The sequence below is a fragment of the Enterobacter cloacae complex sp.6700776 genome, from assembly GCF_048284255.1.
GTDB lineage: Bacteria > Pseudomonadota > Gammaproteobacteria > Enterobacterales > Enterobacteriaceae > Enterobacter > Enterobacter intestinihominis.
In genome coordinates this window covers 230,687-288,357 of sequence record NZ_JBLVYK010000006.1, presented here as the reverse complement: position 1 = coordinate 288,357, position 57,671 = coordinate 230,687, and the positions used below count along the sequence as shown (strand labels likewise).

The 57,671-nt window shown below is 55.3% G+C and carries 51 protein-coding genes (2 of these 51 running past the window's edge); 17 read left to right on the top strand and 34 right to left on the bottom strand.

The genetic code is table 11. The annotated features are described in order from the left end of the window. The 4 genes from metQ to proS form a co-directional block, all read left to right on the top strand. Positions 1-425, top strand: the 3' portion of a protein-coding gene (gene metQ, locus ACNQ0T_RS12495) for a methionine ABC transporter substrate-binding lipoprotein MetQ (protein WP_006810023.1). The gene continues 391 nt to the left of window position 1, outside the view; the window shows 425 of its 816 coding nt (coding positions 392-816); the start codon falls outside the window, past its left edge; its stop codon occupies positions 423-425. A 106-nt stretch (positions 426-531) separates the two neighbouring features. Then, positions 532-936, top strand: coding sequence for an Rcs stress response system protein RcsF (gene rcsF / locus ACNQ0T_RS12490; protein ID WP_003856133.1), 405 nt, complete (start codon positions 532-534; stop codon positions 934-936). After that, entirely contained in the window at positions 933-1,640 is a 708-nt protein-coding gene (tsaA, locus tag ACNQ0T_RS12485; RefSeq protein WP_023299375.1) for a tRNA (N6-threonylcarbamoyladenosine(37)-N6)-methyltransferase TrmO, read from the top strand. The genes rcsF and tsaA overlap by 4 nt, the downstream gene beginning before the upstream one ends. 112 nt (positions 1,641-1,752) lie before the next feature. Continuing rightward, a complete protein-coding gene (proS, locus tag ACNQ0T_RS12480; protein WP_023305473.1) occupies positions 1,753-3,471 on the top strand; it encodes a proline--tRNA ligase in 1,719 nt (572 codons plus the stop codon). Positions 3,472-3,517: 46 nt separating this feature from the next. On the opposite strand, the gene nlpE is transcribed toward proS, so the two are convergent. Genes nlpE through ACNQ0T_RS12465 form a run of 3 tightly spaced genes read right to left on the bottom strand, consistent with a single transcriptional unit; the run spans position 3,518 to position 5,214 of the window. Continuing rightward, on the bottom strand, positions 3,518-4,216 hold the full coding sequence (gene nlpE, locus ACNQ0T_RS12475; protein WP_006810026.1) for an envelope stress response activation lipoprotein NlpE: 699 nt from the start codon (positions 4,214-4,216) through the stop codon (positions 3,518-3,520). Between the two features lie 39 nt (positions 4,217-4,255). Continuing rightward, the gene (arfB, locus tag ACNQ0T_RS12470) at positions 4,256-4,672 is read right to left on the bottom strand and encodes an alternative ribosome rescue aminoacyl-tRNA hydrolase ArfB (RefSeq protein WP_022647119.1); all 417 of its coding nucleotides are present in this window, start codon (positions 4,670-4,672) and stop codon (positions 4,256-4,258) included. Continuing rightward, positions 4,669-5,214, bottom strand: coding sequence for a YaeQ family protein (locus ACNQ0T_RS12465; protein ID WP_048965726.1), 546 nt, complete (start codon positions 5,212-5,214; stop codon positions 4,669-4,671). The genes arfB and ACNQ0T_RS12465 overlap by 4 nt, the downstream gene beginning before the upstream one ends. Before the next feature lie 195 nt (positions 5,215-5,409). On the opposite strand from ACNQ0T_RS12465, the gene ACNQ0T_RS12460 reads away from it, so the two are divergent. Together ACNQ0T_RS12460 and rof are read left to right on the top strand one after the other, a co-directional pair. Continuing rightward, positions 5,410-5,610 carry a YaeP family protein gene (locus tag ACNQ0T_RS12460; protein ID WP_003856146.1) on the top strand — a complete coding sequence of 67 codons (201 nt, stop codon included), beginning with the start codon at positions 5,410-5,412 and terminating at the stop codon, positions 5,608-5,610. Further along, on the top strand, positions 5,597-5,857 hold the full coding sequence (gene rof, locus ACNQ0T_RS12455; protein WP_023305471.1) for a Rho-binding antiterminator: 261 nt from the start codon (positions 5,597-5,599) through the stop codon (positions 5,855-5,857). The genes ACNQ0T_RS12460 and rof overlap by 14 nt, the downstream gene beginning before the upstream one ends. Positions 5,858-5,883: 26 nt before the next feature. Here rof and tilS read toward each other — a convergent pair whose 3' ends face one another. The 20 genes from tilS to rpsB all read right to left on the bottom strand — a co-directional run bounded on the left by tilS (position 5,884) and on the right by rpsB (position 29,364). Further along, a complete protein-coding gene (gene tilS / locus ACNQ0T_RS12450) occupies positions 5,884-7,170 on the bottom strand; it encodes a tRNA lysidine(34) synthetase TilS (protein WP_105323027.1) in 1,287 nt (428 codons plus the stop codon). Positions 7,171-7,228: 58 nt separating this feature from the next. Next, a complete protein-coding gene (locus ACNQ0T_RS12445) occupies positions 7,229-7,618 on the bottom strand; it encodes a VOC family protein (protein WP_022647115.1) in 390 nt (129 codons plus the stop codon). A gap of 66 nt (positions 7,619-7,684) precedes the next feature. Then, complete coding sequence (locus ACNQ0T_RS12440; protein WP_193132240.1) at positions 7,685-9,817, bottom strand: lysine decarboxylase LdcC; 2,133 nt, start codon at positions 9,815-9,817, stop codon at positions 7,685-7,687. 100 nt (positions 9,818-9,917) lie between these two features. After that, the gene (gene accA / locus ACNQ0T_RS12435; RefSeq protein WP_003856154.1) at positions 9,918-10,877 is read right to left on the bottom strand and encodes an acetyl-CoA carboxylase carboxyl transferase subunit alpha; all 960 of its coding nucleotides are present in this window, start codon (positions 10,875-10,877) and stop codon (positions 9,918-9,920) included. A gap of 12 nt (positions 10,878-10,889) precedes the next feature. Next, complete coding sequence (gene dnaE, locus ACNQ0T_RS12430) at positions 10,890-14,372, bottom strand: DNA polymerase III subunit alpha (protein WP_193132241.1); 3,483 nt, start codon at positions 14,370-14,372, stop codon at positions 10,890-10,892. Positions 14,373-14,410: 38 nt separating this feature from the next. After that, on the bottom strand, positions 14,411-15,007 hold the full coding sequence (gene rnhB / locus ACNQ0T_RS12425) for a ribonuclease HII (protein ID WP_193132242.1): 597 nt from the start codon (positions 15,005-15,007) through the stop codon (positions 14,411-14,413). After that, positions 15,007-16,152 carry a lipid-A-disaccharide synthase gene (gene lpxB, locus ACNQ0T_RS12420; RefSeq protein ID WP_193132243.1) on the bottom strand — a complete coding sequence of 382 codons (1,146 nt, stop codon included), beginning with the start codon at positions 16,150-16,152 and terminating at the stop codon, positions 15,007-15,009. The genes rnhB and lpxB overlap by 1 nt, the downstream gene beginning before the upstream one ends. After that, a complete protein-coding gene (lpxA, locus tag ACNQ0T_RS12415) occupies positions 16,152-16,940 on the bottom strand; it encodes an acyl-ACP--UDP-N-acetylglucosamine O-acyltransferase (RefSeq protein ID WP_003856164.1) in 789 nt (262 codons plus the stop codon). Before lpxA ends, lpxB begins: the two co-directional genes overlap by 1 nt. Positions 16,941-16,943: 3 nt before the next feature. Continuing rightward, positions 16,944-17,399 (bottom strand): 3-hydroxyacyl-ACP dehydratase FabZ, encoded by a 456-nt coding sequence (gene fabZ / locus ACNQ0T_RS12410; protein ID WP_003856165.1) that lies wholly within the window; start codon positions 17,397-17,399, stop codon positions 16,944-16,946. Between the two features lie 104 nt (positions 17,400-17,503). Further along, entirely contained in the window at positions 17,504-18,529 is a 1,026-nt protein-coding gene (lpxD, locus tag ACNQ0T_RS12405) for a UDP-3-O-(3-hydroxymyristoyl)glucosamine N-acyltransferase (RefSeq protein WP_022647110.1), read from the bottom strand. A gap of 3 nt (positions 18,530-18,532) precedes the next feature. Continuing rightward, on the bottom strand, positions 18,533-19,027 hold the full coding sequence (gene skp, locus ACNQ0T_RS12400; RefSeq protein ID WP_006810039.1) for a molecular chaperone Skp: 495 nt from the start codon (positions 19,025-19,027) through the stop codon (positions 18,533-18,535). 123 nt (positions 19,028-19,150) lie between these two features. Next, the gene (gene bamA / locus ACNQ0T_RS12395) at positions 19,151-21,568 is read right to left on the bottom strand and encodes an outer membrane protein assembly factor BamA (protein WP_022647109.1); all 2,418 of its coding nucleotides are present in this window, start codon (positions 21,566-21,568) and stop codon (positions 19,151-19,153) included. 31 nt (positions 21,569-21,599) lie between these two features. Further along, positions 21,600-22,952: a sigma E protease regulator RseP gene (gene rseP, locus ACNQ0T_RS12390; protein ID WP_022647108.1), complete on the bottom strand. Its 1,353-nt coding sequence runs from the start codon at positions 22,950-22,952 to the stop codon at positions 21,600-21,602. Positions 22,953-22,963: 11 nt separating this feature from the next. After that, positions 22,964-23,821, bottom strand: a complete 858-nt coding sequence (gene cdsA / locus ACNQ0T_RS12385; protein ID WP_003856175.1) for a phosphatidate cytidylyltransferase — start codon at positions 23,819-23,821, stop codon at positions 22,964-22,966. 12 nt (positions 23,822-23,833) lie between these two features. Continuing rightward, positions 23,834-24,592 (bottom strand): (2E,6E)-farnesyl-diphosphate-specific ditrans,polycis-undecaprenyl-diphosphate synthase, encoded by a 759-nt coding sequence (ispU, locus tag ACNQ0T_RS12380; protein WP_003856176.1) that lies wholly within the window; start codon positions 24,590-24,592, stop codon positions 23,834-23,836. Between the two features lie 185 nt (positions 24,593-24,777). Further along, positions 24,778-25,977: a 1-deoxy-D-xylulose-5-phosphate reductoisomerase gene (gene ispC / locus ACNQ0T_RS12375; RefSeq protein ID WP_023299367.1), complete on the bottom strand. Its 1,200-nt coding sequence runs from the start codon at positions 25,975-25,977 to the stop codon at positions 24,778-24,780. 92 nt (positions 25,978-26,069) lie between these two features. Next, positions 26,070-26,627 carry a ribosome recycling factor gene (gene frr, locus ACNQ0T_RS12370; protein ID WP_003856180.1) on the bottom strand — a complete coding sequence of 186 codons (558 nt, stop codon included), beginning with the start codon at positions 26,625-26,627 and terminating at the stop codon, positions 26,070-26,072. Between the two features lie 167 nt (positions 26,628-26,794). Then, positions 26,795-27,520, bottom strand: coding sequence for a UMP kinase (gene pyrH, locus ACNQ0T_RS12365; protein WP_008501910.1), 726 nt, complete (start codon positions 27,518-27,520; stop codon positions 26,795-26,797). 149 nt (positions 27,521-27,669) lie between these two features. Next, positions 27,670-28,521, bottom strand: a complete 852-nt coding sequence (tsf, locus tag ACNQ0T_RS12360; protein WP_015572722.1) for a translation elongation factor Ts — start codon at positions 28,519-28,521, stop codon at positions 27,670-27,672. 117 nt (positions 28,522-28,638) lie between these two features. Next, the gene (gene rpsB / locus ACNQ0T_RS12355) at positions 28,639-29,364 is read right to left on the bottom strand and encodes a 30S ribosomal protein S2 (RefSeq protein WP_022647105.1); all 726 of its coding nucleotides are present in this window, start codon (positions 29,362-29,364) and stop codon (positions 28,639-28,641) included. A gap of 321 nt (positions 29,365-29,685) precedes the next feature. Between rpsB and map the strand changes: the two genes are divergently transcribed. The 4 genes from map (at position 29,686) to ACNQ0T_RS12335 (ending at position 34,576) form a co-directional block, all read left to right on the top strand. After that, positions 29,686-30,480, top strand: coding sequence for a type I methionyl aminopeptidase (gene map, locus ACNQ0T_RS12350; protein ID WP_022647104.1), 795 nt, complete (start codon positions 29,686-29,688; stop codon positions 30,478-30,480). 62 nt (positions 30,481-30,542) lie between these two features. Continuing rightward, positions 30,543-33,218, top strand: a complete 2,676-nt coding sequence (gene glnD, locus ACNQ0T_RS12345) for a bifunctional uridylyltransferase/uridylyl-removing protein GlnD (protein WP_032676702.1) — start codon at positions 30,543-30,545, stop codon at positions 33,216-33,218. Between the two features lie 32 nt (positions 33,219-33,250). Beyond that, a complete protein-coding gene (gene dapD / locus ACNQ0T_RS12340; RefSeq protein ID WP_023299365.1) occupies positions 33,251-34,075 on the top strand; it encodes a 2,3,4,5-tetrahydropyridine-2,6-dicarboxylate N-succinyltransferase in 825 nt (274 codons plus the stop codon). Between the two features lie 111 nt (positions 34,076-34,186). After that, a complete protein-coding gene (locus ACNQ0T_RS12335; protein WP_022647102.1) occupies positions 34,187-34,576 on the top strand; it encodes a DUF3461 family protein in 390 nt (129 codons plus the stop codon). Between the two features lie 89 nt (positions 34,577-34,665). Here ACNQ0T_RS12335 and ACNQ0T_RS12330 read toward each other — a convergent pair whose 3' ends face one another. From ACNQ0T_RS12330 to dgt, 3 genes are all read right to left on the bottom strand, one after another. After that, the gene (locus ACNQ0T_RS12330) at positions 34,666-35,823 is read right to left on the bottom strand and encodes a CdaR family transcriptional regulator (protein WP_003856217.1); all 1,158 of its coding nucleotides are present in this window, start codon (positions 35,821-35,823) and stop codon (positions 34,666-34,668) included. Positions 35,824-35,969: 146 nt separating this feature from the next. Next, positions 35,970-37,403: a serine endoprotease DegP gene (gene degP / locus ACNQ0T_RS12325; protein ID WP_022647101.1), complete on the bottom strand. Its 1,434-nt coding sequence runs from the start codon at positions 37,401-37,403 to the stop codon at positions 35,970-35,972. 132 nt (positions 37,404-37,535) lie between these two features. Continuing rightward, positions 37,536-39,050: a dGTPase gene (gene dgt / locus ACNQ0T_RS12320; RefSeq protein ID WP_417930097.1), complete on the bottom strand. Its 1,515-nt coding sequence runs from the start codon at positions 39,048-39,050 to the stop codon at positions 37,536-37,538. A gap of 82 nt (positions 39,051-39,132) precedes the next feature. On the opposite strand from dgt, the gene mtnN reads away from it, so the two are divergent. Genes mtnN through ACNQ0T_RS12305 form a run of 3 tightly spaced genes read left to right on the top strand, consistent with a single transcriptional unit; the run spans position 39,133 to position 41,280 of the window. Continuing rightward, complete coding sequence (mtnN, locus tag ACNQ0T_RS12315; RefSeq protein WP_003856223.1) at positions 39,133-39,831, top strand: 5'-methylthioadenosine/S-adenosylhomocysteine nucleosidase; 699 nt, start codon at positions 39,133-39,135, stop codon at positions 39,829-39,831. After that, positions 39,824-40,633, top strand: coding sequence for a vitamin B12 ABC transporter substrate-binding protein BtuF (gene btuF, locus ACNQ0T_RS12310; protein WP_022647099.1), 810 nt, complete (start codon positions 39,824-39,826; stop codon positions 40,631-40,633). The genes mtnN and btuF overlap by 8 nt, the downstream gene beginning before the upstream one ends. Before the next feature lie 23 nt (positions 40,634-40,656). Then, positions 40,657-41,280, top strand: coding sequence for a TRIC cation channel family protein (locus ACNQ0T_RS12305; RefSeq protein ID WP_003856227.1), 624 nt, complete (start codon positions 40,657-40,659; stop codon positions 41,278-41,280). A gap of 57 nt (positions 41,281-41,337) precedes the next feature. Here the strand turns inward: ACNQ0T_RS12305 and erpA are convergent, their stop codons facing one another. After that, positions 41,338-41,682, bottom strand: a complete 345-nt coding sequence (erpA, locus tag ACNQ0T_RS12300) for an iron-sulfur cluster insertion protein ErpA (RefSeq protein WP_003856230.1) — start codon at positions 41,680-41,682, stop codon at positions 41,338-41,340. Positions 41,683-41,767: 85 nt separating this feature from the next. Then, positions 41,768-43,168: a H(+)/Cl(-) exchange transporter ClcA gene (gene clcA, locus ACNQ0T_RS12295; RefSeq protein WP_022647097.1), complete on the bottom strand. Its 1,401-nt coding sequence runs from the start codon at positions 43,166-43,168 to the stop codon at positions 41,768-41,770. 177 nt (positions 43,169-43,345) lie between these two features. Here clcA and hemL point away from each other — a divergent pair, with 177 nt between their 5' ends. After that, the gene (gene hemL, locus ACNQ0T_RS12290) at positions 43,346-44,626 is read left to right on the top strand and encodes a glutamate-1-semialdehyde 2,1-aminomutase (RefSeq protein WP_015572714.1); all 1,281 of its coding nucleotides are present in this window, start codon (positions 43,346-43,348) and stop codon (positions 44,624-44,626) included. A gap of 94 nt (positions 44,627-44,720) precedes the next feature. Here the strand turns inward: hemL and fhuB are convergent, their stop codons facing one another. From fhuB to hrpB, 6 genes are all read right to left on the bottom strand, one after another. Further along, positions 44,721-46,703, bottom strand: coding sequence for a Fe(3+)-hydroxamate ABC transporter permease FhuB (gene fhuB / locus ACNQ0T_RS12285; RefSeq protein WP_032625558.1), 1,983 nt, complete (start codon positions 46,701-46,703; stop codon positions 44,721-44,723). Continuing rightward, on the bottom strand, positions 46,700-47,590 hold the full coding sequence (gene fhuD, locus ACNQ0T_RS12280) for a Fe(3+)-hydroxamate ABC transporter substrate-binding protein FhuD (protein WP_023299359.1): 891 nt from the start codon (positions 47,588-47,590) through the stop codon (positions 46,700-46,702). The genes fhuB and fhuD overlap by 4 nt, the downstream gene beginning before the upstream one ends. Beyond that, positions 47,590-48,387 (bottom strand): Fe3+-hydroxamate ABC transporter ATP-binding protein FhuC, encoded by a 798-nt coding sequence (gene fhuC / locus ACNQ0T_RS12275; protein ID WP_022647093.1) that lies wholly within the window; start codon positions 48,385-48,387, stop codon positions 47,590-47,592. The genes fhuD and fhuC overlap by 1 nt, the downstream gene beginning before the upstream one ends. A 50-nt stretch (positions 48,388-48,437) precedes the next feature. Then, a complete protein-coding gene (gene fhuA, locus ACNQ0T_RS12270; protein WP_023299357.1) occupies positions 48,438-50,648 on the bottom strand; it encodes a ferrichrome porin FhuA in 2,211 nt (736 codons plus the stop codon). 237 nt (positions 50,649-50,885) lie between these two features. Beyond that, entirely contained in the window at positions 50,886-53,411 is a 2,526-nt protein-coding gene (gene mrcB, locus ACNQ0T_RS12265) for a bifunctional glycosyl transferase/transpeptidase (protein ID WP_022647091.1), read from the bottom strand. A gap of 197 nt (positions 53,412-53,608) precedes the next feature. Continuing rightward, positions 53,609-56,038: an ATP-dependent helicase HrpB gene (hrpB, locus tag ACNQ0T_RS12260; protein ID WP_417930096.1), complete on the bottom strand. Its 2,430-nt coding sequence runs from the start codon at positions 56,036-56,038 to the stop codon at positions 53,609-53,611. Between the two features lie 73 nt (positions 56,039-56,111). Between hrpB and thpR the strand changes: the two genes are divergently transcribed. The 3 genes from thpR to dksA form a co-directional block, all read left to right on the top strand. Further along, complete coding sequence (gene thpR, locus ACNQ0T_RS12255) at positions 56,112-56,666, top strand: RNA 2',3'-cyclic phosphodiesterase (protein ID WP_003856249.1); 555 nt, start codon at positions 56,112-56,114, stop codon at positions 56,664-56,666. Further along, the gene (gene sfsA / locus ACNQ0T_RS12250; protein WP_023299353.1) at positions 56,656-57,360 is read left to right on the top strand and encodes a DNA/RNA nuclease SfsA; all 705 of its coding nucleotides are present in this window, start codon (positions 56,656-56,658) and stop codon (positions 57,358-57,360) included. Before thpR ends, sfsA begins: the two co-directional genes overlap by 11 nt. A 176-nt stretch (positions 57,361-57,536) precedes the next feature. Beyond that, positions 57,537-57,671: the 5' end (the start) of an RNA polymerase-binding protein DksA gene (gene dksA / locus ACNQ0T_RS12245; protein ID WP_001155232.1), read on the top strand. The gene runs 321 nt beyond the window's last position; 135 of the gene's 456 nt are visible here — the first part of the coding sequence; the start codon lies at positions 57,537-57,539; the stop codon falls past the right edge of the window.

Sequence of the window (57,671 nt, the reverse complement as noted above, 5' to 3'; positions counted from 1 at the left end):
CACAGGTTGCCGTCCCTAACGACCCAACCAACCTTGGCCGTTCGCTGCTTCTGCTCCAGAAAGTGGGCCTGATTAAACTGAAAGAAGGCGTTGGCCTGTTGCCGACCGTTCTGGACGTGACCGAAAACCCGAAAAATCTGAAAATTGTTGAGCTGGAAGCCCCTCAGCTGCCACGTTCTCTGGACGATGCACAGATCGCGCTGGCCGTTATCAACACCACTTACGCCAGCCAGATCGGTTTGACCCCTGCGAAAGATGGCATCTTTGTTGAAGACAAAGATTCCCCGTACGTCAACCTGATCGTGACTCGCGAAGACAACAAGGACGCGGAAAACGTGAAGAAATTCCTGCAGGCATATCAGTCTGAAGAAGTTTACCAGGAAGCCAATAAGGTGTTTAACGGCGGCGCGGTTAAAGGCTGGTAATCTCACCTCAGTGTAATATCATCAAGACGGGCATTTGCCCGTCTTGTCATTTGTGCGGTCAACTGCTTCAATATCTGACGTTTTGATTATCCACTGAGGAACTATTATGCGTGCTTTACCGATCTGTCTTTTAGCACTGATGCTGAGCGGCTGTTCTATGCTAAGCAGATCTCCTGTTGAACCCGTTCAAAGCACTGCAACCCCGCCAAAAGCGGAGCCAGCAAAACCGAAAGCGCCTCGCGCTGCGCCGGTACGTATTATTACTAAAGCCGACGAGCTGGTCGGTAAGCCATTCCGTGAACTGGGCGAAGTGAGCGGCGAATCCTGCCAGGCAACGAATCAGGACTCCCCTCCAAATATCCCAACAGCCCGCAAGCGTATGCAAATCAACGCGTCGAAAATGAAAGCCAACGCGGTGCTGCTGCACAGTTGCGAGGTCACCAGTGGTACGCCGGGCTGCTACCGTCAGGCGGTATGTATCGGTTCTGCGCTTAACATCACGGCGAAATGAGTTCATTTCAGTTCGAGCCGATAGGCGTTATCCGCTCCCCTTATAAAGAAAAGTTCGCCGTGCCGCGTCAGCCGGGACTGGTCCTTAACGGCGGCGGCGAGCTGCATCTTGTCGCGCCGTATAATCAGGCCGACGCAGTGCGCGGGCTTGAGGCATTCAGCCATTTATGGGTGGTGTTTGTGTTTCACCAGACCATGGAAGGGGGCTGGCGTCCTACCGTGCGTCCTCCTCGTCTGGGCGGAAATGCCAGAATGGGAGTTTTTGCCACCCGCTCAACGTTCCGACCGAATCCAGTCGGGATGTCGCTGGTCGAACTGAAAGGGATACGCTGTCAGAAAGATCGGGTGATCCTGGAGTTAGGTAGCCTTGACCTGGTTGATGGCACGCCGGTCATCGATATTAAACCTTACCTGCCCTTCGCCGAAGCGCTGCCGGATGCCCGTGCAAGCTATGCTCAGGACGCCCCACAGGCAGAGATGCCGGTTTACTTCACATCTGAAATAACGACGCAAATCAGCCAGCTGGAAAAGCGCTATCCTCGTCTGCGTGACTTTATCGTCGAAGTCCTGGCGCAGGACCCTCGTCCCGCCTATCGCAAAGAGGAAGACGCAGGAAAAACGTACGCCGTCTGGCTGCTGGACTTTAACGTGCGCTGGCGCGTAACTGATGCAGGTTTTGAAGTGTTTGCCCTGGAACCCAGGTAATTTTGTTCTCCTCTCTTTTGGCATCTTTGCCACACTGGTAAACTAAACCACTTTTTTTGTGTCAGGCTGGTGTTTCAGCCTGTTCCAATCGTCGAAATGGAACCGTAACAACATGCGTACTAGCCAATATCTGCTCTCCACTCTGAAGGAGACACCTGCCGACGCCGAGGTGATCAGCCACCAGCTGATGCTGCGCGCCGGGATGATCCGCAAGCTGGCCTCCGGGTTATACACCTGGCTGCCGACCGGCGTGCGCGTCCTGAAAAAAGTCGAAAACATCGTGCGTGAAGAGATGAACAACGCCGGTGCTATCGAGGTGTTAATGCCGGTCGTTCAGCCTTCTGAACTGTGGCAGGAGAGCGGTCGCTGGGAGCAGTACGGTCCTGAACTGCTGCGTATTGCCGATCGTGGCGATCGTCCATTCGTTCTCGGCCCAACGCATGAAGAAGTGATCACCGATCTGATCCGTAACGAGCTGAGCTCTTACAAACAGCTGCCGCTGAACTTCTTCCAGATCCAGACCAAGTTCCGTGACGAAGTGCGCCCACGCTTTGGCGTGATGCGCTCTCGCGAATTCCTGATGAAAGATGCCTACTCTTTCCATACTTCTCAGGAATCACTGCAAGAGACCTACGACAAAATGTACGTGGCCTACAGCAAAATCTTCTCCCGCATGGGGCTGGATTTCCGTGCTGTACAGGCTGATACCGGTTCAATCGGCGGTAGCGCCTCTCATGAATTCCAGGTTCTGGCGCAGAGCGGCGAAGACGATGTAATTTTCTCTGACTCCTCTGATTACGCCGCCAACATTGAGTTCGCAGAAGCGCTGGCACCAAAAGAACCACGCGGCGCGGCAACGCAAGAGATGACGCTGGTTGATACGCCAAACGCGAAAACCATCGCCGAGCTGGTTGAACAGTTTAATCTGCCGATCGAAAAAACCGTGAAAACCCTGCTGGTGAAATCGGCTGAAGGCAGCGCTTACCCGCTGGTAGCCCTGCTGGTCCGTGGCGATCACGAGCTGAACGAAGTGAAAGCCGAGAAGCTGCCGCAGGTTGCCAGCCCGCTGACCTTCGCAACGGAAGCCGAAATCCGCGCCGTGGTGAATGCAGGTCCTGGTTCTCTGGGTCCGGTGAACATGCCTGTTCCTGTGGTCATTGACCGCACCGTTGCGGCAATGAGCGACTTCGCTGCGGGCGCAAACATCGACGGTAAACACTACTTCGGCATCAACTGGGATCGTGACGTGGCGACGCCGGAAGTGGCTGACATCCGTAACGTGGTCGCAGGCGATCCAAGCCCGGACGGCAAGGGTACCCTGATGATCAAACGCGGTATCGAAGTAGGCCACATCTTCCAGCTGGGCGATAAGTACTCGCGCGCAATGAACGCTGCCGTTCAGGGCGAAGATGGTCGTAACCAGGTTCTGACCATGGGCTGCTACGGCATTGGGGTAACGCGCGTTGTTGCGGCCGCTATCGAGCAGAACTATGACGAACGCGGAATCGTCTGGCCGGATAACATCGCGCCGTTCCAGGTGGCGATCCTGCCAATGAACATGCACAAGTCTTACCGCGTGCAGGAGCTGGCAGAGAAACTCTACGCTGAGCTGAGCGCGAAAGGTATCGACGTGCTGATGGATGACCGTAAAGAGCGTCCTGGCGTGATGTTTGCTGATATGGAACTGATCGGTATTCCACACACCATCGTCATCGGCGACCGTAACCTCGACAGCGACGAGATTGAATACAAGTACCGTCGCAACGGCGAAAAACAGATGCTCAAGACGGGCGACATTCTTGATTACCTGGTGAAAGCCATCAAAGGCTAAGAAACAAAAAAACCCCGCCAGTGCGGGGTTTTTTAATGGCTATAACTTATTTGCTTTCGCAGTCTTTACCCGCAGCAAACTTCGCGTCTTTATCTGCCACCAGCGTTTTCACCAGCTCACCGCTATCGGGGTTTGGCTCCAGCGTAAAATGCCCTTCAACCGTCAGCAACACTGGTTTGCTGTCGTTACCGCGCGCGACGGCATAGTCACGCTCCAGCTGGGCATTGTTCGCCACGCTGACTTTCTTCCCGGTTGCACAGTCCGTGAAGATCGCCGCATCCGCCATGTAGAAATACATCCCTCGCATCGCCATTGGGGTTGCAGGCAGGGTCGCTTTTACCGGGGCCAGCGTGTAGTTGAACTGGGATTCAATCGGATTGCCTTCGCGATCGAGCATCTCCATCCCCTCGCCTTTGGCGCGGAAATACGTTTTATCGCCCGTGGTATCAGTCAATACCAGCTTTTCAGCCGTACGCGCCCATGTTCCGTATGTTGCAAAAGAAGACGGCTCTTTCGCCCCCTGATAGCGCTGGTTCATCACCCAGGTGCCATCTTTTTGCAGGAACAGAGAGGTTTCGATGCCTTCACAATCTGCACATGGCAATACGCCGCGCCAGCTCTGCTGCATCGGCTTCAATTCTTCGTTTTGCGTTGGCTGTAGTACCTGTGTTTCTGAACGGTTGTTACAGCCAAAAAGCGCGAACAGGCTTGTCACGGCCAGCGCTGATAATAATGCTTTTTTCACAATACATTCCTTATGAAAAAGTGTGTCCCTTTCGTCACATTACGGGTGACGGACTTTGCCACGCAGTGACTTTACGGTGGATTTCTGCGCCTTCGATGACAACCGACGTTCTTTCGATGCCCGCGTTGGACGTGTTGCCCGGCGACTTTTTTGTACAGCCGTCAGCTCTTTTATGACCGCCGCCAGTCTGGAAAGTGCCGCTTCCCGGTTCATTTCCTGGCTGCGATATTCCTGCGCTTTAATCACAATCACACCTTCACTGGTGATCAGATGATGGCTGGCGGCGAGCAGGCTTTCTTTATAATACTCTGGCAGGCTGGATGCCCGGATGTCAAAGCGCAAATGGATAGCCGTTGAGGCCTTGTTAACGTGCTGCCCCCCTGCGCCCTGAGCACGGATGGCGGTGATCTCCAGCTCGTGATCAGGGATGCTGACGTTTCGGGACAACTCAATCATGATACGGGCTGCCAGGCCGTGAGATGAATTTCCAGATTATTCTGAGAATCGGAAAGCCAGATGGCGCCGTCCTGAATCGTTGCCTGAAGCGCCATTGTCCGGCTGGCGAACGCGCTCAGCTGTGCCAGTTGTTCATCATCCAGATACCAGACGGTAAGATTTTTGAACTGCGCACATTTATTTTTGTTTTGCTGCCACCAGATCTCCGCCGCGCGATGGTTATAGGCAAACAACGCCACTTCAGCTGACTGGGTGCACGCCTTTTTGATCCGGCGTTCATCCGGCAGGCCAAGCTCAATCCATAAATCGATACCCAGATGATCGTTGCGCAGCCAGGCTTCCGGTTCATCTTCCGCGCTTAAACCACGGGTAAATTGCAGACGCTCGTCGGCATACTTAATCCACGCCAGCAGGCGCAGCATCATGCGCTCCTGGGTTTCAGAAGGGTGACGCGCCAGCGTCAATGACGCATCCAGAAACTGGTTACGGTCAAGATCCGCCACATTAACCACAGCTTTATAAATTGTCGCTTTCAGCGCCATGAGAGAACTCCTTTCGAATCAGGCGTACATTGTAGCGAAAACCGCAGCAAAAGGCTGTTACGAGGTGGTGGCACCCCGTTATCAAGGCGCTGATATTGCTTAAATGAGTATGGTATAGTCACCTTGCTAAACCGAGTTTAACTTCGTAGGCTTAATGATATCTCACAGTAAGTCAGTACGCTGGCAGGAGGTGATGTGAATAATTATTGTGAGTTGATTCGCAGACGGTATGCGGAAATTGCCAGCGGAGATCTGGGGTACATCCCGGATGCGTTGGGCTGTGTATTGAACGTGCTGAATGAAGTGGCCTCTGATGAGAGCCTTTCTGAATCGGTCAGGGAAAAAGCAGCGTATGCTGCGGCGAATTTACTGGTGAGCGATTATGTCGATGAATGATATCTATCAACCCATCAATTGTGATGACTATGACAACCTCGAACTCGCCTGCCAGCATCATTTAATACTGACGCTGGAGCTAAAAGATGGCGAAGTGCTAAAGGCAAAGGCCAGCGATCTGGTTTCCCGTAAAAATGTGGAATACCTGGTTGTGGAAGATGCAGGTGCAACGCGTGAGCTACGCCTCGACAAAATTGCCAGTTTCAGCCATCCGGAAATCGGCACCGTCGTGGTGAGCGAATCCTGATAACCAACGGGCAGCCAGGCTGCCCGTTACGCTTTCCATTCAAAATTGACACCCGCTTCAGCCCACCCTTCCTGGGTAATAAACACACCTGCCGCCGCGATGAGCGTGTCGCCGTAAAACAGAAGCGGCGTGGTATCACGTCGCCAGGGCGGAACGTTCTGTTCCTGCCAGATTTTCTTCAGTTTACGCCCGCCGTTACGCCCAACGATATGCAGCATGCCGCTGGCCCTGAAGCGTATGGTGACGTTCTCGTCCGGCTCAGGTAGACGCACATTGCCCGAATGGCTTAACGCAACGACACCGGCATTCAACGGTAGCGTTAATGCTTTTTCCGGCGACGGCCAGTCAAGCACAACGTCAGCCAGCGACGGCACAGATTTCACCCACCAGAGTTGCTCTTTATAGCGCCTGACGTCATAACCATTCAGGCGTATACACGGTGCGGCATCTTCCCGCGCCTGTGCAACTTCTTCCCAGATACGGTTGAGCATCGCCCGGGACGGCATAACCGCACGGTGGGAAGCCAGCCAGCGACGAATCAGAGCAGCCCGACGCACGGGGCTCATCACTTTCAACGGCGCAATGTTAAGGGCACCGTCAGCGGTAGTCAGCGTATTCAGCTCCCCGCTCAGCAACTCATCCAGCAAGCTTTCCTGTTCAGCACAAAGCATGGCACTTCTGGCCACCGCTTCGGAAAAATGGGCCCAGCGCTCACTCAGCAGCGGTAAGACGCGCAGGCGCAGGAAGTTACGGTCGTAACTGTCGTCCTGATTGCTTTCGTCTTCAATCCAGCGCAGATGATGTTGCTGCGCCCAGGCTTCCAGTGATGCGCGCGTCTCACCCAGTAGCGGGCGGATGAGCTCTGTTTCAGCAAAACCAGCACGCTCAGGCATGGCGGATAAACCCGCAGGCCCGCTGCCCCGCTTGAGCGCCAGTAAAAACGTCTCGCACTGGTCGTCCAGATGCTGCGCGGTGACCAACGCTTCTCCAGGCTGTAACGCGCCGGAAAACGCGGCGTAGCGGGCTTTGCGCGCCTGCGCCTCAATACCCAGCCCTTCATCCTCAAGCGTGACGCGTTCAACGATTAGCGGGATCGCCCACCCTGAGCACACCGCTTCGCAGTGCGCCACCCAGTCGTCGGCATGGGGGCTTAAGCCGTGATGGATATGCATCGCCCGCAGCTGGACGTCAGGCTCACGGTCGCGCCAGAGCTTAAGACGGTGCAGCAAAACGGTGGAATCCAGGCCACCGCTGAACCCCACCAGCAGCTGGCGGTAGGGTGAAACGGCGTGCGCGATAGCGGGTAAGGTCATAGGAAATTACACATAAAAAATGCCCGAACTGAACGGGCATTATCACACATGACGGCGATTACTGCTGATAAAGCTCCAGCGGCAGACCGTCCGGATCGTTGAAAAAAGTGAAACGTTTATCGGTGAAGGGATCGATGCGAATTGCTTCACAGGCCACGCCGTGGGCTTCCAGATGCTTTACCGCGCTGTCCAGGTTATCGACGCTGAAGGCCAGGTGGCGCAGGCCGCAGGCTTCCGGGCGCGAAGGACGCGCTGGCGGGAAAGGAAAAGAGAACAGTTCAATCACATATTGTCCGTTTAACGCCAGATCGCCTTTCCAGGAATCGCGCTCCTCGCGGTAGGCCTCGCTCAACAGCGTAAAGCCGAGAATGTCGCAGTAAAAGGCCTTACTTTTCGCGTAATCGGTGGCAATGATCGCAATATGATGAACAGCTTTTAAACCCAGCATAGTTTCTCCTTTTTATGGTGCCCTGAACGTTACAACCGACAACCCGCCCCTGGCAAGCGGCCCCTTTTATTTTAGGACTCTCACCCAGTACACGCCGTTATCATCGCGTTTCGCACCGTGAATATCCGTCTCAAAGCCCGGATAGTGGCGCCCTATCGAACAGAGCATCAGCAGGAAATCGAGCACCGCCCGGCTCTCCTCGGTGATCATCTCGCCCGGCATCAGCAGCGGTACGCCCGGCGGATAAGGCAGGATCATGTTGGCTGATACCCGCCCGACCAGGTTCTCCAGCTCAATGGTTTCAACCTCCCCTTTCACCTGGCGCTGCCACGCCCTGTGCGGCGTCAGCTTCATTTCAGGCAGAACATCAAATGCCTGCAGCATCAGGCGCGGCAGATCGTGCTGGCGGATCAGCCTGTGGATCCCCTGGGCCAGATCCTGAATACGCATATTGCGGTAGAAGTCAGGATCTTCCGCGTAGAGATCCGGCAGCATATTCTTCACCCGCAGGTTAAGATCGTATGCGCGCTTAAACTCCATCAGTCCGCGCAGCAGCCCCATCGCGCGGGTTTTATCGATCCCGATACTGAACAGGAACAGCAAATTATAGGGGCCGGTTTTCTCCACCACCACGCCGCGCTCATCAAGGAACTTCGCCACCAGCGCAGCCGGGATCCCTTCCTCACCCATCACACCCTGCTCATCCATACCCGGCGTCAGGATCGTCACCTTAACCGGATCAAGGAACATGTGGTCCGCATCAGCATCCCGAAAACCGTGCCAGCTCTCCCCCGGCGCGACGGGCCAGCATTCTGCCTCATCAATCTCTTCCGGCTGCCAGATATCAAAGAACCAGCCGTCCGCTTCATCTTTAAGTCGCTGAACCTCTTTTCGGAAATGCAGCGCCCGCTCCACCGAACGATTAATAAGGCGTTTCCCGGGATTACCGCGCAGCATCGCCGCCGCCGTTTCGATGGACGCCACAAGCGGGTAGCTGGGCGACGTGGTCGTGTGCATCATGAAGGCTTCGTTGAAGGTGTCCTCGTCGTACTCACCCTTGATGTGAATGAGAGACGCCTGGGAAAACGCGGCCAGCATTTTGTGCGTCGACTGCGTCTCGAAGAACACCTTGCCCGGCACCCGCTCGCCGCTCATCCCACTTTTACCCGAGTAAATCGGGTGGAAATTGGTGTAAGGCACCCACGCGGAGTCAAAGTGAATCGACGGCACGTCCAGCGTCTGCTTGATCCAGTTCGTGTTGTAAAGCAGCCCGTCATAGGTGGAGTTGGTGATCACCGCATGCACAGGCCAGCTTGCCTCGGGGATCGCCGCGATCTTATTTTCAATGGCTTCATGCGCGAACTCACGGCGAGGAATGCCGCCGAGGATCCCCAGCGCATTACGCGTGGGAGACAGCCAGAGCGGCACGACGTCACTCATCATCAGCAAATGCGCCAGTGATTTATGGCAGTTCCGGTCAATCAGCAGGGTGCTACCGGCAGGCGCGGCATACATGCCGACGATCTTGTTCGATGTCGAGGTTCCGTTGGTCACCATGTAGCTCTGCTCGGCACCAAAGGTCCGGGCGATGTACTCTTCGGCTTCCAGATGCGGGCCGGTATGATCCAGCAGCGAGCCCAGCTCGGTCACTGAAATCGACACGTCCGCCTTCAGCGTATTGCCGCCAAAGAAATCGTAGAACAGGCACCCTACCGGGCTTTTTTGATAGGCCGTTCCCGCCATGTGGCCTGGCGTACAGAAGGTGTACTTCCCTTCATTCACATAGGTGAACAGCGCACGCGTTAACGGCGGGGTGATGTTATCAAGGTATTCGCCGGTGTACTGCTGAATGCGGGTCGCAATGTCCTCGGCAACGCCGAGTGAGTATTCGAAGAACCACAGCGCCATACGCATATCGTGGGCGCTGACGTCCATGGTCGAGTGAGTGTTGATAAAGGCGTACAGCGGAAGATATTCGTTGAGCTTATTGATCTCGCTGCACAACTCCATGTCGTATTCGTCCCAGTCGAATATCACGCCACATATACGCGGATTGTGTTCGATGAATTTCAGCAGGTCGGCGCTGTTTTGCGGCCAGATTAGCTGATATCCGCGTGCTTTAAGGGCTTGCTCCAGCTCCTTGATGGGTTCGTCTTTATAAAAGACGCCGTGTGGCCCCATGATGGCAATGATGTTCATGGTTTACCTCCTTGAAAAACATCAGATAAGCATAGTTAAGGTAAACGGCAGGTATAAAAAAAGCCGCAACAATGTGCGGCTTTTAGGATAATTGTGAGGCTTACGCGTAACCGTAGGTCATCAGACGCTGATAACGACGGTTGAGCAGATCTTCTGTGCTCAGCACGTCCAGATCAGCCAGGTCTGCCAGCAGCTGCGCTTTCAGGGAAGCAGCCATCACTTCCGGCTTACGGTGCGCGCCACCCAGCGGTTCAGGGATAACGGTGTCGATCAGCTTCAGCTCTTTCAGACGTGGGGCAATGATGCCCATCGCTTCCGCAGCCAGCGGCGCTTTATCGGCACTTTTCCACAGAATGGAGGCACAGCCTTCCGGAGAGATAACGGAATAGGTGCTGTACTGCAGCATATTCACTTTATCGCCCACGCCAATTGCCAGCGCACCGCCGGAACCACCTTCACCGATAACGGTACAGATGACCGGCACTTTCAGGCGAGACATCTCACGCAGGTTGCGTGCGATGGCTTCAGACTGACCGCGCTCTTCTGCGCCAACACCCGGGTAAGCACCCGGTGTGTCGATGAAGGTGATGATTGGCATATTGAAACGCTCAGCCATCTCCATCAGACGCAGGGCCTTACGGTAGCCTTCTGGTGCTGGCATACCGAAGTTACGACGGATCTTCTCTTTGGTTTCACGGCCTTTCTGGTGACCAATGATCATCACCGGACGTCCATCAAGACGCGCGATACCGCCGACGATAGCTTTATCGTCAGCGTATGCGCGGTCGCCTGCCAGTTCGTCAAATTCGTCAAACGCCAGGCGGACATAATCCAGGGTGTACGGACGCTGTGGATGACGCGCCAGCTGGGCGATCTGCCATGCGCCGAGATCGGCAAAGATTTTGCGCGTCAGTTCTACGCTTTTTTCACGCAGACGATGCACTTCTTCGTCGATGTTAATATCCAGTTTTTCATCCTGACGGCTTACGGCTGTCAGAGAATCGATTTTCGCTTCCAGCTCTGCAATCGGCTGTTCGAAATCAAGGAAATTCAGACTCATAGTATTCCTGTATTAGTCAAACTCCAGTTCCACCTGCTCCGAACCAATGAGGCCACGGAGATCGTTCAGTAAACGATCGCTCGGAGAGACACGCCACGTTGCACCAAAGCGCAACCGCGCACGTGCATCCGCCCTCTGATAGTAGAGATGTACTGGAATGGTCCCCGAGCGGTGGGGTTCCAGAGACTGACGGAGTCGGTTTAAAAGCTGGTCATCAATTTGCCTGTCCGTCAGCGAGATAGCAAGCCCGCGAGCATATTTTTCCCGGGCTTCGTCAATGTCCATCACTTCGCGGGCGGTCATTTTAAGCCCCCCGCTGAAGTCATCAAAGCTGACCTGTCCGCTGACGATAAGTATGCGGTCTTTTTCCAGCAATTGCTGGTATTTATCCAGCGCGTCGGTGAACAACATCACCTCCAGACGCCCGGAACGGTCATCCAGGGTACAGATGCCGATACGATTGCCGCGCTTGGTGACCATTACCCTTGCAGCAATCACGAGCCCCGCAGCCGTGGTGATTTTACCACGTTCTGTCGGATGCATGTCTTTAAGCCTGTGGCCGCCGACATAGCGCTCAATTTCTTTCAGATATTGGTTGATCGGGTGTCCCGTCAGGTACAGGCCTAACGTCTCACGCTCCCCATCCAGCACCACCTGTTCTGGCCACGGCTGGCAGTTGGAATAGGACTGCTCGATCTGCTCTGGCTCTTCCGCCAGCACACCGAACATATCCGCCTGACCAATGGCTTCCGCTTTAGCATGCTGATCGGCCGCTTTCAGCGCATCGCCGAGCGAGTTCATCAGCGCGGCGCGGTGTGGCCCCAGCCGGTCAAACGCACCGGACATGATCAGTTTTTCCAGCACGCGCCGGTTCAGTTTTTTGGTATCGGTGCGGGCGCACAGGTCGAACAGCTCGCGGAAATAGCCGCCGTTGTTACGCGCTTCGATGATCGCCTCGATCGGCCCCTCACCCACGCCCTTGATCGCGCCGATCCCATAGACGATTTCCCCGTCATCGTTGACGTGGAAATGGTACAGGCCCGAGTTAATATCCGGCGGCAGGATCTTCAGCCCCATGCGCCAGCACTCGTCCACCAGGCCAACCACCTTTTCGGTGTTGTCCATATCGGCGGTCATTACCGCCGCCATAAACTCAGCGGGATAGTGAGCCTTCAGCCACAGCGTCTGATACGAAACCAAAGCATAGGCGGCGGAGTGGGATTTGTTAAATCCGTACCCGGCGAATTTTTCCACCAGGTCGAAGATTTTCATCGCCAGTTCGCCATCGACGCCGTTTTTCTTCGCCCCATCTTCAAAGATGGAACGCTGCTTGGCCATCTCTTCCGGCTTTTTCTTACCCATCGCACGACGCAACATATCTGCGCCGCCAAGGGTGTAACCAGAAAGCACCTGGGCGATCTGCATGACCTGTTCCTGATACAGGATGATGCCGTAGGTTGGCTCCAGTACCGGCTTCAGGCTTTCATGCTGCCACTGCACATCCGGATAGGAAATCTCTTCGCGCCCGTGCTTACGGTCGATAAAGTTATCTACCATCCCCGACTGCAACGGGCCCGGACGGAACAGGGCCACCAGCGCGATCATATCTTCGAAGCAGTCTGGTTGCAGACGCTTAATCAAATCTTTCATGCCGCGGGATTCAAGCTGGAAGACGGCTGTCGTCTCGGAGCGTTGCAGCATGTCGAAACTTTTCTTGTCATCAAGCGGGATAGCCGCAATATCCAGCGGCGGCTCGCCGTTCTTCTCACGGCGGGCGTTGATCATCTCCAGCGCCCAGTTGATGATGGTCAGCGTACGCAAACCAAGGAAGTCGAACTTCACAAGCCCGGCGTATTCAACGTCGTTCTTGTCGAACTGGGTGACCGGATGCTGGCCCGCTTCATCGCAGTACAGCGGCGCGAAGTCGGTGATTTTGGTCGGGGCAATAACCACGCCCCCCGCATGCTTACCGGCGTTACGCGTGACGCCCTCCAGCTTGCGCGCCATGTCGATCAGCGCTTTCACCTCTTCGTCGGCTTCGTAGATTTCCGGCAGCTGAGGTTCAGCTTCAAAGGCTTTCGCCAGGGTCATGCCCGGATCGGGCGGCACCAGCTTAGAGATTCGATCGACAAAACCGTAGGGGTGGCCCAGAACGCGGCCCACATCGCGGATAACCGCTTTCGCCGCCATCGTACCGAAGGTAATGATCTGTGAAACCGCATCACGACCGTACATATCGGCCACGTGCTCAATCACCTGGTCGCGTTTTTCCATGCAGAAGTCGACGTCAAAGTCGGGCATGGAGACACGTTCCGGGTTGAGGAAACGTTCGAACAGCAGGTCGAATTCCAGCGGATCGAGGTCGGTGATTTTCAGCGCATACGCCACCAGCGAGCCGGCACCTGAACCACGGCCCGGGCCAACCGGTACGCCGTTATCCTTCGACCACTGGATGAACTCCATTACGATCAGGAAGTAGCCAGGGAACCCCATCTGGTTGATCACCTGGAGTTCAATATCCAGACGCTCGTCATATTCAGGACGCTTCTCTTTACGGACCGCTTCATCCGGGAAGAGGAATTCCAGACGCTCTTCAAGGCCCTCTTTCGATTTCATGACCAGGAAATCTTCCGTGGTCATGTCGCCCGTCGGGAACTGCGGCAGGAAATATTCGCCGAGACGCACGGTGACGTTGCAGCGCTTGGCAATCTCTACACTATTTTCCAGCGCTTCCGGGATGTCGGAGAAGAGCTCACACATGTCCTCTTCGCTGCGCATGTACTGCTGCGATGAGTAGTTGCGAGGACGTTTCGGATCGTCGAGGGTGAAGCCGTCGTGGATAGCGACGCGAATTTCATGCGCGTCAAAATCGCCCGGCTCAAGAAAGCGCACATCGTTGGTGGCCACTACAGGCAGGCCACGCGCTTCCGCCAGGGCGACGGCCGCATGCAGATAGCTCTCTTCGTCTGCACGCCCGGTACGGATTAGCTCCAGGTAATAGCGATCCGGGAAATGCTCTTCGTAGAACGAGACGCACTGATCCACCAGCGCGTTGTTCCCGCGCAGCAGACATTTGCCGACATCCCCCATACGACCACCGGAGATCAGCAGCAGACCTTCGTTCAGCTCCGCCAGCCAGTCGCGGTCAATCCATGGACCCAGCGCGCCGTAGCCGCGCTGGTAGGCTTTTGAGATCAGCAGAGTGAGGTTCTGATAGCCCGTGTTATTCATGGCTAACACGGAAATTTGCGTCATCTCATCGCCGAGCAGGTCGCTCTGCACGTGGAAATCCGCGCCGACGATGGGCTTTAATCCTGCGCCATGCGCCGTTCCGTAGAACTTCACCAGGCCACACAGGTTGGTAAAATCGGTGATCGCCAGCGCAGGCATGCCAAGCGAGGCCGCCTTCTTTACCAGCGGCCCGGTCTTTGCCAGCCCATCGATCATGGAGTAGTCGCTATGCACCCGCAGGTGTACGAAACGTGGTTCAGCCATCTTCAGATCCCGCGTTACTTAATTGCTTGCGTCTTGATTCAGGACACCAGTCCCAGCGCGCGTTTCACCGGGCCAAAGCTGCGCCGATGATGTTCAGTTGCGCCATGTTCAGCCAGCTTTTCCAGATGGAAAGCCGTTGGATATCCCTTGTGCTGGGCGAAACCATACACGGGAAAAGTGAGGTCCAGCGCGGCCATTTCGGCATCGCGCGTCACTTTGGCAATGATTGACGCCGCACTGATTTCCGCGACGCGGCTATCGCCTTTAACAACAGCCATTGAAGGCATCGGCAGCGTCGGGCAACGGTTACCGTCGATCAGCACATACTCAGGCACAATCTTCAGGCCAGCAACGGCACGCTGCATCGCCAGCATGGTGGCGTGCAGAATGTTCAGATCGTCGATCTCATCCGGCTCTGCGCGCCCGAGACTCCAGGCCAGCGCCTTCTCTTTAATTTCATCGAACAGCGCCAGGCGGCGCTTTTCGCTCAGTTTTTTCGAGTCGTTCAGGCCAGGGATCGGGCGGGCTGGATCGAGGATCACCGCCGCGGTCACAACGGCACCCACTAACGGACCACGACCGACTTCATCCACACCGGCAACGAGGTGGGTATGGGGATAAATAAATTCCATCATTATGCTAACTCCAGCACCGCATCGGCCGCCTGCTCATCAGCATTACAGCGGATCAGTTGATGCAGTTCACGGAAAGTATCATGCATCTGGTGGCTGGTTTTACCGTTGGCCAGCAGCGGCAGTAATGCATCAGCCAGTGCCTGCGGCTGGCATTCATCCTGCAAGAGTTCTTTCACCAGCTCGCGACCTGCAAGCAGGTTTGGCAGGGATACGTAGTCTGTTTTTACCAGACGTTTTGCCAGCCAGAAGGTAAATGGTTTCATGCGATAACCGACCACCATTGGGCATTTTGCCAGCATACACTCCAGCGCAGCCGTGCCGGAAGCCAGCAGTGCGGCATCGCTCGCAAACATGGCTTGCCGTCCTCTCCCGTCCAGCAGGCGGACGTGAAGATCCGGGGCAACCTCGGCTTTTATACGCTCAAACTGCTCGCGGCGTTTGGCATTCACCAGCGGCACGACCACTTCAAGGTCTGGGTACGTCTTGCGGAGAATTTGCGCCGTTTTCAGGAAATCGGCACTGAGCATTTCAACTTCCGCACCCCGGCTCCCTGGCAGCAGCGCCAGACAGTGCACATCATGCGGGATGCCCAGTTCGTCACGCGCCGCATTTTTATCAGGGTCCAGCGGCATGGCATCCGCCATGGTATGACCGATAAAACGGCACGGGACATTAAACCTGTCGTAAAACGCTTTTTCGAAAGGCAGAAAAGCCAGCACCAGATTGGTGGACCGTCCGATTTTGAAAACGCGTTTCTGTCGCCACGCCCACACGGACGGGCTGACGTAATGGATAGTTTTGATCCCCTGCTTTTTCAGGTTCCCTTCAAGGGTAATATTGAAATCAGGTGCATCAATGCCGACAAAGACATCGGGCTTGAGGTCGGTAAAGCGGCGGGTAAGATCGGCGCGAATATGCAGCAGGCGACGCAGGCGGCCCAGCACCTCGACGATGCCCATCACAGCCAGCTCTTCCATTTCATACCAGGCTTCACAGCCTTCGGCCTGCATCAGCGGCCCAGCCACGCCCACAAAGCGGGCATTGGGTACACGGGCTTTAAGCGCGCGGATAAGACCTGCACCAAGAATATCGCCGGAGGTTTCTCCGGCGACCAGGGCGATAGTAAGCGGACGACTGTCGACCATTAACGAATCAGACCACGGGTTGAACGTTCAAAGAATTCCATGAACGTTTTCACTTCAGGGTGCTTATTCGCCAGCTCGGCAATTTCCGGCTTCGCCTCTTCCAGCGTTTTACCGCTACGGTACAGCAATTTGTACGCATTGCGGATCGCGGTAATCGCTTCGCGGCTAAAGCCACGACGCTTAAGGCCTTCAATGTTCACGCCAAACGGCGTGGCATGGTTGCCCTGCGCAATCACAAACGGTGGGACGTCCTGCGCCACACCGGAGCACCCGCCGACCATCACGTGTGCACCGATGATGCAGAACTGATGGACTGCGGTCATGCCGCCAATAATTGCGAAATCATCGACCGATACGTGCCCCGCCAGCGTTGCGTTGTTGGCGAGAATACAGCGGCTACCCACGGTACAGTCGTGCGCAATATGCGCATTAACCATAAACAGGTTGTCGCTGCCCACCTTCGTCAATCCACCGCCTTGCGTTGTACCACGATGAATGGTGACGCTTTCGCGAATGCGGTTACGATCGCCGATTTCCACGCGGGTCGGTTCGCCAGCATACTTAAGATCCTGGTTAACTTCGCCGATGGAGGCGAACTGATAGATCTCATTGTTGCAGCCAATGGTGGTATGACCATTCACGACAACGTGAGATTTCAGTACTGTACCCTCACCAATTTCGACATGGGGTCCAACAATACAAAACGGGCCAATGTGGACGTTTGCGCCAATGATGGCACCCGTTTCCACAATGGCGGTAGGATGAATAAAGGCGGATTTATCAATCACGTATCAGGCCTCCCGGCTACGCGCACACATCATTGTCGCTTCGCAAACAACTTTGCCGTCAACCATAGCTACGCCTTTGAAGCGAGTCAGGCCGCGACGCGTTTTTTCAAAAGTGACTTCCATGATCATTTGATCACCAGGCACGACCGGACGCTTGAAGCGCGCTTCATCGATACCCGCGAAGTAATAGAGTTCACCCGGCTCCAGTTTACCTACGCTTTTAAACGCCAGAATACCGGTAGCCTGTGCCATCGCTTCCAGGATCAACACACCCGGGAAGATAGGTTTACCAGGGAAGTGCCCCTGGAAGAACGGCTCGTTAACGGAGACATTTTTCACTGCGCGCAGAAAACGACCTTCTTCAAAATCCAGCACACGGTCTACCAGTAAAAACGGGTAGCGGTGCGGCAGAAGTTCTAAAATCTCTTCAATATGCAGAGTATGAGTGTCAGTAGTCAAAATACTCTTCCTGTCAAATGTACTAAGTAGCAATAATAACACGGCCTGCCGGTTTATAAACAAAGCCGACAGGCCGGGAAATTTAGCGTTAAACGGATGAACGCTTAGTCTTGTTGATCGATTTTGCGCTCAATCGCTTTGAGTCGCTTGCTCATATCATCAATATTCATCACCAGTGCAGCTGTTTTACGCCATACCTTGTTCGGTTGCAGCGGGATACCGGAGGAATAAACGCCGGGCTCAGTGATGGGACGCATCACCATACCCATCCCCGTCACCGTGACTTTGTCGCATATTTCCATATGGCCATTGATCACGCTGGCACCGCCTATCATGCAGTAACGGCCTATTTTCAGGCTGCCTGCCATGATAACACCACCCGCAACTGCGGTATTGTCGCCAATCACAACGTTATGTGCAATCTGGCACTGGTTGTCTATGATAACACCGTTACCAATAATGGTGTCGTCAAGTGCACCACGGTCAATGGTTGTGCAAGCGCCGATCTCAACGCGATCGCCGATAATCACGCGACCCAGCTGCGGGATCTTAACCCAGTTACCCCGATCGTTGGCGTAACCGAATCCGTCAGAACCAATCACCGTGCTGGACTGTACGAGGCAATTCTCGCCAATCTCAACCTCATGGTAGACAGAAACATTGGCCCACAGACGAGTCCCTGCGCCAATTTTCGTATTTTTTCCAACAAAGCAGCCTGGCCCAATCACCACGTTATCACCCAGCACAACGCCGGATTCGATAACGGCGTTTGCGCCGACTGCCACGTTGTTACCCAGCTGAGCCGTTGGATCAATCGCAGCGCTGGCTGCAATGTTCTGCGCCGGCTGCGGCGTGGTATCAAGAATTTGGGCCATGCGTGCATAGGTCAGGTAGGGATTTTTCACTACCAGTGCAGCGTTAGTGGCAAACGGAAGATCGTCCTGCGTCAGAACAACGGCAGACGCCTGGCACTGAGCCAGGTGTTCACGGTACTTAGGGCTTACCATGAAGGTAATAGTGCCTGCTTTAGCAGATTGCATGGACGCAACAGCGGTGATGACGATATCGCCATCACCGTGTAATTCTGCATCCAACTGCTGAGCTAAATCAGCCAGTCGAATTGAAGGCATTACTTATTTAACCTGTTTCAGAACATCAGCGGTGATGTCTTTAACATCGCTGCTGTTGAATGCAACGGCGTTCGCATCAACAACCAGATCGATGCTCTGATCGGCTGCTACTGCTTTAACGGCAGACTGAATACGCGTCACCAGCTTGCCACGCTCTTCGTTAGAACGACGCTGACGATCCTGCTCGAAAGCCTGCGCTTTCTGAGAGAAGGTCTGGCGCTGAGACATGACATCTTTTTCCAGTTTGCTGCGCTCGCTCGCTTTCATGGTAGAACCATCACGCTGTAAACGCTGCATCTTGGACTGAAGATCACCTTCCATACGTTGCAGTTCGCTCGCACGGCCTTTGAATTCGTTTTCCAGCGTTGCAGAAACGCCCGTTTTCTGTGCAACCTGCTGGAACAAATTACCCATGTTGACGATTGCAATTTTGTCCGCTGCCTGAGCAGAAGTTGCCATCGCTAAACCGAGACCTGCAGCTAATAACCACTTTTTCACAATTAACTCCTTACCATCCCATTGGCACCCGAGGGGTGCCGTTCTTTGCGTGGCAAGGCGACCGTTTTACCGATCGCCGGTTGTCAGCGCTACACTGCCAACGCATTCCATTGCAGCGGATTATTACCAGGTTTTACCAATGTTAAACTGGAACTGCTCCGCTTTGTCTCCATCGTATTTCTTGAACGGCTGGGCGTAGGAGAAGACCAACGGCCCCAGCGGTGACATCCATTGTAATGCGATACCTGCGGACATGCGAATGTTGCCCGGATCGCTGTAGTCCGGAACGCCCGCTGCACGCATCTGGGCGGTATTCTCCCAGTTGGTATCCCACACCGTACCTGCATCCATAAAGAAGGAGGTACGGACAGAGTTCGCGTACTTATCACTGATAAACGGCGTCGGCGTGATGAACTCGAGGCTCGCCACGGCCATGGCGTTACCGCCTACCGCATCATCAGAGCTACAGACTTGTTTTGAATCGCGGCTTGCGCAGTTATCTTCGTCATTACCGCCGTAGTAAACCGCTTTCGGACCAATGTTATTGGACTGGAAGCCACGAACGGTGCTTGAACCACCGGCGTAGAAGTTCTCATAGAACGGCAGCTCTTTGCTTCCGATACCGTCACCATAGCCCCAGCGGGTACGACCCAGTACGACCCACTTGTGGTCGTCATCAATTGGGAAGTAGGACGCCGTATCCAGAGTGACCTTGTAGAACTCGTTATCCGAGCCCGGGATCGTCACCTTACCGTTCAGGTTAACGCGTGAACCTTCCGTCGGGAAGTAGCCACGGTCAAGACGGTTGTAGGTCCAACCGTAGTTGAAGGTGAAGTCATCCGCGGCGAAACCGTTGTCATCGCTGGACGTACTTGCAGACTGACCGATGGAGTCCAGGTAACGCCACATCGCCACCTGCGGTTGCATGTTAGACAGGTCGTTATGCACGTACCCTAAACCTGCACGCAGGGTGTTGTATTCGTTAACCGGGAAGCCGAGCGTACCATCCAGACCGTAACTCTTGTTGGTATACGAGGAGAGGTCCGCGTCGTCTGCTTTAAAGTCGTTATAGAAGATACGACCACCCAGGCTTACACCGTCCACGGTGAAGTATGGGTTGGTAACGGAGAACTCAGAGTAGGTCTGGTAGTCGTTTTTCGTCCCGTTGATACCGACAGAGTAACCCGTACCCAGCCAGTTATCCTGCTGAACGCCGACCTGGAAGCTCACGCCACTTTCAGTACCGTAACCAATACCGAAGTTGAAACTACCGGTATTACGTTCTTTAACTTTATAAACAACATCCACCTGATCCGGACGACCTGGTACACGCTGAGTATCGGTATCGACCGTTTCGAAGTAGCCCAGACGGTTCAGACGCTCTTTACCCTGGTCGACCAGATCGCTTCCCAGCCATGCCCCTTCCATCTGGCGCATTTCACGGCGCAGAACGGAGTCTTTAGAGGTATCGTTACCTTCGAAGCGGATTTTACGCACGTAGAAACGGTTGCCCGCATCAACGTTAACGTGAAGCTTAACAGTCTTATCCGCGTCGTTAATTTCCGGCTGCGTTTGCACACGCGGATACGCATAACCATAACGGCCGAGCAGCTTCTTAATGCTGTCTTCCATTTTGGTGACTTTAGATCCGCTATACAGATCGCCCGGCTGGATTTTGGTCAGAGATTCAATTTCAGCAGAATGTCCTGCCAGGTTGCCGCTGACTTCAACACCTGAAAGCGTGTATTTATCGCCTTCTGTGATGTTAACGGTAATGTAGATACCTTTCTTGTCCGGAGTCAGACTCACCTGAGTTGAATCGATGTTGAAACGGGCGTAACCGCGATCCAGATAGTAGCTGCGCAGGGTTTCAAGGTCACCCGCCAGTTTCTGTTTCTGGTATTTACGATCGCCTACCACGTTCCACCACGGCACTTCGTCACGCAGCTGGAAGTTGGAGATCAATTCGTCGGTGCTGAACGCGTGGTTACCCACGATGTTGATCTGCTGGATCTTCGCAGAAACACCTTCCTGGAAGACCAGTTTCAGGTCAACACGGTTACGTGGCAGCGGTGTAACAACCGCTTTAACGCTCGCGCTGTATTTACCGACGCTGTAATAGAAATCTTCCAGACCTTTTTCAATGTCTGCAAGGGTTGTGCGGTCCAGAGATTCCCCCACACGAACACCCGATGCCTCAAGGTTCTGCTTGAGCATGTCATCTTTCACCGACTTGTTGCCGGAGAAAGTGATGCTGGCAATCGTTGGACGTTCTTTTACCTGAACCACCAGCGTATCACCATCGCGCAGGACGCGGACGTCCTCAAAGTTGCCAGTGGCAAACAGAGCACGGATGGTGTTACTGATATCTTCATCATTAACCGTATCGCCGGGGCGCACAGGCATACTGAGGAGGGCCGCACCAACGGCGACACGCTGAAGGCCTTCGAAATGAATATCTTTCACTACGAACCCGTCAGCACCGTATACGGTCGCGCTGCTAAACAGCAGCGACGCTATGAGCAACTTTTTCATCGCCATCGTTATTATGCGTTCTTCCTAACTAACTCTCTTACAACCGAGAGAAATCATTGAAAAGTGCAAGCCCCATTAACAGCACCAGCAAAATCGAGCCAATGCGATAACTAAAGTCTTGAACTCGCTCGGATACCGGTCCGCCTTTTAGCTTTTCAATCGCTAAAAACAGCAGATGGCCCCCATCTAATACGGGAAGCGGGAACAGGTTGATTATCCCCAGGTTCACGCTAATCAGCGCAAGGAACATGAGATAGTAAATCACCCCGAACTCCGCTGACATCCCAGCCCCCTGAGCAATCGAAATTGGCCCACTGAGGTTGTTCAGTTTCACATCACCGGTTATCAATTTCCCCAACATGTTGACCGTAAGCTTCATCAGCTGCCATGTTTTATCCGTGGCCTCAACGATGGCGCTAAACGGCCCATACTGGCGTATTGTCTTGTACTCATCTGGCAGTGGGATCACTTTCGGCACAACGCCGGCAAACCCTTCCGCCTTACCGCCGCCCGATTTGGTATCCGGGGTGAGGGTCAGTGAGAGCGAACTCCCCTGCCTTTCCACTTCCAGCGCGAGCGGCTTGCCTGGATTATCGCGCACCAGAGTAACAAAGGTCATCCATTGTGTTAATGGCTGACCATCGACTTTAACGATCCTGTCACCCGCTTGTAAACCTGCTTTACTCGCTGCCGAATTAGACTGTACTTCGGCTAACACCGGCTCGATCTGCGCGCTGCGCGGGCGAATCCCCAGTGTAGCGACTGGATCTTCTTTGTCTGGCTCAAAGCGCCAGTGGCGTAAATCCAGCACTTTTTCCTGCCGCTGGTCGGAACCAAAAGGCGATACGCTGACGGTTGTCTGCTCATCACCGATTTTCGCAACCAGTTGTAACCTCACGGCATCCCAATCAGGGGTTTCGATACCATCAATCGCTTTAAGTTCCATTCCCGGTGTAATTTGCGCCGTTGCCGCAATGGAACCCGTGGTGATTTCACCCACAACCGGGCGTACGCCAGGCACGCCGATAATAAACACCAGCCAGTAGGCGAAGATAGCGAAGATGAAATTGGCTACCGGTCCGGCAGCGATGATGGCAGCACGTTGGCCAACAGTTTTATTGTTGAACGCGCTATGTCGAAGTTCCGGGGCGACAGGCTCAACGCGTTCGTCGAGCATTTTGACATAGCCGCCCAGGGGGATCAGAGCAATGACAAACTCGGTGCCATGCTTATCGGTGCGCTTCCAGAGCGATTTGCCAAAGCCAATCGAGAATCGCTCTACCCGCACACCACAGCGCCGGGCAACCCAGAAATGGCCAAATTCATGCACGGTAATCAGTACACCCAATGCAACAATGAACGCCGCCAGATTCCAGAGAATGCTCAGCATAAAACCTTCCGTTATATCGTCCCAAACACCAGTAAAAGCAGGCAAGCAAATACGGGAACAGCCGCGGTAAGGCTGTCAATGCGATCCAGTATTCCGCCATGTCCTGGAATCAGGTGACCACTGTCCTTAATCCCTGCTTCACGCTTAAACATGCTCTCGGTTAAATCACCCAGTACCGATGCCAGCGCCGCGAAAATCGAACATACCAGCAGCGTGGAGGGGGCAACCTCAAGATTCGCCCAGACGCCATAGCCCCAGGAGATAATCGCTGCCGTAAACAGGCCGCCGATGAAACCTTGCCAGGTTTTGCCCGGAGAAACCTTTGGCGCCAGTTTATGTTTGCCAAACAGTTTACCAAACATATAGGCTCCGGAGTCAGCCCCCCAGACGAGAATCATCACATAAAGCAGCCATATTGCGCCGCTGTAGTGGTTTTCGTCATAGTGCCAGGCGCGCAGCGCAACCATACCCCAGAAGAACGGAACAATCGTGAGCAGACCAAAAATAAGGCGCAACACTTTAGAGTTACGCCAGATCGCCGCAGAGCCCGGGTAGAAAAGCACTAAAACAAGCGCAGCAATCCACCAGGCCAGCGATATCCATAAGGATCCGGCAACCAGCGGCTGGTGAACATCGTGATGATATTCAGGCAAGGTATACAGCATCAGGGCCAGTAAAAAACCACAGAGTACCGCCAGCCATACCCGCTGAGTGCGCGAGGTAAAGCCGCTAAGCTGCCCCCATTCCCACGCGGCGAGCATACACACCACCAACGTAACAATAGCGAATCCCACCGGAGGCAGTAAAAACAGCGCTGCGATAACGACGGGTATTAATACAAAAGCGGAAATCAGGCGATACTTCAGCAAAAGCTACCCCCATCAGGCGTTATCGCCACCAGGCTCGGTGCCGCCGAAACGACGCTCTCGATTGGCAAAGGCATGCAGCGCACCTTCAAAGTCTTGTTCATCAAAATCTGGCCAAAGAACATCCGTAAAGTAAAGTTCAGCGTAGGCAATTTGCCACAGCAAAAAGTTACTTATGCGATGCTCCCCCCCTGTCCTTATAACCAAATCCACGGGAGCCAGTTCATTCATGCAGATTTGCTGACTCAGCGCCTCTTCATCAATCTGGTCGGGTCTTAACAGCCCTTCCTGAACCTGCTCAGCCAAATGCCGAACCCCCTGGATAATATCCCAGCGTCCACCGTAATTCGCCGCGATATTGAGCGTCAGGCCGGTATTATTTTCCGTCAGCGCTTCAGCTTTGCGAATCCGTTCCTGCAAACGTGAGTTAAAACGACTGGTTTCGCCAATAATACGCAAGCGGACGTTGTGGCGGTGCAGGCTTTTTACTTCACTATCGAGCGCCCACACGAACAGTTCCATCAACGCAGTCACTTCTTGCGCAGGTCGATTCCAGTTTTCACTGCTAAAAGCATAGAGCGTTAACGCATCAATGCCGTTATTGGCGGCAAAAGAAACGGCGCGGCGAACAGATTTCGCCCCGGCTTTATGCCCAAAGGCTCGTATCTTCCCTTGTCTTTTCGCCCAGCGGCCATTGCCATCCATGATGATTGCAACATGGCGACAGCCATGTGCTGGCAAGTTTTCGCTTATTGGTTGATTCGCAGACAACATAACGCGTTTTTAGTCCCTGAAAGGATTTAACGGTACACAGGAATACTGAAGCCTATACATAAAAAAGCCGTGTCATACCACGGCTTACCTGACCACTTAAAGCCAAATACCTGCGATCAGGTGGCGCAGACTATATCACTGAAGCCCAACGCTAACAAATAGCACGACGACTAGTGCTTGCTTTATCACCAGCTTGCGAGACGTGTCACCTGTTTACGCGCAACAATACGTGCCTGTTCATCCACGGCCAGCACCTCTTCCACACTCTGCGGCTCACGCAAATCCATCATCTCCAGTACGGATAAATTCAACGCGGCGATATCAGTAAAGCGGATCTGCTGATTCAGGAATGCTTCGACGGTCACTTCATTGGCTGCATTAAGCGCCGTTGTCGCCGCCTGCCCCTGATCGAAGGCCGTCATCGCCAGTTTCAGGCAGGGATAACGGTCGTAATCAGGCTCGCTAAACGTCAGTGAACTCAGCTTGCAAAAATCGAGAGGCTTAACGCCCGATTTTACGCGGTTTGGCCACGCCATCGTATGAGCAATAGGCGTACGCATATCCGGCTCGCCCAACTGGGCCAGCACGCTGCCGTCCTGATAGCGCACCATCGAGTGAATCACCGACTGCGGGTGGATCAGCACTTCCATCTGTTTCGCCGACGCATTGAACAGCCAGCGAGCTTCAATGTATTCCAGACCTTTATTCATCATGGTGGCCGAATCGACGGAGATCTTACGCCCCATTGACCAATTCGGATGACGACACGCCTGATCCGGCGTCATTGCGCTCAATTCAGACAGTGGCGTTTCACGGAACGGGCCACCAGACCCGGTAAGCAGAATCGACACAACGCCATTCTGCTCCAGGTCAGCGTACCCCAGGTTTTGTTGAAAAGGTTGGGGTAAACTCTGAAAAATCGCGTTGTGCTCGCTATCGACCGGCAAAAGACGCGCCCCACGCTGTTTTACCGCCTCCATAAAAAGGCGTCCGCAGGTGACCAGCGACTCTTTATTTGCAAGCAGAACATCTTTTCCCGCATCAATAGCGGCAAGCGTCGGCAGAAGACCCGCCGCCCCGACGATTGCCGCCATTACCTGATCAACTTCATCAAGCGAGGCCATATCGCAAGCCGCCTGTTGCCCGCTGAGCACTTCGGTACGACAGCCCTTCTCCTGCAACAGCGCTTTCACCTGGCGGGCGCTCTCTTCATCATCCATCACCGCAAAACGAGGGGTAAACTCCATGCACTGTTCGACCATTCGCTGCACGTTTTTTCCGGCCACAAGTGCGGTCACGGTGTAGCTGTCGGGATTATGACGTACGACGTCGAGAGTGCTGCAACCGATAGAGCCGGTCGAGCCGAGGAGAGTGAGATGCTTCATGAGATGCCCAAAAGTTAGACCAGATAAAAGCAAAACGCCGCCAGCAAGACTCAATGTCCTTCTGAACGGCGTTTATCAGTGTATAGCGAAAATCAGAACTGCATCAGTTCCGCTTCTTTTTCTGCCAGCGCCGCATCAATTTTCTTGATCGCCGCGTCGGTCATTTTCTGAATGTCGTCCTGAGAACGACGATCGTCATCTTCGCTGATCTCTTTTTCTTTCAGCAGGGCTTTCACTTTATCGTTCGCATCGCGACGCACGTTACGCACGGAAACGCGACCCTGCTCTGCTTCACCGCGAACGACTTTGATCAGATCTTTACGACGCTCTTCCGTCAGCGGAGGCAGTGGAACGCGAATATCCGCGCCCGCTGAGCTTGGGTTCAGACCCAGGTCAGATGCCATGATCGCTTTTTCAACGGCCGGGCTCATTGAGCGATCGAACACGTTGATTTTCAGGGTACGGGTATCTTCTACCGTCACGCTCGCCAGTTGACGCAGTGGCGTAGGCGTACCGTAGTATTCTACGATGATGCCATCCAGCAGGCTTGGGGAAGCACGGCCAGTACGGATTTTGCTGATTTGGTTTTTGAACGCTTCTACGCATTTGTCCATGCGTACTTCAGCATCTTTTCTGATGTCGTTAATCACGATACGAATCCTTGAAAACTTGTCTCAGGCAGACTATCCGCCAGCACAGCGCTACAGGTGTGCTAAGTATAGTCGCGTTTAATTCATGACAGCGCCAAAGGCGCGTCCAGGTAAGATACCACTACAAAGTAAAGCGGAATCTTACCTGTATTTATCGCCGACGGAAATTATTCCGTAATCAAAGTGCCTTCTTTTTCGCCCATCACGACGCGACGCAGCGCGCCAGGCTTGTTCATGTTGAAAACACGGATCGGCAGTTTATGGTCGCGAGCCAGCGTGAAGGCGGCAAGATCCATCACTTTCAGCTCTTTATCCAGCACTTCGCTGTAGCTCAGCTGATCGTACATGGTCGCTGAAGGATCTTTTGCCGGGTCGGCAGTAAACACGCCATCTACTTTGGTCGCTTTCAGCACCACATCGGCTTCGATTTCGATACCGCGCAGGCAGGCTGCGGAATCGGTGGTAAAGAACGGGTTACCCGTACCGGCGGAGAGGATCACCACGCGGTTGTTGCGCAGCAGGCTGATAGCCTCTGCCCAGCTGTAGTTATCGCATACGCCATTCAAAGGAATAGCGGACATCAGGCGAGCGTTCACATAGGCGCGATGAAGCGCATCACGCATCGCCAGGCCATTCATCACGGTTGCCAGCATCCCCATGTGGTCGCCCACTACGCGGTTCATCCCCGCTTTCGCCAGACCAGCACCACGGAAAAGGTTGCCACCGCCAATGACCACGCCAACCTGAATACCCAGTTCGACCAGTTCTTTGATTTCCTGTGCCATGCGATCAAGGATGCTTGCGTCAATACCGAAGCCTTCCGATCCTTGCAGCGCTTCGCCACTCAGCTTAAGCAGAATGCGTTTGTACACGGGTTTTGCATTGGTAGCCATGTTTCTTTCCTGAGACTGTCAACGATTAAGATGGGGTTAATTCTGGCGACATGATATGTCGCAAATCAGCACAGCGATACTGGAGCCTGTCTGATTTCGTGAGACGGGTGACAAAAAGAAGCCGCCCTCAGGCGGCTCCTTTTCAATCATTAAGACTGCTTGGACATGGCAGCAACTTCTGCTGCGAAGTCAGTCTCAACTTTCTCGATGCCTTCGCCCACTTCGAAGCGGATGAAGCCAGTCACGTCAGCGTTGTGCTCTTTCAGCAGCTGAGCAACAGACTTGCTTGGATCCATTACGAAAGGCTGGCCAGTCAGAGAAACTTCGCCGGTGAATTTCTTCATGCGGCCTTCAACCATTTTCTCTGCGATTTCTTTTGGCTTACCAGACTGCATCGCGATGTCCAGCTGAACCTGGTACTCTTTCTCTACCACTTCAGCAGACACGTCTTCTGGCTTAACGAATTCTGGTTTGCTTGCAGCGATGTGCATTGCCAGCTGTTTAACCAGCTCTTCGTCAGCGCCTTTAGCCGCAACCAGAACACCGATACGCGCGCCGTGCTGGTAAGAGCCCAGAACATCGCCTTCCAGGGAAGATACGCGACGGATGTTGATGTTCTCACCGATTTTAGCAACCAGCGCAACACGCTCTTCTTCGAACTGTGCTTTCAGCACTTCAACGTCAGTGATTTTGCCTGCAACCGCTGCGTCCAGAACTTTGTTAGCAAATGCCTGGAAACCAGCATCTTTAGCAACGAAGTCAGTCTGGCAGTTAACTTCCAGAATGATGCCGTAGTTGCCGTCGATTTTGGTGATGATCACGCCGTCAGCAGCAACGTTGCCTGCTTTCTTAGCTGCTTTGATCGCACCGGATTTACGCATGTTTTCGATTGCCAGCTCGATGTCGCCGTTCGCTTCGGTCAGCGCTTTTTTGCAATCCATCATGCCTGCGCCAGTACGCTCACGCAGCTCTTTTACCAGGGATGCGGTAATTTCAGCCATTCTTAAATCCTCGGGAGATGTGAACTGCCCGGCCGGGAGCCAAACAGTATAAATTGAAAAAAGGGGCCGATAATGGGCCCCTATTCATACACGGTACTAATAAGGGGTAAAACCTTATTATTCAGCTTCTACGAAGCTTTCTTCCGCCTGAGAAGCCAGATCCTGGGAACGGCCTTCACGAACGGTAGCAGCTACAGCGCTCAGGTACAGGCTAACAGCACGGATTGCGTCGTCGTTACCCGGGATAACGAAGTCAACACCGTCCGGATCGGAGTTGGTATCAACGATAGCGAATACCGGGATACCCAGGTTGTTAGCTTCTTTGATTGCGATGTGCTCGTGGTCTGCATCGATTACGAACAGCGCGTCTGGCAGGCCGCCCATATCTTTGATACCGCCCAGGCTGTTTTCCAGCTTGTCCAGTTCACGAGTGCGCATCAGCGCTTCTTTCTTAGTCAGCTTATCGAAAGTACCGTCCTGAGACTGGGTTTCCAGATCTTTCAGGCGCTTGATGGACTGACGAACAGTTTTCCAGTTGGTCAGCATGCCGCCCAACCAGCGATGGTTCACGAAGAACTGGTCGCAGCTGTTAGCAGCATCTTTCACAGCTTCGCTTGCAGCGCGCTTAGTACCAACGAACAGAATCTTACCTTTACGGGAAGAGATCTTGCTCAGCTCAGCCAGGGCTTCGTTGAACATTGGTACAGTCTTCTCAAGGTTGATGATGTGAACTTTGTTACGTGCGCCGAAGATGAAAGGCTTCATTTTCGGGTTCCAGTAACGGGTCTGGTGACCGAAGTGAACACCAGCCTTGAGCATGTCGCGCATGGAAACAGTTGCCATGTTTAAAACCTCTATATTGAAAGTTGGGGTTATGCCTCCACGTATCCCATATTACCGACCCCGAAGGGCACCCCGGAATATGTGCCGATACGTGTGTGTTGTTACACAAAGTGAGATTTGTCGCTCCCGTCCAGCCTGTGTATCTGAGATGGATCGGAAGTCCGGCGCGCTTTATATCACAAAACACGGCCAGAAACCAATAATTGTTGGCGGAGTGTGCTGTTAATGATTCTCAATTTGGCACGGGGTGCGCCTGACTGATACCATTGACAACACTTACACTAGTATTGTCGAAAAAATCGACACCGATGGACAGATTACATGGCTATCTCTATTAAGACACCTGAAGAAATTGAAAAGATGCGCGTCGCCGGTCGTCTGGCCGCTGACGTGCTTGAAATGATCGAACCGTTTGTGAAACCGGGCGTCAGCACCGGCGAACTGGATCGCATCTGTAACGACTATATCGTCAACGAGCAGCACGCGGTCTCCGCCTGCCTTGGCTATCACGGTTTTCCAAAATCCGTCTGCATCTCTATTAATGAAGTGGTTTGCCACGGCATTCCGGATGACGAAAAGCTGCTGAAAGATGGCGACATCGTCAACATCGACGTGACCGTCATTAAAGACGACTACCACGGTGACACCTCTAAGATGTTCATCGTTGGCAAGCCAACGATTCTGGGCGAGCGCCTGTGTAAAGTCACCCAGGACAGCCTCTACCTGGCGCTGAAAATGGTGAAGCCAGGCATCCGCCTGCGCACCATCGGCGCCGCAATCCAGAAGTTTGTGGAAGCGGAAGGTTTCTCCGTGGTGCGTGAATATTGCGGTCACGGTATTGGTCGTGTGTTCCATGAAGAACCGCAAGTTCTGCACTATGATGCAGACGACGGTGGCGTAGTGCTGCAAAAGGGCATGACCTTTACTATTGAGCCAATGGTCAACGCGGGCGATTACCGCATCCGTACCATGAAAGATGGCTGGACGGTAAAAACCAAAGACAGAAGCTTGTCTGCCCAGTACGAGCATACTATTGTGGTTACAGACAACGGCTGCGAAATTATGACGTTGCGCAAGGATGACACCATCCCGGCGATACTGACGAACATTGAGTGATAAGAAGCCGGCGAATGCCGGCTTTTTTAATGGCGATAGCTTTTTCTTATGGGTGGCGCACGATGAGTAATCTCTTACCCGAACAGTATGCTAACACAGCACTTCCCACCCTCCCCGACCAGCCTGACAACCCGGGCGTCTGGCCACCGCATGAGCTGACCTGCGCGCATATCAAATCCCATATGGCGGTTTTCCATCGCTGGCTGGGTAGCGCATTTGATGCAGGCGTCTCAGCCGAACAGCTCATTGAAGCGCGCACCGAATTTATCGACCAGCTCCTGCAACGTCTGTGGATCGACTACGGTTTCGGGCAGGTGAGCGACGTCGCGCTGGTTGCTGTCGGCGGATATGGCCGGGGTGAACTGCATCCGCTCTCTGATATCGACCTGCTAATCTTAAGCCGTAAAAAACTGCCGGACGATCGGGCGCAGAAAATCGGTGAGCTGTTGACCCTGCTCTGGGACGTGAAGCTGGAAGTGGGTCACAGCGTGCGCACGCTGGAAGAGTGTCTGCTGGAAGGGTTATCTGACCTGACCGTCGCCACCAATTTAATTGAAACCCGCCTGCTGATTGGCGACGTGGCGCTGTTCCTCGAACTGCAAAAGCACATCTTTAGCGACGGCTTCTGGCCTTCAGAAAAATTCTTCGCCGCGAAAGTCGAAGAACAAAACCAGCGCCACCAGCGCTATCACGGCACCAGCTATAATCTCGAACCGGATATTAAAAGCAGCCCCGGTGGCCTGCGCGATATCCACACGCTGCAATGGGTCGCCCGTCGCCATTTTGGGGCCACCTCGCTGGACGAAATGGTCGGTTTTGGTTTTCTGACCGAAGCCGAACGTAACGAACTCAACGAGTGCCTGCATCTGCTCTGGCGCATCCGTTTTGCGCTGCACCTGGAGGTCACCCGCTACGATAACCGCCTGCTGTTTGACCGGCAGCTTAGCGTGGCGCAGCGCCTGAATTACCAGGGCGAGGGCAACGAGCCGGTCGAGCAAATGATGAAGGATTTCTTCCGCGTCACTCGCCGCGTCTCTGAGCTGAACCAGATGCTGTTACAGCTGTTCGATGAGGCGATCCTCGCGCTGACGGCAGACGAAAAACCGCGTCCGATTGATGACGAATTTCAGCTGCGCGGCACGCTGATCGATCTTCGCGACGAAACGCTGTTCATCCGCGAGCCGGAAGCGATCCTGCGAATGTTCTATACCATGGTGCGCAACAGCACGATCACCGGGATCTACTCCACTACCCTTCGCCATTTACGCCATGCGCGGCGTCATCTGAAGCAGCCGCTGTGTTACATCCCGGAGGCGCGCTCGCTATTCCTGAGCATGCTTCGTCATCCGGGCGCCGTCAGCCGCGGTCTGCTGCCGATGCACCGACACAGTGTATTGTGGGCCTATATGCCACAGTGGTCGCATATTGTCGGGCAGATGCAGTTCGACCTGTTTCACGCCTATACGGTGGATGAGCACACGATCCGCGTCATGCTGAAGCTGGAAAGTTTTGCCAGAGAAGAGACGCGATCCCGCCATCCGCTGTGCGTTGATTTGTGGCCACGCCTCTCTCACCCGGAACTGATCCTGATCGCCGCCCTGTTCCATGATATCGCCAAAGGTCGCGGCGGCGACCACTCCGTACTCGGTGCCCAGGACGTGCTGAAATTTGCCGAGCTGCACGGCCTGAACTCACGTGAGACGCAGCTTATTGCCTGGCTGGTTCGCCATCATCTGCTGATGTCGGTTACCGCTCAGCGTCGTGATATTCAGGATCCGGAAGTGATCAAACAGTTCGCCGAGGAAGTGCAAACGGAGAACCGCCTGCGCTACCTGGTCTGCCTGACGGTAGCCGATATCTGCGCTACCAACGAAACCCTGTGGAACAGCTGGAAGCAGAGCCTGCTGCGCGAACTGTACTTCGCCACCGAAAAACAGCTGCGTCGCGGGATGCAGAACACCCCGGATATGCGCGAGCGCGTGCGCCACCACCAGTTGCAGGCGCTTGCCCTGTTGCGCATGGATAACATTAACGAAGAGGCACTACATCAGATTTGGGCGCGCTGTCGCGCCAACTACTTTGTGCGCCACAGCCCAAACCAGCTTGCCTGGCACGCCCGGCATCTGCTGAAGCACGACCTGACGAAACCAATGATTCTGCTCAGCCCGCAGGCCACGCGTGGCGGAACGGAGATCTTTATCTGGAGCCCGGACCGGCCTTATTTGTTTGCGGCGGTCTGCGCCGAACTGGACAGGCGTAACCTGAGCGTTCACGACGCGCAGATTTTTACCACCCGCGACGGCATGGCGATGGACACCTTTATTGTACTGGAGCCGGATGGCAGCCCGCTGTCGTCGGACAGGCATGAGGGGATACGCTTTGGCCTCGAGCAGGCGATTACGCAGCGCAGCTGGCAACCTCCGCAGCCGCGACGTCAGCCAGCAAAACTGCGCCACTTTACCGTCGATACCGAGGTCAATTTCCTGCCGACCCATACCGACCGTAAATCGTTCCTTGAGCTGATTGCGCTCGACCAGCCAGGGCTGCTCGCCCGCGTCGGCCAGGTATTTGCCGATCTGGGAATTTCGCTTCACGGCGCCCGAATTACAACCATTGGCGAACGAGTAGAAGATTTATTTATAATCGCGACGGCCGACCGGCGTGCCCTTAATAATGACCTGCAACTTGAAGTGCAACAACGGTTGACAGCAGCCCTCAATCCAAACGATAAAGGGTGACGTGTTTTTTAGTGAAATGGAAAGAGTAAACAATGCAGCAGTTACAGAACGTTATTGAGTCCGCTTTTGAGCGTCGCGCCGACATCACTCCGGCAAATGTGGATACCGTGACCCGTGAAGCGGTAAACCAGGTTATTTCCCTGCTGGATTCCGGCGCGCTGCGCGTGGCAGAAAAAATCGACGGTCAGTGGGTTACTCATCAATGGCTGAAGAAAGCTGTGCTGCTCTCTTTCCGTATCAACGATAACCAGGTTATCGACGGAGCAGAAAGCCGCTACTTCGATAAAGTGCCAATGAAATTTGCGGATTACGACGAAGCGCGCTTCCAGAAAGAGGGCTTCCGCGTAGTACCACCGGCAGCCGTTCGTCAGGGGGCATACATCGCACGCAACACCGTGCTGATGCCATCCTACGTGAACATCGGCGCCTACGTTGACGAAGGCACCATGGTGGACACCTGGGCTACCGTCGGCTCCTGCGCGCAGATCGGTAAAAATGTTCACCTGTCCGGCGGCGTCGGCATTGGTGGCGTTCTGGAGCCACTTCAGGCTAACCCAACCATCATCGAAGACAACTGCTTCATCGGCGCACGTTCCGAAGTGGTTGAAGGCGTGATCGTCGAAGAAGGTTCTGTGATCTCCATGGGCGTGTACATTGGCCAGAGCACCCGTATTTACGATCGCGAAACCGGTGAAATTCACTACGGCCGCGTTCCAGCCGGTTCCGTTGTGGTTTCCGGCAACCTGCCGTCTAAAGATGGCAAATACAGCCTGTACTGCGCGGTCATCGTGAAAAAAGTGGATGCGAAAACGCGCGGTAAAGTGGGCATCAATGAACTGCTGCGCACCATCGATTAATCGGGTATAACAAAAAGCGGGGGCAACCCCGCTTTTTTTATATCCGAAGGTGGCGAAAATAGATTTTTTCGTTAATTATTCATAGGTTATGTTGAGATCAAGGGTACCGCTATGTACGATAATCTGAAAAGTCTGGGCATTACCAATCCTGATGAAATTGATCGTTATAGTCTCCGCCAGGAAGCCAATAACGATATTTTGAAAATCTATTTTCACAAGGACAAAGGAGAGTTCTTCGCCAAAAGCGTGAAATTTAAATACCCACGCCAGCGTAAGACCGTTGTCGCTGACGGTATCGGTCAGGGATATAAAGAAGTACAGGAAATCAGCCCTAACCTGCGCTACGTTATCGACGAACTCGATCAAATCTGCCAGCGCGATCGCAGCGAAGTCGATCTGAAACGTAAGATCCTTGACGACCTGCGTCACCTGGAAAGTGTTGTTACCCATAAGATCAGCGAAATTGAAGCTGATCTTGAGAAATTGACGCGTAACAAATGAGCCGTTTTATTGCCCGGTGGCGCTTCGCTTACCGGGCCTACGAACGCATGTAGTCAGGGTAAAGCGAAGCCGCCACCCGGCAAACAGCATCATCTTTGTTCATCCAGCTGCAACGCCACATACAGCAGTAGCCGGTCGTCAAAATTCCCTAAATCCAGCCCCGTCAGTTCCGAGATCCGGTTTAACCTATACTCCAGCGTATTACGGTGAATAAACAGCGCTTTTGACGTTGCCAGCGGCTGCACGTTATGCCGGAACCACGCCTGCAACGTGCGGCGCAGCAGCCCGTTGTTGTCCATCGCTTTCAGACGCACAAGCGGGCGCGCCAGCTCGTTGGCCTGCCAGCCACCTCGCAAACTGTCGAGCAGGACCGGCAGCATCAGATCCTGATAGAAATAACTGCGGCTCTCCGGCATACGCTGTTTACCCACCATCATGGTGGTGCGCGCCGTTCGCCATGAACGGGCGATACTTCCCGGCCCGGTAAAGTAATTTCCCAGCGCGACGCGAAAACGGAGCTGTCCGTTCTCCTTCATGCGCTCGATGAGCAGCTCAACGCGGCGACGATGATCTTCCGCGTCCCAGCGGCCAAACTGATTAAGCGCAGGCTTGAGCACCACCATTTCCGTCAAAGAGACGATTGCCACCAGGTTGTTACGCTCCGGCGTCGCCAGCATATTTTGCAGCTGCTGTAGCTCCACCATGGCGCTGTCCACACCAAGCTGGCCGCTATCCACCTCAATCACGGCGACCACGCGCGGCTGATTCAGGTCGATACCCAGACGCTGCGCCCACTCACTCAGGGCAGGCGTGTGCTCCTCCGCCTGGATCAAATTCATCACCAGCTCTTCACGCAGGCGGCTGTCCTGGGCGAGCAGGTGCATCAGACGCGACTGCTCCAGCATCATCTCCGCCGTCATGCAGACCAGCTCGCCGTATTTACGCAGCGATTCAGGATCGCCGGTCAGACCGATAACGCCAACAATCTCTCCTTCCAGACGCAGCGGCAGGTTGATCCCCTGACGGACCCCGTGCAGATGTTTCGCCACGGCGTCATCAATGTCGACCACGCGCCCCTGAGAGAGCACCAGCAACGCCCCTTCGTGCAATTCACCAATACGCTCACGATCGCCGCTGCCGATAATGCGCCCTCGGGCGTCCATTACGTTGATATTGGTATCGATGATTCGCATGGTGCGCGCCACGATATCCTGCGCCATTTTGGTATCAAGATGCCAGCCAGCCATATAACCCTCCCGTGAGCAGAGCTCAAGCATAGGGAAGTTCAGCTAAGGCTGCATTGTGCAGATGCCCAAAGGCAGAGAGAGATGTATGGAGTTGTGGGAAAGGTCACAGAAAAGAGAAAGCCCCTGCGTACAGGGGCTTAAGAAGATTACTGCATCAGGAGATAAATAGAGGTATCACCACGCTGAATATTCAGTGCCAGCACGGACGGCTTGCTGTCGAGAATTTTGCGCAGTTCAGCGATGTTTTTCACCGGCTGCTGGTTAGCGCCCATGATCACATCACCTTTTTTCAGGCCGATACGGGCAGCAGGTGAGTTCGCTTTCACGTTGTTCACCACCACGCCTTTATCTGCCCCTTTGTTGCTCATCTCAGCACCTTCAATACCGCTGAAGATGGTGCTGGAATCCACCTGATTCTGACTGCTCTGTTGCAGTTCCAGGCTCACGTTAACTGGCTTACCTTCACGCAGCAGGCCGAGGGTCACTTTACTGCCGATTGGCATAGAACCCACTTCCGCACGCAGGGCGGCAAAGCTGCTGATCGGTTTACCGTTCAGAGAGGTGATCACGTCACCCGCTTTAATGCCGGCTTTCGCCGCTGAAGAGTTCGGCATGACCTGGCTCACGAATGCGCCGCGCTGAGCGTCCACTTTCATTGCTTTCGCCAGCTCGGAGTTCAGCTCGGTCCCCATGATACCCAGCTCACCACGTTTCACCTGTCCATATTGCACCATCTGCGCAGTCAGGTTTTTCACCATGTTGCTCGGGATAGCAAAGCCGATACCGATGTTGCCACCGTCCGGTGCCAGGATAGCGGTGTTGATACCGATCAGTTCACCGTTCAGGTTAACCAGTGCACCGCCGGAGTTACCGCGGTTAATGGCCGCATCCGTCTGGATGAAGTTTTCATAGTTTTCCGCATTCAGGCCGCTACGTCCCAGCGCGGAGACGATACCCGAGGTCACGGTTTCGCCCAGACCAAACGGGTTACCGATGGCGACAGTGTAGTCACCCACGCGCAGCGCGTCAGAGTCGGCAAGCTTAATCGCCGTCAGGTTCTTCGGATCCTGAATTTGAATCAGTGCGATATCGGAGCGCGGGTCTTTACCGACCACTTTGGCATCGAATTTACGGCCATCGCTCATCTGAACCTTAATGGTGTTAGCATTATCTACCACGTGGTTATTGGTCACCACGTAGCCTTTCGCTGCATCAATAATAACGCCCGAGCCGAGTGCCATGAATTTCTGCTGCTGGCCGCCGCCCTGACCGTCATCCCCTGCGCCGCCGCCCTGACAGAACGGAGAACTCTGGAATGGCGAACCGTCCTGGCAGAATGGCGAATTGTCGCCGAAGAACTGCTGGAAATTACGCGGCATACGCGGCGTATTGACGGTTGTGCTGCCCTCAACGTTAATACTCACCACCGATGGCATCACTTTTTCGAGCATCGGGGCCAGGCTTGGCATCTGCTGCGCAGTCGCTGCCGAGGAAGCTGTCTCGGCCGCCGTCGCCAGAGGGGACAACGCTAAACCTAAACTCAGAGCCAGTGCACTCATTGCTAATGTGGTTTTTTTCATGTTTCTCAATCTCGATTTACCAGATAACGCAAAATTGCTGTGTAACTCAGATTCGTTTTATACCGCTTAGTTCCGGGATTAAGTTTATGGAAAAAGTAAAAATTTATTGGTCGTCTTTACAAAACTCATGGCTTATTCAACGGCCATAAGCTTGCGGTATTCATCCCAGGCATACAAATCTGTCATCCCGCTGATATAGTCCTGGATAAGACGACAGCGATAATAATATTCCATGACTGGCCATTGGGAAGAATGACGATCTATTTTACTGACGGCCTCAATGTATGCCAGCCGGTGACGGGTTGAAAGCTTCTGATAGAGACGAGATTCAATCGGCAGGCGGCGAACACGTTCATTTTCGACCAGCTCGTAAAACTCATCGACCGTCAGCTGGAGCAGCGGGCCATAAATTTCCAGCAACCCGCTGATAACCCGGTATCCTTGCAGCTCCAGCTGTTCGACATCCGGGTGGCTGAAAACATGGCGAACAGCCACGTTTTTATATAATTCAAGCAGCTGACTAAAACTGCTCTCATCTTCCAGCAGGGCGTGATTAAATTCCCCGCTAAATATCATCGGCAAATTATCAATGAAACGGGCGGCCGCATACGGCACCAGTTTATTCAGCGTATTGACCCGCAAATACATAAAGAACTGATCTTCGGTACTGCGGCTCAGCGAATTTGAACGCGATTTATCCCAGGCATTCTCGACGACCTGTGCAAACAGAGAACCTTTTTCATGCTCTCCCCAGGCATCGTGAAGATGCTGATACAGCTCCTCGACGCTGAATATTCTTTTTTCCACTGCGTCTTCCAGATCGGCCACGCAATAAGAAATGTCATCAGCCGCTTCCATAATCCACGTCAATGGAAAACGGCCATTCGGCGTTAGCGAAAGTTCTTTACGCAACCGTTCAATGTACGCTTCTTCCGACAGGTAATAGCCCGGTTTTTTCATCAGGTAGCTATGGGTGGCAGGCGTTTCCCCCATCCACCACGCGGGACGCGTGTATTTGAGAATACAGCCCACCTGCGCCCAGGTCAGATTCATGCGCATCAGGGAGTGCACCAGACGGATCCCCTGCGCGTTACCTTCGAAATGACACAGATCCTGACGCACCTTGCGGCGCAGATCGTTCAGGCTATCTTCGCCCTCACGCAGGCGTAAATCGCGTACCACACAGCGGTCATCGCTGAGCGGCTGGCTTATGGCGTCAGAGGGAAAAAGCCGCTGTTTAAACCAGTCATTGATGGCGGCCTCGCCGAAATGACCAAAGGGAGGATTGCCGATATCGTGCATCAGGCAGGCCATCTCAACGATGCTTTCGAACGGCCCGGTCAGTTCATCCAGCCCGTAGGTTTCCAGCAGACGTTGCTCTTTAAGACGGCTGAGGATCTCTTTCGCAATGTAGCGCCCCACCTGCTGCACTTCCATGGAGTGCGTTAACCGCGTACGCACCGCAGCGTTACGCTCCAGCGGGAACACCTGGGTTTTTTGCTGTAACCGGCGGATGGCGGGCGAATTGATGATGCGTCCGCGATCGCTTTCAAAAATGCGCAGGATCTCATGTTCGCTCTTATCGCCCTGCGGCGAACGGAAACGTCGGTGCCAGTTAATTTTGGTGCGAAAATCGATTGGTGCCATGTGCTCCCCCGCGTGAGAATGCGTTTCCCCTTAACCGCATGATAGACTATGCATCTTAACAAGGCACATCGCGAGTAAATCTATGAAAATCGGCATTATTGGTGCAATGGAAGAAGAAGTTACGCTGCTGCGTGACAAAATTGAGAACCGTCAGACCCTCTCCCTTGGTGGCTGTGAGATCTACACCGGCCAGCTGAACGGCGTTGACGTGGCTCTGCTGAAATCAGGCATCGGTAAAGTTGCAGCGGCACTGGGCGCGACCCTGCTGCTTGAGCGCTGCAAGCCTGACGTTATCATTAATACAGGTTCGGCGGGCGGTCTGGCGCCGACGCTGAAAGTGGGCGATATCGTGGTTTCCGACGAAGCGCGTTACCACGATGCAGATGTCACCGCATTCGGCTACGAATATGGTCAGCTTCCGGGCTGCCCGGCCGGGTTTAAAGCGGATGATAAGCTGATTGCCGCCGCTGAAAGCTGCATTAACGAGCTGAACCTCAATGCGGTGCGTGGCCTGATCGTCAGCGGCGATGCCTTTATCAACGGCTCTGTTGGTCTGGCGAAAATCCGTCATAACTTCCCGCAGGCTGTGGCCGTTGAGATGGAAGCCACGGCCATTGCGCACGTGTGCCATAACTTCAGCGTGCCGTTCGTGGTCGTTCGCGCGATCTCTGACGTGGCGGACCAGCAGTCCCACATCAGCTTCGACGAGTTCCTGGCCGTTGCGGCCAAACAGTCCACCGTGATGGTGGAAACCCTGGTGCAGAAACTGGCGCGTGGGTAAGGTGTCATTCAGGGCGCTGGTCGCCCTGCTTCTGCTCGCCCCGGCCTGGCTCATCGCCGCGCCGCGGGTGATCACACTCTCCCCTGCCAATACGGAACTGGCGTTTGCCGCCGGGATTACGCCCGTTGCGGTGAGCAGCTTTTCCGATTATCCACCGCAGGCCGCCCAAATCGAACAGGTTGCCACCTGGCAGGGAATGAACCTGGAACGCATCGTGGCGCTGAAGCCCGATCTGGTTCTTGCCTGGCGCGGTGGTAATGCCGAACGACAGGTGAACCAGCTCTCTTCGCTGGGAATAACGGTAAAATGGGTAGATGCGGTGAGCATCGAACAGGTGGCGCAAACCCTCCGGGACCTCGCGCCCTTCAGCCCTACCCCCCAACGCGCCGAGCACGCTGCACAGCAGATGCTCAACGACTATGCTGCGCTAAAAACCCGATACGGCACGCAACCGAAACAACGCGTTTTTCTGCAATTTGGCAGCCAGCCGCTGTTCACTACCGGGAAAGGTTCGATCCAGAACCAGGTGCTTGAGATCTGTGGAGGTGAAAATATCTTTGCCGAAAGCCGGGTCCCCTGGCCGCAGGTCAGTCGTGAGCAGGTTCTGGCGCGACAACCGCAGGCCATTGTGGTGGTCGGAAATGCGAGCGAGATTCCTAAAATAGAACAATTCTGGCATCGGCAGCTTAAAATTCCGGTCATCGCACTCAACAGCGACTGGTTTGAACGCGCCAGCCCGCGTATTATCCTCGCCGCAAAACAACTCTGCGCCGAACTGGCAGAGAGTCACTCAAACAGATAAATACCCTATTCGAGGATTTAACGATGCTCGTGTATTGGCTGGATATTCTTGGCACAGCCGTTTTTGCTATCTCCGGCGTTTTGCTTGCCGGAAAACTACGCATGGATCCTTTTGGCGTACTGGTGCTCGGCGTCGTTACGGCGGTAGGCGGCGGAACGATTCGCGATATGGCGCTGGCAAACGGCCCGGTATTCTGGGTAAAAGATCCAACGGATCTGGTGGTGGCGATGGTCACCTGCCTGTTAACCATCGTGCTGGTTCGTCAGCCTCGCAGACTACCAAAATGGATATTGCCGGTGCTGGATGCCGTCGGTCTGGCGGTCTTTGTGGGAATAGGCGTGAATAAAGCCTTTATTGCCGGGACTGGCCCGCTGGTGGCGATCTGTATGGGCGTGTTGACCGGCGTGGGCGGAGGGATTATTCGCGACATTCTGGCGCGAGAAGTCCCGATGATCCTGCGAACGGAAATCTACGCGACGGCCTGTATCATCGGGGGGATTGTTCACGCCACGGCATATTACACCTTTGCTGTCCCACTGGAAAACGCGGCGATGCTGGGGATGGTGGTAACGCTGGTGATCCGTTTAGCGGCGATACGCTGGCACCTGAAGCTGCCGACGTTTGCACTGGATGAAAATTCAAGATAGGTGTCGTTTATAAGCCCGGTGGCGCTTCGCTTACCGGGCCTACAATTTGCATTCAGGTTAAATACTGAATGAAGAACCACACCCGCAGGTGCTGGTCGCATTCGGGTTAGTCACCACAAAGCGCGAACCTTCCAGACCTTCAGTGTAGTCCACTGAACCGCCCACCAGATATTGCAGGCTCATCGGATCAACCACCAGCGCGACGCCCTGTTTCTCGATAGTCATATCACCATCGTTAACCTGGTCGTCAAAGGTAAAACCATACTGGAAGCCACTACAGCCGCCGCCGGTAATATAAACACGCAGTTTCAGATCCGGATTGTCCTCGTCGGCAATCAGGGTTTTCACTTTTTTCGCTGCTGCTTCGGTAAATTCCAGCGGCAACGCTACGTCATCACTCATCTTATGCTCCCATGAATACTGCGACTGCTATTGGGTAAAAATCACCCAATTCTTTTTGTCATTATCTAATACCCTGGTAATTCATTCAAGTATTCTGCTTCAGGGCCTGTTCAGCTTCCTGTTTCGCCAGGGTACGGGCAAGAATGGTGGAGTATAGCGGTTTTCCACCCAGGAATTGGGCTAATAGTGTCGCGCCGAGGCAGGTAATGATCATTGGCAAAATGAGCTGGTAATTGTCGGTCATTTCCAGCACCAGCACGATCCCGGTCAGCGGCGCACGCAGGGAGGCCGCCAGCAGCGCCCCCATTCCCGCAACCGCAAACGTTCCCGCATCCAGATGGTAGGCCGGGAAGCCTGCCGCCGCCGCCATCCCGAACGCCGTACCCAGCAGCGTTCCCAGCGCCAGCATCGGGGCGAAAATGCCGCCCGGGGCACCAGAGGAGAAGCACAATACCGTGGTGATGACGCGTGAAATAAACATAAACAGCAGCAGGCCTACGCTGAAATTCCCCGCCGCGGCAATGGGAATCAGACCGAAACCGCCGCCCGCCGCATTCGGTTCGATAAAACCGAGGATCCCGCACACGCCACCAAGCAGGCCCCCCACCAGCACCCATTTCGTGGTATTTCCGCCATGGATGCGCTGAAACATATCCTGAGCCCGTAAAATCAGGGTGTTAAAAAGCGGGCCAACGACGCCAAAAATCATCCCAAGAATCAGATACAGCCACAAAGTATTGACCGGCGCATTGGTTAGCTTGCCAACTTCAATCACCGCCCCTTCGCCGTTAAAGACGCGAAAGACAATGCTCGACATAATCACGCCGGTAAACACCGCTTTAATGGAGATCAGGTTGTAGCGGAACTGGGCGCGCATCTCTTCAATGATAAACAGGATACCTGCCAGCGGCGCGTTAAACGCGGCAGACAGCCCGGCCGCCGCCCCCGTCGCCAGCAGCGTATGGCGCGCTTCGGCGCTGCGCATACGGAACAGATCGCCGACCATGCGCCCGACGTTACCGCCCAGCTGTACCGTTGGTCCTTCCCGACCGAGCACCATGCCCGCTCCGAGCGTTCCCATCCCGCCGATAAATTTCACAGGAAGCACGCGCCACCAGCGAACCGGGCGTAGCTCTTCCAGCGCCCCCTCAATTTCAGGGATCCCCGAGCCGCCTGCTTCAGGTGCGAATTTACGCACCAGAAAATAGCCCACCATGGCAAACAGGGCCGAAAGGCCAAAGGCCCACACCCAGACCAGCCATTCACGATCCGCAAAGCTGGCGACGGTACCTATACGCCAGTTGAGCACCGCATTGACGGCTTTCTCAAACGCGACGCCTACCAGCCCGGCCAGCGTGCCCACAACGGCGGCTGCCACCAGAATGGCTAACGGGGTTTTGTCACGGTTGAGCAGCCGCCGGATACTGACCCGGTGCTTCGCGCGCGTAAACTGTTGTTGTTCAAAAGAAGGCGTGTTCTCGTTCATTACCTGTTCTGTTTCGTCATACAAAAGGCCGCAGGGATTCTACCAGAGACAATCCCCTCGTCCCCTGAAAAATACTTAACAATTGTTAAGCCTTCTATGGGGCAAAAATTTTATAACCTCTTCCGAATCACTTAGAATAGTTGCCTTAACTCATTTCTACGAACCAGGAACGACGCCATGAGCAAGTCTGAAAACCTCTACAGCGCAGCCCGCGAGCTAATCCCAGGCGGCGTGAACTCACCCGTGCGCGCCTTTACCGGCGTGGGTGGCACCCCGCTGTTTATCGAACGTGCGGATGGCGCATATCTGTATGATGTGGATGGTAAAGCCTATGTCGATTACGTCGGCTCCTGGGGCCCGATGGTACTGGGGCATAACCACCCGGCGATCCGCAACGCGGTGATTGAAGCCGCTCAGCGCGGCCTGAGCTTCGGTGCGCCAACCGAGATGGAAGTAAAAATGGCGGAGCTGGTCACCGAACTGGTGCCAACGATGGACATGGTGCGTATGGTGAACTCCGGTACCGAAGCGACCATGAGCGCTATCCGTCTGGCGCGCGGTTTTACCGGCCGTGACAAGATCATCAAGTTCGAAGGTTGTTATCACGGCCATGCCGACTGTCTGCTGGTGAAAGCTGGTTCCGGCGCGCTGACCCTCGGCCAGCCGAACTCCCCGGGGGTGCCGGCTGATTTCGCGAAACACACGTTGACCTGCACCTATAACGATCTGAACACCGTTCGCGCCGCGTTCGAGCAGTATCCGCAGGAGATCGCCTGCATCATCGTTGAGCCAGTTGCGGGCAACATGAACTGTATCCCACCGCAGCCTGACTTCCTGCCGGGCCTGCGCGCCCTGTGTGATGAGTTCGGCGCGCTGCTGATCATCGACGAAGTGATGACCGGCTTCCGCGTGGCGCTGGCGGGGGCGCAGTCATACTACGGCGTGGAGCCGGATCTGACCTGCCTCGGCAAAATCATTGGCGGCGGCATGCCTGTCGGCGCGTTTGGCGGCCGTAAGGACGTCATGGACGCGCTGGCGCCAACCGGTCCGGTTTACCAGGCGGGTACGCTCTCCGGTAACCCGATTGCGATGGCGGCGGGCTTTGCCTGTCTGACCGAAGTGGCGCAGCCGGGTATCCACGAAACCTTGACGGACCGGACGACGCAACTGGCAAACGGTTTGCTGGAAGCCGCAGAAGATGCGGGTATTCCACTGGTGGTGAACCACGTGGGCGGGATGTTCGGGATTTTCTTCACCGATGCGAAAACCGTGACCTGCTATCAGGACGTGGTGAAATGCGACGTGGAACGCTTCAAACGCTTCTTCCACCTGATGCTGGAAGAAGGCGTGTATCTTGCCCCGTCAGCGTTTGAAGCGGGCTTTATGTCCGTGGCGCACAGCGAAGAAGATATCAATAACACCATCGACGCAGCGCGTAAGGTATTTGCGAAGCTGTAAAATGTGCGGCTTGATGCCCTCACCCCAACCCTCAGCCCACAGGGAGAGGGAGCAAACACTAAAACGGCAATCTAAGGATTGCCGTTTACTTTTATTACCGACTCTGCTTTCTCAACAGATAAATAAAGTAAGGCGCGCCGATAAAGGTCGACAGGAGGCCCGCCGGGATCTGATACGGGAACAGCACCATCCTTCCGCACCAGTCAGCAAAGACCAGGATCGCCCCGCCCGTCAGCGCAGAGATCACGATATGCGGCAAAGTCCTGCGGAAACCCATCATACGGGCGATATGCGGCGCCATTAATCCGACAAAACTGAGCGGGCCGATAGTCATGGTGGCCGTCGCCGTCAGGCACGCGGCCAGCAGCAACAGCGCAATGCGCGTTGGCGTCAGCGCCACCCCGACCGCGCGGGCGGTATCCCCACCCAGCGGCAGAATGGTCATCCAGCGGCGGCACAGCGGCACAATCGCCAGCAGCACGATCATCACAATCCCGGTATGCACCACCTGACTGCCGGTGGCGTTGTACGTTGAACCGGAAATCCATGTCAGGATCTGCGCCATGCGCGGATCGCCGCTCGCCTGCAACATCATCAGCAGCATAGTAAACGCGGTGCTGAGCGCCATCCCGGCCAGCAGCATGCGGTGAGGTGAGAAACCACCTCGCCCGGAGGCGATCAGGATAATCATCAGCGTGACTGCCGCACCGATACTCCCGGCAGGCATCAGCCAGCCGAACGCATTTCCCGGTACGAGGAACAACATCAACACTACGCCAAACGCGGCCCCGGAGCTGATCCCTAATACTTCCGGGCTTGCCATCGGGTTGCCGGTGAGACGCTGGATAATACAGCCCGCCACCGCCAGCATGACGCCCGCAATCAGCGCGGAGAAAATCCGCGGCCAGCGCCACTGCATGAGTTCATGCAGCAAATCCCCCGTTGCCCAGTGCCAGCCCGTGGCGTCGCGTCCCAGCGAGAGTGCGGCAAACGAGGCGATAACCAGCACTGCCAGCCCGGCAAGGCTGAACCACACCACCGACTGACGCTCGGCATGCACTTTATCGCCGGCATCCATCGCCGGAGCGCTAATGCTGCGCAGGCGCGGCAGCAGCCACAGCAGCAGCGGCGCGCCGATCAGGGCCGTCACCGAGCCCGTGGAAACTTCCATCCAGACGCGCGCCAGCCAGAGAATGAGCTGATCGGAAAGCCAGAGGATCAGCGCACCAATCAGCGGCGCCAGCATCAGACGCGCCAGCAGACGGCGCGCGCCGAGCATTTTTGCCAGCAATGGCGCAAACAGGCCGATAAAACCGATGATGCCGACGGCGTTAACCAGTAACGCGCTCAGCACAATCGCCAGGGTCAGGGCCGCCAGACGGGCCAGCGACAGCGCCAGCCCGAGATTGCGCGCCACGCCGTCATCGAGGCCCATCAACGTGAGCGGACGCAGCAGCAGCAGCGTCAGCACCACGCCGCCAAACAGCTGCGGCCACAGGCGCTGGACGATACTCCAGTCGGTCTGGGTGAGCGTGCCGGTACTCCACATAAACATGCTTTGCAGCTGGTCGTGGTGAAACAGCACCAGCAGCTGGTTGATCGCCCCACAGTAGAGGCTGACGACCAGCCCCGCGAGGATCAGCGTGACCGGTGAGAGACGTTTTCCCCAGGCTACGCCAAAGACCAGCGCACCGACCACGCATGCGCCTGCCAGCGCGGCAAACTGCGAGGTTAACGCTCCCGGCAGGGTCCAGAGCGTGGTGATGGTGATCCCCAGCTGAGCCCCCGTCGCCACGCCCAGCGTGGTTGGCTCCGCCAGCGGGTTACGTAGCACCTGCTGAAACAGTACACCCACCAGTCCCAGTCCCGCCCCGACCAGCAGGGAGATAGCCAGACGCGGCAGCAGGCTGTAGTGAAACAGCATTTGCTGAATATTGTCGATATCCGGTGCGGCAAACGCGGCTGCCCACTGATCGCGCGGTAATGCCGTGGTCAGGTTAAAGCCGGTTAATGCCAGGGCAGCCAGAAAAATGAGCGCTAACAGTAACATCGGGAAACGGGCCATACGCGTGCTCATGCCTTGCCTCCCAGTGCATTGTCCAGCACGCGGGCAAAATGCATGGCCGACAGCGTCGCGCCGTAGAACCATACCGCTGGCGCGCGCAGGAAGCGCTGCTCGCGGACGAACGGCATTGCCTGCCAGAGCGGAGTCGCCATCAGGGTTTGCATTTCGCGCTCATTGCCGTGGTCAAAGCACAGCACGTCCACATCACGAAACGCCGCCAGACGGTCAATACCCACGGCGGTACTGCCCCAGAATGTCATCTCGCCTTCCCAGGCATTGCGAATGCCAAAGCTGTCGAGTACTTCCTGGAACAGACAGTTATTTCCAAAGACCAGCATATGGCGGGCATCCAGCAGGGTCACCATCAGCAAAGGCCGATCGCCACGGTGGGCAAAGCGCGGCTTAAGGGAATCAATCAGCGCATCAAATTCATTGAGATGTTTTTTCGCCTCAGCCTCACGGTTGAGGAACTGCGCCATCTCGTGGATGGAATTTTTTGCCATGGTCAGCGGCTTTTTACCGTCGCTAAAGGAAAAGCCCCGTCCGGGCGCAATCTTCGCCATGGTCTCTTCCGACGGGCCATACCCCGCAGACCAGAATAAATAAGACGGTTTCATCTGGGTGAGAAGCTCAAGGTTCGGCTCCGTACGCAGACCGATGTCGATGACGGAGTCCGGCAGTTTTGGCTCATTCACCCACAGGGTGTAGTTGGGAATATCGGCCACGCCGTAAGGCGTCACGCCCAGCGCCATCATCAGTTCGACGGGCAACCACTCCAGCGCCACGATGCGGTGCGGATCGACTGCGGCAGCGCGGGCCGGGCCCATCTTTAACAGCAGCGGTGAGAGTGCCATGGCCGTTAGCAGGCGACGGCGGCTAATTAATGTTGGATCCAGCATCAGTAGACAAAGCTCACGGGTGCAGCCCCGGCCGGGTGAGGCAGAATGCCCATAGGAATACCGTAGATATGTTCCAGCGTTTCGCTGCGCATCAGTTCGGCAGGCGTACCCTGAGCGATCATTTCACCGCCGCGCAGCGCTACCAGATAGTCGCAGTAGCGTGCCGCCATGTTGATATCATGCAGAACGGCAATCACAGTCAGGCCGCGCTGCTGGCTTAACCGATGCACCAGCGCCAGGACGTCAACCTGATGAGCAATATCCAGCGCTGAAGTGGGTTCGTCGAGCAGCAGGCAGCGGCTGTCCTGCGCCACCAGCATTGCGATCCATGCGCGCTGACGCTCGCCACCGGACAGGCTATCCACCAGACGGTGCGCCAGCGGTTTTAACCCAACCAGCGCGATCGCCTCTTCCACTTTCTCTCTGTCAGCAACGCCAAAACGCCCGAGCGCACCGTGCCACGGATAACGTCCAATCGCCACCAGCTCGCGCACCGTCATCCCCTCCGCCTGCGGCAACTGCTGCGGCAGATAGGCCACCTTGCGGGCAAAGGCCTTACTGCTCCAGCTCGCCAGCGGCTGGTCATCCAGCAGAATGTCGCCCTCGGACGGTGGCTGATGACGGCCCAGCATCTTCAGCAGCGTCGATTTACCGGAACCATTGTGCCCGATTAAACCGGTCACTTTACCTGCGGGAAACGTCAAAGAGAGCGGATGCAGCAAGGTGCGCCCGGGTACGCGAAAGGAGAGATTGTTGAGCGTGAAGGTGGAGTCGGATTGCGTTTTAGTATCCTGCATGTCAGCCAACTTAAATAAAAAGGGCACGGCGAACCGTGCCCATAAAGAGGTTAGAAGCGGAAGGTCGCCGTGGCAACAACCTGGCGTCCTGCTCCCCAGTAGCATGCATACTCGCTGTAGCAGCTGGAGACGTATTCACGATCAAAGATGTTGTTCACGTTGACGCCGACGGAAGAGCCCGGCAGACCGAAGCGCGCCAGATCGTATTTCACGGTCGCATCCGCCAGGGCATAACCCGCGACGTTAAAGGACTCATAGGCTTTAGGCGACGCTGAGGAGTAGTACGTCACCGTGTTACCGATGTAGCGAGCACCCGCACCAACGGTCAGGCCACTTAGCGCCGTCTCGTGGAAGGTGTAATCCGCCCACAGTGATGCCATGTTGCGCGGTACTTCTGCCGGACGACGACCTTCATACCAGGTATCGTGGGTGTATTCCGCATCGGTGTAGCTGTAGGCCGCCGTCACGTTCACGTTAGCCGACACCGCCGCTTTCGCTTCCAGCTCAAAGCCTCGGGAGCGAATTTCACCGCCCTGCACGCTAAAGCCGCTGGTCGGGTTCGCCGGATCGGCGGTCAGGTTATTGTTCTTGGTCAGCTGGTATACCGCTGCCGTCACTACAACAGGCAGATCTTTTGGAACATACTTCACGCCCGCTTCATACTGCTTGCCGCGTGCCGGATCGAACGGTTTGCCGCCCTGGGTGGTGCCAGAGAGCGGTTCGAAAGATTCACTGTAGCTGAAGTATGGTGTAATCCCGTTGTCGAACAGGTAGTTAATCCCCCCGCGCCAGGTAAATGCCTGATCGTTAATTTCCGCGGTGGTTCCGTTATTACGGTTAAAGGCAGACGTTTTCGCAAAGTCATAGCGGCCACCCAAGGTGAGTACCCACTTATCCCATTCAGCCTGATCCTGCGCATAGAGCCCGGTCTGCTCCTGACGATTGAGCATGGCATACGGGAAGTTCACATTGACGTTCGCATTGCCGTGCTGAGGATTGTTCATGCTGATCGGATCGGCGGTGCCGTAGTCAGCATCAATGTCATTTCGCATACGAAGGTAATCCACACCCGTCAGCAGGGTATGGTCAACGGCGCCGGTCGCGAATTTCGACTGGAGCTGTGTATCAACCGTGAACGAGTTGAGGTCTTCATCTGAGCGCACGTAGGCACGGCTGATCTGGGCCGGGGCGATATAGCCGTTACCGTAAACTGAACGGTAAAGGGTGTTGATTTTGGTATAACGCAGGTTCTGACGCACGGTGAAGGTGTCGTTGAATTCATGCGCGAAGCTGTAACCCACCATTTTCTGACGACGGGAGATCTTATTGTCTTCATCACCTTCGTTGAAGTCGGTCGGCAGTTTGTGCGCTTTTCCGTTAGCATCATAGTAAGGCACAACGGTACCTTCACGTGGCAGCCAGCCGTAGTAACCCGCATCCGGATCGCTCTGGAAGTTGCTCAGGAAGGTGAAATCGGTTTTATCATCAGGACGCCAGCTGAAAGACGGCGCAATCGCGTAACGAGTAGATTTCACCATTTCCTGCTGCGCGTTCTCACTACGTCCCAGACCGGTCAGACGGTAGGACCACACGCCGTCATCGTCAATCGCGTCGCTGAAATCAAACCCCGTCTGCCAGAGGTTATCCGTCCCCATTTTGAACTGAATTTCTTTCAACGGTTCCGTGGTTGGACGCTTACTGACCATACTCACTACGCCGCCCGGATGGCTTTTGCCATACAGTACAGACGTCGGGCCACGCAGCAGCTCTACGCGCTCAAGGAAGTACGGGTCCATGGACGCTTCAGAGTAGTTGTCTCCCTGCAACTTCATACCATCCAGATACTGGTTGGTATTCACGGTGCTGGAGGTCGTGAAACCACGAATCGAAACCACATCGTAAGTTGTTGAGGCGCCGCGCGTTGCGAAAACGCTTGGGGTGTAGGCCAGGGCCTGTTTAACCGTTCCCGGCTGTTTCATGTCCATCTCTTCACGAGTCACAACAGAAATAGACTGCGGGGTTTTCTCAATGGGTGTATCGGTTTTCGTCGCCGTTGCAGTGCGTTTTGCCGCAATCGTCGGTGCAGGACCCCAGGCACTTTCCTGTGCAGCCGGTGCGGCAGTCACGGTGATGGTTTCTTCTTTCTTGGGGGTTTCAGCGGCCTGTGCATAAGCAGACATGCCGGCAACCGCTGTGGCTACGACGGCTGCGATTTTACGCAGCGACGTGTTAATTGGCTGAGCAGTATTGGAAAGCGCCATGATGGATCTCTGATGAAAAAGGTGAATGATAACGTAAACGAGAATTATTATTATGACCGCAGAATAATATGCGAAACGCTGACGGCATAGCAAGCGATATGCGGCCCTACAAGAATTGAGGGTTTAAGAAATAATCAACGGAAAACGGGTCGTTAATAAGGATTGAAAATAGGGTTAAGGAAATGAGTTGCTGAGGTGAAAAAATACCCCCTTCCAGGGAAGGGGGTGTCATAAGGGCTAGTTGCCGCCGAACATATCCTTGATCCAGCCGGCGACGCCGTCGCTGTCTTTCTTCTCGTTCTGCTGCTGCGGCTGTTGCTGCTGCGGCTGCTGAGGTTGAGAAGACTGATCGAACGGGTTACCTGTCGGTTCTTCTGGCTGGCTTTGCTGGCACAGCGCATCCGGGTTGGTCGTCCAGACCGGCAGCGAACGCACGCCGCCGCCACAGATGAAGTTACCCGAGCTGTCCACGCCCATATCGACGATATCTTCCGGGGCAACGAGGTTCAGCGGCACCGGAGACTGATTGGCCAGATAGCGCTGGTAAATCGACATCGCGCCGCTCGCACCATACAGTTTGGTCGGCTGGTTGTTATCGCGGCCCACCCAGGTGATCACCACTTCACGGCCATCAATACCGGCGAACCAGGTATCGACGTTGTTGTTGGTAGTCCCGGTTTTACCCGCCAGATGCAGACCAGGATACTTCGCCCCCAGCTGACGCCCGGTACCGCGCTGGACCACCTGCTGCATGGTCCACAGCGTCATATAGGCCGCCTGCGCCGGAACAGCGCGCTCCGCCTGCGGGAAGCTCTGATACAGCACGGAGCCATCTTCGGCAATCACCGAACGCAGGGCGGAGAGCGGAGCACGGTTTCCGCCGCTGGCGATGGTCTGGAACGCCTGGGCCACTTCGATTGGCGTCAGGTTAAGCGCCCCCAGGATCATCGCTGGCACAGGGTGCAGCTGATCTTTCGGTACGCCCAGCTTCTGCCAGGTGTCGGTGATGGCGGGGAGGCCCAGCGCCATGCCGAGGTTAACAGTCGGCACGTTCATCGAGCGGGTTAACGCATCCACCAGCATCACCTGGCCGCTGAACTGCTTATCATCGTTCTGCGGAGACCACACCTGGCCGTTAGGCTGGCGCAGGGAGATTGGCGCATCGGCAATCCAGGTGTTCAGTCGATAGAGATTCGGCTGGCTCAGCGCGGTCAGGTAGGTTGCCGGTTTTGCCAGTGAACCAATCGAACGACGCGCCTGCATCGCGCGGTTATAGCCCGCATACTGCGGCTCGGCGCCGCCCACCATGGCGCGAACTTCGCCGGTGTTGCGATCAACTACCACCATCGCGGTTTCCAGATCGCTCAGCTTACGCTGCTTCTTCAGAACCGGAATACCTTCAACCGCCGCTTTTTCTGCCGCATCCTGCGCCACGGAGTCAAAGGTGGTGAAGATCTTCACCCCGGAGAGATCTTTCACTTTATCGCCGAGCTTAGACTGCAACTCCTGACGTACCATCTGCATAAAGGCAGGCTGCGGAGAGATCACCCCACCGCGCGGCTGAACGCCCAGCGGACGCGCGCTCAGCATGTCGTACAGCTCCTGGTCAATCACCTGCTGTTGTTGCAGCAGACGCAGCACCAGGTTACGACGCTCCAGCGCCAGTTTCGGGTTACGCCACGGGTTGTAGATCGACGCGCCTTTTACCATGCCCACCAGCAGCGCCTGCTGGTCAAGGCTCAGCTCTTCTACCGGACGGCCAAAGTAGTACAGGCTCGCCAGCGGGAAGCCGCGGATCTCGTTATCGCCGCTCTGACCGAGGTACACCTCGTTCATGTACAGCTCAAGAATACGATCCTTGCTGTAGCGCGCATCCATCAGCACGGCCATGTACGCTTCGTTGGCTTTACGCCAGTAAGAGCGCTCGCTGGAGAGGAACAGGTTTTTCACCAGCTGCTGGGTCAGGGTACTCGCCCCCTGCACCGTACGCCCCGCGGTCAGGTTCGCCAGTACCGCACGACCAATGGAGTAAAGGCTAATACCGTCGTGCTCGTAGAAGTGGCGGTCTTCGGTTGCCAGCAGGGTATCCACCAGCAGATCCGGGAAGCCGTTACGCGCCACGAACAGGCGCTGTTCGCCGTTTGCGGACGACAGCATGGTGATGAGACGTGGATCGAGACGGAAGAAACCGAACTGGCGATCGTTATCCATGTTCTCAATGGTTTCCAGGCGATCGCCGTCAAAGGTCAGACGCGCGCGCACCTGCCCCTCTTTACTGTCCGGGAAGTCGAACGGACGGCGGATCATCTCAATGCTTTTCGCCTGGACGGTAAATTCACCCGGACGGGTCATTTTCGTGACCTGACGATACTGCGTGGCTTGCAGCAGCTTCACCATCTCGTTCTTGCTGATGGACATGTCCGGCTCAAGGTTCACCATGCGGCCGTACACTGCCGCAGGCAATTGCCAGACTTTCCCGTCAATACGGCTGCGGATCTTCTGATCCAGATAAACGCCGTAAATCGCGATCAGGACAACAAAAACAATAAACAGCTTCAGCAGCAGCCAGAACCAGCCGCGCTTACCACGTGGCTTACGCCCTTTGCCTTTCCCTTTACGCGGCATCGGTTCTTCATCCTCATAATCGTCTTCATAGTCATCGTCATACTCCTCATCTCTGAGGCGACGACGGCTTACCTTTTCTTTCGCCGGACGCGTCGGCTTTCCCTTACGTCCTATTGGCTCGCGGTCATTCCCCGCCATGCTTTTTCTCCGCAACATTCAGGCGCAAAGGCCAGATTTTCTTATCTTGCACAGGTCAGTGAAAGAAGAAATCTCTCAAAATAAACAGCAAGACTTTCCTGACAGGAAAGTCTTTAGTGTTTTCTCCCTCTCCCTGTGGGAGAGGGCCGGGGTGAGGGCATCAGGCCGCACTTTCCCTTTCAGGCCGCACTCCCCCATTACGAATATTTCTTCGTGCGCCGTGTCGGCGCGGTATTCGCCGGATCGTCCGGCCAGACGTGTTTGGGATATCGCCCCTTCATCTCTTTCTGCACTTCACGATAGCTCCCCGCCCAGAACGCCCTCAGATCGCGGGTGATCTGCAAGGGACGATGCGCAGGCGAAAGCAGCTCAAGCACTAACGGCACGCGCCCTTCAGCGATTGACGGCGTGGTGGCCTCACCAAACATCTCCTGCATCCGAACCGCCAGCGCTGGCGGATTATCCTCATGATAACGAATGGCAATCCGGCTCCCGGTTGGCACAGTGTAATGCCCAGGCAGTTCACTATCCAGACGTTGACGTAACGACCAGTCCAGTAAATTCTGTAACGCTGCCTTAACATCAAGCGCCTTCAGGGCGCGCAGGGAGTGTACGCCGCTCATCTGCGGCAACAACCACTGTTCAAGCGTCGCGAGCAGCGTCTCATCATCCACCGCTGGCCACCCCTGTTCCGGCAGCCACTTCGCGGCGCAGTGCAGGCGAATGCGATATTGTTCGGCCTCAGGCGTCCAGTTCAATACGCTCAGCCCTTTTTCCCGAATGCCGTTCAGCATCGCCTGGTGTAACTCTTCCTCCGACGGCTTAGCCAGCGGTTTTGTCCCGAGCGTCAGTTTGCCAATCTGGCTACGACGGAACGCCTTCAGCGTGCCCTGGGCATCATCCCATTCGACAATGTCAGATTGCTGAAGCAGCTGCGGGCAGGCACGCGTCAGGGCGTCAATATCTACGGCAACCGCCTGCAAGATGCGCGCATCCGGGGAGTGACTGCCCTGGAGTAAGAGCGGCGCGATCAGCCATTCATGACGCGTCAGAGCATCATCGCTGTCCAGCATCGCGCCCATCCCATTTGCCAGTTGATAACGACCATCCAGCCCGCGACGGCGCGCGATTCTGTCCGGGAAGGCCTGGGCCAGAAGAGGGATAACTTTATCGCTGTCAGGCGATCCTCCCCGGCTCTTCAGGCGGTGACACAACTGCTGCGCGCGCTGTTGCCAGTTTCCCTGCTGGCGTGAAAAGGCCTGTCCCAGATCGCTGCTGCCACCGCGCGGCGGCTCCTCAAGAATAGCCGCCAGTTTTGCCGCCGTGGCAATTTCATCGTCGCCTTGTGCTGCCACCAGCATCGCTGCCAGACGCGGATCGTTGCCCAGCGCCGCCATTTTCTGGCCGCGCGCCGTCAGTCGCTCGCCTTCCAGCGCGCCAAGCTGGGTCAGCAGGCTGCGCGCGGCGGAAAGGTTCACAACAGGCGGAGGATTAAGCCAGGTGAGCTGGTCAGGGTCCGGGCAGCCCCACTGCATCAGATCCATTACCAGCCCGGAGAGATCGCTTTGTAAAATCTCAGGCGTACTCTGCAATGCCGCACGCTCCGCCTGCTCGGCGCTGGTTAAATGCAGGCAAATACCCGGCTCAAGACGCCCTGCTCGGCCTGCGCGCTGCACCATTGAGGCCTGGCTGATGCGCTGCGTCAGTAGCCTGGTCAGCCCGGTACGCGGATCAAAACTGGCCACCCTCTCCTGCGTACTGTCCACCACCAGGCGAATGCCTTCGATGGTCAAACTGGTTTCGGCGATATTGGTCGCCAGTATCACTTTGCGTTGCCCCGCCGGTGCGGGAAGGATCGCCTTGCGCTGGTCAGCCAAATGCAGCGCGCCGTAGAGCGGGCACAGCATAACGTCACTGCTCACCCTGGATGCCAGTTGCTCCTGTACGCGCTGGATTTCGCCTACGCCGGGTAAAAACAGCAGCAGCGAGCCGGGTTCCTGACGGAGCAATTCGGCGGTGGCGATGGCAACGGCTTCGTCAAAACGCTGATGGGCAGGCAGCGGCTGATAGCGGCGCTCGACCGGGAACGCACGCCCTTCAGAGGAGATCATCGGCGCGTCAGGGAGCGTCTGCCGGAGCCGCTCGTTATCCAGCGTCGCCGACATAATCAGCAGCCGAAGGTCGTCGCGCAGCCCCTGCTGAACGTCGAGCAGCAGCGCAAGGGCCAGATCGGCCTGGAGGCTGCGCTCGTGAAATTCATCAAGGATCACCAGCCCGACGCCGCTCAGCTCCGGATCGTTTTGCAGCATACGGGTAAGAATGCCTTCAGTGACCACCTCCAGCCGCGTAGACGGGCCAATGCAGGTTTCGGCGCGCATCCGGTACCCTACCGTCTCGCCCGGTTTTTCATTCAGCAGTTCCGCCAGGCGCTGCGCCACATTGCGCGCCGCCAGCCTGCGCGGTTCCAGCAGGATAATTTTCCCGCTGATGCTCCCCTCGCGCAGAATTTGCAGGGGCAGCCAGGTGGATTTACCCGCTCCGGTGGGCGCGCTGAGCAAAACCTGTGGCGCATGTTCTAAGGCTGCGAGAAGCTCAGGAAGGACGACGGCGACGGGCAAAGAGGACACTTACGGCTCCAGAGGGTTAACATTAATTGGCGTACATTGTAGCATCGGCGCATATCATTACCGAGTCTTGCGCATGTCTGAGTCAAAACGGCTATTCTTCGCCATTGAATTACCCACCACGCTTCAACGGCAAATTGTTCGGTGGCGCGCCAGCCACTTCCCCGCGGAAGCGGGCCGCCCTGTCGTCGCCGCCAATATGCACCTGACGTTAGCTTTTCTTGGCGAGGTGAGCGCAGAAAAGCAGCGCGCGTTAAGCGCAATGGCCGGACGCATTTCTCAGCCGGGTTTTACGCTGCATCTTGACGATGCCGGGCAATGGCTACGCTCTCGGGTGGTCTGGCTGGGGACGCGGCAGCCCCCTCGCGGACTGCTCCAGCTCGCAAATATGCTGCGGGCACAGGCCGCGCGCAGCGGCTGTTATCAGAGCCCGCAGCCGTTTCATCCCCACATTACCCTGCTGCGCGATGCGGGTCAGGCTGTTGCCATCCCGCCACCGGGCTTCCACTGGTCCTTTCAGGTGAATGAATTTGCGCTGTACGAATCTGCCTTTGTACAAGGACGCACCCGCTATACTCCGCTCCAGCGCTGGACGCTGGGCGATACGTTAAGGAATCCTGATGAAGTTTAGCCCTGCACTCCAGCCCGCCACGCTGATCCAGCGTTACAAACGCTTTCTCGCTGACGTGATCACCCCTGAGGGCGAAACGCTCACGCTGCATTGTCCTAACACCGGTGCCATGACCGGTTGCGCCACGCCGGGTGACACGGTCTGGTATTCCACATCAGAAAATACTAAACGCAAATATCCTCATACCTGGGAAATGACCGAGACGCAAAGCGGGGCATTTATTTGCGTTAATACCCTGCGCGCAAATCAGCTGGTTAAGGAAGCCCTGACAAATGGAATCCTTCCTGAACTGGTGGGTTACGGCACGCAAAAAAGCGAAGTGAAATATGGCGATGAAAGCAGCAGAATTGATTTTATGTTACAGGCGGAAGACCGCCCTGAGTGCTATATTGAAGTGAAATCAGTGACGTTAGCGGAAGAGGAAAACGGCTTCTTTCCGGATGCGGTAACGCTACGTGGCCAGAAGCATCTGCGGGAGCTAATGAGTGTAGCGGCGGCGGGCAAGCGCGCCGTGTTGCTGTTTGCGGTTCTGCATTCAGCCATTGAACGGTTTTCCCCGGCCCGTCATATTGATCCTAAATACGCGCAATTGTTGAATGAGGCACAAAAGCAGGGGGTAGAGATTTTCGCTTATAAAGCGGAACTTTCTGCCGATAATATGACTCTGAGATCCTCTCTTCCCATTGTCCTATAAGGGATTAGACGATTGACTAATAAGTGTTCTGGCCGCGTGCGCAAATACGCTTTTCCTCACAGGGTTGTCAAGTGTTACGTTTAGATAATTGCCATACGGAAAAGCATCTGCTATTTATAGCGACCTGATTTTTCCCCCAACACGGGGATCGATAGTGCGTGTTAAGGAGAAGCAACATGCAAGAAGGGCAAAACCGTAAAACATCGTCCCTGAGTATTCTCGCCATCGCTGGGGTGGAGCCGTATCAAGAGAAGCCGGGCGAAGAGTATATGAACGAAGCCCAGCTGTCGCACTTCAAGCGTATTCTTGAA

Excerpts from the sequence above, each read along its gene's own strand:
- accA (WP_003856154.1), bottom strand. The coding sequence starts at position 10,877 with ATGAGTCTGAATTTCCTTGATTTCGAACAGCCGATTGCAGAGCTGGAA.
- ispU (WP_003856176.1), bottom strand. The coding sequence starts at position 24,592 with ATGTTGTCTGCGAATCAACCAATAAGCGAAAACTTGCCAGCACATGGC.
- clcA (WP_022647097.1), bottom strand. The coding sequence starts at position 43,168 with ATGAACGAGAACACGCCTTCTTTTGAACAACAACAGTTTACGCGCGCG.
- degP (WP_022647101.1), bottom strand. The coding sequence starts at position 37,403 with ATGAAAAAAACCACATTAGCAATGAGTGCACTGGCTCTGAGTTTAGGT.
- thpR (WP_003856249.1), top strand. The coding sequence starts at position 56,112 with ATGTCTGAGTCAAAACGGCTATTCTTCGCCATTGAATTACCCACCACG.
- rseP (WP_022647108.1), bottom strand. The coding sequence starts at position 22,952 with ATGCTGAGCATTCTCTGGAATCTGGCGGCGTTCATTGTTGCATTGGGT.
- tsf (WP_015572722.1), bottom strand. The coding sequence starts at position 28,521 with ATGGCTGAAATTACCGCATCCCTGGTAAAAGAGCTGCGTGAGCGTACT.
- erpA (WP_003856230.1), bottom strand. The coding sequence starts at position 41,682 with ATGAGTGATGACGTAGCGTTGCCGCTGGAATTTACCGAAGCAGCAGCG.
- rpsB (WP_022647105.1), bottom strand. The coding sequence starts at position 29,364 with ATGGCAACTGTTTCCATGCGCGACATGCTCAAGGCTGGTGTTCACTTC.
- sfsA (WP_023299353.1), top strand. The coding sequence starts at position 56,656 with ATGAAGTTTAGCCCTGCACTCCAGCCCGCCACGCTGATCCAGCGTTAC.
- rof (WP_023305471.1), top strand. The coding sequence starts at position 5,597 with ATGTCGATGAATGATATCTATCAACCCATCAATTGTGATGACTATGAC.
- ACNQ0T_RS12440 (WP_193132240.1), bottom strand. The coding sequence starts at position 9,817 with ATGAACATCATTGCCATCATGGGGCCACACGGCGTCTTTTATAAAGAC.
- dapD (WP_023299365.1), top strand. The coding sequence starts at position 33,251 with ATGCAGCAGTTACAGAACGTTATTGAGTCCGCTTTTGAGCGTCGCGCC.
- ACNQ0T_RS12335 (WP_022647102.1), top strand. The coding sequence starts at position 34,187 with ATGTACGATAATCTGAAAAGTCTGGGCATTACCAATCCTGATGAAATT.
- lpxB (WP_193132243.1), bottom strand. The coding sequence starts at position 16,152 with ATGGTCGACAGTCGTCCGCTTACTATCGCCCTGGTCGCCGGAGAAACC.
- map (WP_022647104.1), top strand. The coding sequence starts at position 29,686 with ATGGCTATCTCTATTAAGACACCTGAAGAAATTGAAAAGATGCGCGTC.
- tilS (WP_105323027.1), bottom strand. The coding sequence starts at position 7,170 with ATGACCTTACCCGCTATCGCGCACGCCGTTTCACCCTACCGCCAGCTG.
- hemL (WP_015572714.1), top strand. The coding sequence starts at position 43,346 with ATGAGCAAGTCTGAAAACCTCTACAGCGCAGCCCGCGAGCTAATCCCA.
- fhuA (WP_023299357.1), bottom strand. The coding sequence starts at position 50,648 with ATGGCGCTTTCCAATACTGCTCAGCCAATTAACACGTCGCTGCGTAAA.
- lpxD (WP_022647110.1), bottom strand. The coding sequence starts at position 18,529 with ATGCCTTCAATTCGACTGGCTGATTTAGCTCAGCAGTTGGATGCAGAA.
- ispC (WP_023299367.1), bottom strand. The coding sequence starts at position 25,977 with ATGAAGCATCTCACTCTCCTCGGCTCGACCGGCTCTATCGGTTGCAGC.
- ACNQ0T_RS12305 (WP_003856227.1), top strand. The coding sequence starts at position 40,657 with ATGCTCGTGTATTGGCTGGATATTCTTGGCACAGCCGTTTTTGCTATC.
- ACNQ0T_RS12465 (WP_048965726.1), bottom strand. The coding sequence starts at position 5,214 with ATGGCGCTGAAAGCGACAATTTATAAAGCTGTGGTTAATGTGGCGGAT.
- dgt (WP_417930097.1), bottom strand. The coding sequence starts at position 39,050 with ATGGCACCAATCGATTTTCGCACCAAAATTAACTGGCACCGACGTTTC.
- rcsF (WP_003856133.1), top strand. The coding sequence starts at position 532 with ATGCGTGCTTTACCGATCTGTCTTTTAGCACTGATGCTGAGCGGCTGT.
- pyrH (WP_008501910.1), bottom strand. The coding sequence starts at position 27,520 with ATGGCTACCAATGCAAAACCCGTGTACAAACGCATTCTGCTTAAGCTG.
- mrcB (WP_022647091.1), bottom strand. The coding sequence starts at position 53,411 with ATGGCGGGGAATGACCGCGAGCCAATAGGACGTAAGGGAAAGCCGACG.
- bamA (WP_022647109.1), bottom strand. The coding sequence starts at position 21,568 with ATGGCGATGAAAAAGTTGCTCATAGCGTCGCTGCTGTTTAGCAGCGCG.
- fhuD (WP_023299359.1), bottom strand. The coding sequence starts at position 47,590 with ATGCTGGATCCAACATTAATTAGCCGCCGTCGCCTGCTAACGGCCATG.
- glnD (WP_032676702.1), top strand. The coding sequence starts at position 30,543 with ATGAGTAATCTCTTACCCGAACAGTATGCTAACACAGCACTTCCCACC.
- mtnN (WP_003856223.1), top strand. The coding sequence starts at position 39,133 with ATGAAAATCGGCATTATTGGTGCAATGGAAGAAGAAGTTACGCTGCTG.
- arfB (WP_022647119.1), bottom strand. The coding sequence starts at position 4,672 with ATGATTGAGTTGTCCCGAAACGTCAGCATCCCTGATCACGAGCTGGAG.
- proS (WP_023305473.1), top strand. The coding sequence starts at position 1,753 with ATGCGTACTAGCCAATATCTGCTCTCCACTCTGAAGGAGACACCTGCC.
- dnaE (WP_193132241.1), bottom strand. The coding sequence starts at position 14,372 with ATGGCTGAACCACGTTTCGTACACCTGCGGGTGCATAGCGACTACTCC.
- ACNQ0T_RS12445 (WP_022647115.1), bottom strand. The coding sequence starts at position 7,618 with ATGCTGGGTTTAAAAGCTGTTCATCATATTGCGATCATTGCCACCGAT.
- tsaA (WP_023299375.1), top strand. The coding sequence starts at position 933 with ATGAGTTCATTTCAGTTCGAGCCGATAGGCGTTATCCGCTCCCCTTAT.
- fhuC (WP_022647093.1), bottom strand. The coding sequence starts at position 48,387 with ATGCAGGATACTAAAACGCAATCCGACTCCACCTTCACGCTCAACAAT.
- rnhB (WP_193132242.1), bottom strand. The coding sequence starts at position 15,007 with ATGATGGAATTTATTTATCCCCATACCCACCTCGTTGCCGGTGTGGAT.
- ACNQ0T_RS12330 (WP_003856217.1), bottom strand. The coding sequence starts at position 35,823 with ATGGCTGGCTGGCATCTTGATACCAAAATGGCGCAGGATATCGTGGCG.
- fhuB (WP_032625558.1), bottom strand. The coding sequence starts at position 46,703 with ATGAGCACGCGTATGGCCCGTTTCCCGATGTTACTGTTAGCGCTCATT.